Consider the following 57,255-nt stretch of genomic DNA (forward strand, 5'->3'; position numbering starts at 1 on the left):
TCTATGTGCTCGCGATCAGTTCGCTGGGTGTCTACGGCACGATCATGGCGGGCTGGGCGTCGAACTCGAAATACCCGTTCTTCTCCGCTATGCGCGCTTCGGCACAGATGATCAGCTACGAAGTCTCGATCGGCTTCATCCTGGTCTGCGTGGTGCTGTGGGCGGGAACGTTCAATCTGAACGATATCGTCGCAGCCCAGAAGGGCCATGGCTTCGGTATCGTCAACGCCTTTGCCTGCAACGTCTTCCTGTTCCCGATGTGGGTGATGTTCCTGATCTCGGGCCTCGCCGAGACGCAGCGCGCGCCCTTCGATCTGGCTGAAGCGGAATCGGAACTCGTCGCCGGTTATCAGACCGAATACTCGTCGATGGCCTTCGCGGCCTACTGGCTTGGCGAATATGCCAACGTCATCCTGATGTGCGCGCTCAACGCGACGCTGTTCTGGGGTGGTTGGCTGCCGCCGCTCAATATTCCGATCCTTTACGTGGTGCCGGGCTTCATCTGGTTCCTGGTCAAGGTTCTGTTTGGCTTCTTCGTGTTCAGCTGGATCAAGGCGACGGTGCCCCGTTACCGTTATGACCAGCTGATGCGCCTGGGCTGGAAGGTCTTCCTCCCCACCTCGCTGCTGTTCGTAATCCTCGTCAGCGGCTACCTCATGGCTACCGGACACTTCGCATGACCGTCGGACACTTCATCAAGAGCTTCACGCTCTGGGAGTTCGTGAAGGCGCATGGGCTGACTCTGAAGTATTTCTTCAAGCCCAAGGCCACCGTGAACTACCCGTTCGAGAAGAACCCGCTTTCGCCGCGTTTTCGCGGGGAGCACGCGCTTCGCCGTTATCCCAATGGTGAGGAACGCTGCATTGCCTGCAAGCTGTGCGAGGCGATCTGCCCAGCGCAGGCTATCACGATCGAGGCCGCGCCGCGTGTCGACGGTTCGCGCCGTACCACGCGCTACGACATCGACATGACGAAGTGCATCTATTGCGGCTTCTGTCAGGAAGCCTGTCCGGTGGATGCGATCGTTGAGGGACCGAACTTCGAGTTCGCGACCGAAACGCGCGAGGAACTTCTCTACGACAAGGCCAAGTTGCTGGCCAACGGCGACAAGTGGGAGCGGGCGATTGCCGCGAACCTTGAAGCCGATGCGCCGTATCGCTGAGGGGAGGGCTTCATGATCCATATAATCGCCTTCTATCTCTTCGCGGTGATGACCATCGCGGCTGCGGCCTGCACGGTGCTGGCTCGCAATCCGGTCCATTCGGTGCTCTGGCTGATTCTGGCATTCTTCAACGCCGCAGGTCTGATGGTGCTGACCGGCGCCGAATTCATCGCGATGTTGCTTGTCATCGTCTATGTCGGTGCGGTTGCCGTACTGTTCCTGTTCGTCGTCATGATGCTCAACATCGATTTCGCCGAACTACGGGGCGGATTCGTCAAGTATTTTCCGTTCGGTGCGCTTGTCGCCGTGATCCTGTTGGCAGAAATGGTGTTCGGCATCGGTGCTTACCGGGCCGGTGTTATCCATCTGGGAACGCCCGATGGCCTCGCTGCAGGTCCGGCCGGTGTATCGAACACGGTCGCTATCGGTTCCGTTCTCTACGGTCGCTATCTGTTCCTGTTCGAGGCAGCAGGCGTCATTCTGCTGGTAGCCATGATTGGTGCGATCGTTCTGACCCATCGTCAGCGCGGTGATACCCGTGGCCAGAAGATCAGCCGACAGGTCAAGCGCCGTCCGGGCGATGCTACCGTCAACGTCAAGCCGGAAGTCGGCAAGGGGGTCCAGCTGTGATCGGCATCGAACACTACCTGGTCGTGAGCTCGATCCTGTTCGTGCTCGGCGTTCTGGGCATTTTCCTCAATCGCAAGAACATCATCGTCATCCTGATGGCGATCGAACTGATCCTGCTTGCGGTCAATCTCAACCTCGTCGCCTTCAGTTCCTTCCTCGGAGACCTGACCGGGCAGATCTTCGCCATGTTCGTCCTGACCGTGGCGGCCGGCGAGGCAGCAGTGGGGCTTGCAATCCTCGTGATCTATTTCCGTGGCCGCGGCACCATCGCCGTCGACGACGTCAACCGGATGAAGGGATAAGGCCTTGCACCCGATCCTGTTCATTGTCTTCCTGCCTATTCTGGCAGCGATCGTTGCCGGGCTGTGCAACAAGTCGTTCGGGCTGGTTGCTCCCAAGGTCATCACGACCGGCGCGCTGCTCGTCGCCTGTGTCCTGTCCTGGCCGATCTTCATCGGCTTCCTGAACGGCACGTCCGAAGCGACTGTCGTTCCGGTGCTGAAGTGGGTCCATTCCGGTGGTCTCGTCTTCGACTGGAACCTGCGCGTCGACACGCTGACTGCGGTCATGCTGGTAGTCGTGACGTCGGTCTCGATGCTCGTGCACCTCTATTCGTGGGGCTACATGAGCGACGAGCCGGATCAGCCGCGCTTCTTCGCCTACCTGTCGCTATTCACCTTCGCCATGCTCATGCTGGTGACGGCGAACAATCTGGTGCAGATGTTCTTCGGCTGGGAAGGCGTGGGCCTTGCCTCGTATCTGCTGATCGGTTTCTGGTTCAGCAAGCCGTCTGCAAACGCGGCTGCGATCAAGGCCTTCGTGGTCAATCGCGTGGGCGATCTTGGCTTCATGCTCGGCATCTTCGGCGTGTTCTGGGTGTTCGGCACGGTCTCGATCCCCGAGATCCTGAAGGCTGCACCGGCGATGGCAGGTTCGCAGATCAGTTTCCTGGGCAGCCACTTCGACACCATGACGGTGCTGTGCATCCTGCTGTTCATCGGCGCGATGGGCAAGTCGGCGCAGCTTGGCCTGCACACCTGGCTGCCTGACGCAATGGAAGGCCCGACCCCGGTGTCGGCGCTGATCCACGCGGCGACGATGGTCACGGCGGGTGTCTTCATGGTCTGCCGTCTGTCGCCGCTGTTCGAGACGAGCCCTGCGGCGATGACCTTCATCACCTTCATTGGTGCGGCGACCTGTATCTTCGCGGCGACTGTCGGCTGCACGCAGTGGGACATCAAGCGCGTCATTGCCTATTCGACCTGTTCGCAGCTGGGCTACATGTTCTTCGCCGCAGGCGTGGGGGCGTTCGGCTCTGCCATGTTCCACCTCTTCACGCACGCTTTCTTCAAGGCGCTGCTGTTCCTCTGCGCCGGTTCGGTGATCCATGCGATGCACCACGAACAGGACATGCGGTACTATGGCAATCTGTGGAAGAAGGTGCCGATCACCTTCGTTGCCATGACGCTGGGTACGCTGGCGATCACCGGCTTCGGTCTGTTCGGTTGGGGCTTTGCGGGCTACTTCTCGAAGGACTCGATCATCGAGGCGGCCTATGCTTCGGGCAGCAACATGGGTCTGTTCGCCTACTGGATGGGCGTGCTCGCCGCGCTGCTGACGAGCTTCTACTCGTGGCGCCTGGTGTTCCTGACCTTCTTCGGCAAGCCGCGCTGGGCGCAGTCCGAGCATATCCAGCATGCGCTGCACGATGCCCACGGCCATGGGCACGCGGATCATTCGCACGCTCACGACCATGGCGTGCACGACGACGGTACGGGTGGTTATCATCCGCACGAGAGCCCGTGGGTCATGTGGCTGCCGCTGGTTCTGCTGTCGGTCGGCGCGGTCGCGGCAGGTGCGGTGTTCGAGGATGCCTTCGTCAGCCCTGGCTCCGGCGAGTTCTGGAAGGGGGCGCTGGTCTACAACGAGAACCTGCTCCATGCGATGCACGGCATCACCGGGCTGGTGAAGTACATGCCCTTCATCGTGATGGTGATCGGTTTCGTGATCGCCTGGTACGGCTATATCCGGAACACCCGCTTCCCGGCAGCTGTCGCGAAGCAGCTCGGCCCGATCTACACCTTCATCTATCGCAAGTGGATGTTCGACGACCTGTACGACTTCCTGTTCGTGCGCCCGTCGATGTGGCTCGGCCGTGAGTTCTGGGACGTGCTGGACATCAACGTGATCGACAGGTTCGGTCCCGATGGTGTGGCCTGGCTCGTCGCCAAAAGCTCCACTTACGCGCAGAAGGTCCAGACGGGCTATCTGTACAGTTATGCACTTGTCATGCTGCTGGGGCTTGTCGCCGCCATCAGCTGGGCGATCGCGGGATAAGATGATGAGTGGTTTTCCGATCCTCAGTCTGATGCTTCTGGTGCCGTTTGCGGCGGCACTGGTCTGTCTGTACCTTGATGCGAAGGCGGCGCGCATGCTTGCGCTCGTCGCCACGCTCGCGGACCTGGCCCTTGGCATCGTGCTCTGGCTGAATTTCGATGTGGGCGGCGCCCAGTGGCAGTTCACTGAACGCGTGCCGCTGTTCGCCGGCTTCTCCTATTCGCTTGGCGTCGACGGCATCGCCATGCTGCTGATCGTCATGACGGTCTTCCTGATGCCGATCTGTATCGGTGCCAGCTGGAAATCGATCCAGAACCGCGTCAGCGAGTACATGGCGATCTTCCTGCTCATGGAAACGCTGATGATCGGCGCTTTCGCGGCGCAGGATCTGTTCCTGTTCTACATGTTCTTCGAAGGCGGCCTGATCCCGATGTACCTCGCGATCGGCATCTGGGGTGGTCCCAACCGCATCTACGCCTCGTACAAGTTCTTCCTCTACACGCTCGTCGGCTCGGTTCTCATGCTGATCGCGATGCTGTGGATGGTGAACCAGACCGGCACCAGCTTCATCCCGACGCTGATGGCCTACAACTTCGATCCGCATGTCCAGACCTGGCTGTTCCTGGCCTTCTTCGCGAGCTTTGCGGTGAAGATGCCGATGTGGCCGGTCCACACCTGGCTCCCTGCCGCGCACGTCGAGGCGCCGACCGCAGGCTCGATCATTCTGGCAGGCGTGCTGCTGAAGATGGGCGGCTACGGCTTCCTGCGCTTCTCGCTGCCGATGTTCCCGGAAGCCTCGGCGTACTTCGCGCCGCTGGTCTGGGCGCTGTCGATGGCGGCGGTCATCACCGCCTCGCTGATCGCAGCCGTGCAGCAGGACATGAAGAAGCTGATCGCCTATTCCTCGGTCGCGCACATGGCCGTCGATGCGGTGGGCCTGTTCGCCTTCAACCAGCAGGGTCTTGAAGGCGCGATGATCCTCATGCTCAGCCACGGTGTCGTTTCGGGCGCGTTGTTCCTGTGCGTGGGCGTGCTTTACGACCGCCTGCACACCCGCGAGATCATCCGCTATCGGGGCCTTGCGGTGAACATGCCGCGCTATGCGCTGTTCTTCATGATCTTCACCATGGCCTCGATCGGTCTTCCGGGCACGAGCGGCTTCGTCGGTGAGTTCCTGAGCCTTGGCGGCGTGTTCCGCGTCTCCACCTGGACGGCGGCGGTCTGCACCACCACGATCATTCTTGGCGCGGTCTACATGCTTTACATGTACCGCAAGGTCGTGTTCGGCGCGCAGGTCAACGCCGATGCCGCCGCCATGCGCGACATCGATCTTCGCGAGTTCCTGATGGTTCTGCCGATGGCGGCTGTGGTGTTCTGGATGGGTGTCTACCCGGAAAGCTTCATTGCACCGATGCGCGCGGACATTGCCGCGATCGACGCAAGGCTCGAAGGCGCCAAGCCGAAGGAAGACGCCAAGGTCTTCATGCCTAGTAACAAGAAGCCTGCGCAGGCCGAAGCCGCGCACGAGGGGGCACACTGATGGACTGGTCGCACTCCCTGCGCCTTATCGCGCCGGAAGAAACGCTGAGCATCGCAGGCCTCGTCCTGCTGATGATCGCCGCCTGGGGCGGTGACAAGGCTGCGAAGCTGATCTCGGTTCTTGCCGTTGCAGTGCTGGTCGGCGTGTCGTTCATGGTCGCGCCTGCCCTGTGCGGCGGCGTTATGGGCGAGCAGGCTTCGGCCTTCTATGGCCAGTTCCAGGCGGACGCCTTCGCGTCTTACGCCAAGATCCTGATCTATCTGTCCTCGGCAGTGGGCCTGATCGTGGCGCCTGCGTACTTCGATCGCTTCAAGGCGATGCGGGCCGAATATCCGATCCTCGTGATCTTTGCCGCGCTCGGCATGGGCATGATGGTGTCTGCGGGCGATCTGCTGACGCTGTACATCGGCCTCGAGATGAACTCGCTCGCCGCCTATGTGCTGGCTGCATTCCTGCGGGTCGATGATCGTTCGGCGGAAGCGGGCCTCAAGTACTTCGTGCTGGGCTCGCTGGCATCGGGCATCCTGCTGTTCGGCATGAGCCTGACCTACGGGTTCACCGGAACGACCTCGTTCGACGGTATCAGCGCGGCGCTGTCGCACGGTCTGTCGAATGGTGCGCTGTTCGGTATCGTCTTCATGCTGGCCGGTATGGCCTTCAAGATCAGCGCCGTGCCGTTCCATATGTGGACGCCCGACGTCTATGAAGGCGCGCCGACGCCGGTGACGACGTTCTTCGCGACGGCGCCGAAGGTCGCCTCGCTGGCGCTGCTGATGCGTATCGTGTTCGAGGCGTTCGGCGATCAGGCGCATGCCTGGCAGCAGATCGTCATGTTCCTGGCGCTGGCCTCGATCGTGATCGGCGCTCTGGGCGCGATGGGGCAAAGCAATATCAAGCGCCTGCTCGCCTATTCGTCGATCAACAACGTGGGCTTCCTGCTCATCGGCCTGTCGACCGCGACGCTCAGCGGCGCCACGGGCATGCTGATGTACCTCGGCATCTATGTCGCGACCTCGGTTGCCAGCTTCGCGGCGGTGCTGCTGCTGCGCGATGCGGATGGCAATGCAGTGGAGGAGATCCCGAAGCTGGCCGGTCTGTCGCGGACGCGCCCCGGTCTTGCAGCGGGGCTCGCCATGGTGATGTTCAGCCTTGCCGGTATTCCGCCGCTGCTGGGCTTCTGGGGTAAGGTCGTGGTGTTCCAGGCCGCCGTGCAGGCCCATATGGTCCCGCTCGCCTCGATCGGTATCGTCGCTTCGGTGATCGGCGCCTTCTACTATCTAAAGGTCGTCAAGATCATGTACTTCGACGAGCCCGCCGATGTGGTGAAGGGCAAGGGCGACGTGGCGCATTACGTGCTGCTGACGGTTGCGACGCTGTTCATCTCGCCGCTTGGCTATCTGGCGATGGGCTGGCTGAACGGTCTGGCTGCTACCGCTGCCAAGGCCCTGTTCGCTGGCGCGTAACCGAGCCAGAGCTTGATCCAGATTGTACCTGAAACCGGATCGACGAACGCCGATCTGTCCGATGCCCTGAGGGGAGGAGAATACCTCCCCGAGGGGCATTGGCTTTTGGCGGACCGGCAGACGGCAGGCCGGGGACGGCTTGGCCGGACGTGGTTCGACGGCCGCGGCAACTTCATGGGATCGGGAATCGTTCGTGCAGGGCATGGCGATCCGCCGGTCGCGTCGCTGGCGCTGGTGGCCGGGCTCGCGGTGCAGGATGCGCTGTCAGGCTGGCTAGGGCGCAACGCCGACCTTCGCCTGAAGTGGCCCAACGATGTGCTGCTGGATGGAGCAAAGATCAGTGGCGTCTTGCTGGAAGGCGTCGCCGGTGCCGTGATCGTGGGGATCGGCGTCAATCTTGTCGCTGCCCCGGATTTGCCGGACAGGGCGACGACTTCGCTTGCCGCGCATGGCATCGAGGTTTCGCGCGACGCGTTCGCCGATGCGCTTGTCCGCAGTTTCGCGACGGAACTCGAACGCTGGCGGCTTGGCGGACTTGCGCCGCTGGTGCGCCGCTGGCAGAGTGCGGCGCATCCGGTGGGTACGCCTTTGCGCGTGATCGCACCGGGTGAAGGACCGGTAGAGGGTACTTTTGCGGGATTGACCGAGGATGGCAATCTGCGGCTCACGCTCCATGACGGGTCGCTGCGCACGATCCACGCCGGGGATGTCGACCTGCCGAGACCGGCATGACGTTTCCGTCTCGACCGCCCGCCGTTTTTTGAAGGACTGACACTTTCCATGCTGCTCGCCATCGATGTCGGCAATACCAACGTCGTCTTTGCCCTGTTCGACGGCCGCGAAATGCGCGCGCGCTGGCGTATCGCCACCGATCCGCGCCGTACCGGTGACGAATATGCCGTGTGGCTGATGCAGTTGCTGGCCATCCGCAAGGTCGATCCGAAAGAGGTCGAGCGGGTCATCATCGCAACGGTGGTGCCGCGTGCGCTGCACAATCTCGAAATTCTCTGCCGTCACTATTTCGATGTGGAGCCGCTGATCGCCGGGCAGGGCTGCGCCGAATACGGCATCGAGATCGACGTCGATCAGCCGCGTTCGCTGGGCGCGGACCGCGCGATCAACGCGATCGCCGCGCACGAGAAATATCCGGGCGACCTGATCGTGATCGACTTCGGGACAGCGACCACGTTCGATGTCGTCGATTTCAACGGCACGTACAAAGGCGGGATCATCGCGCCGGGCATCAATCTCTCGCTCGATGCGCTGGTGGGCAACACGGCAAAGCTGCCGCGCATCGCCATCCGTGCACCGGAGAGCCGCAGCGTCATCGGCCGGAACACCGAAGACCAGATGCTGATCGGCGTGTTCTGGGGCTATGTCGCGACGATGGAGGGGCTGATCGCGCGGATGCGTGCCGAGATCGGGCGCCCCGCGAAAGTCATTGCGACCGGCGGCCTGGCCGTTCTGTTTGACGAGGCGACCGATATCTTCGATGCGGTCGATGCCGACCTGACACTCGAAGGCCTGGCGATTCTGGCTGAAAGGGCTGCGCTTAAGTGATTCCCGGTAACGAACTGATTTTCTGCGCGCTCGGCGGTTCGGGCGAAATCGGAATGAACGTCAATCTCTACGGCTGTCAGGGCAAGTGGCTGATGGTCGATCTTGGCATGACGTTCGGCATGAACGAATATCCGGGTGTCGAACTGGTGTTTGCTGACCTCGATTTTATCGAGCAGCAGCGCGACAACCTGCTGGGCATCGTGCTGACCCACGCGCATGAAGACCATATCGGCGCGGTGCCGTACTTCGCGCAGGAACTGAACGTTCCCATCTATGCGACGCCGTTCACCGCGCGTCTGGTGGCCGCCAAGCTGGAAGAAGCGGGCATTCTCGATGAGATCGAGTTAATCGTCGTCGACAACCTCGACAAGTTCGAGATCGGTCCGTTCGGTATCAGCTACCTGCCGCTCGCACACTCGATCGCCGAGGGGCATGCCCTGCTGATCGATACGCCGTTCGGCCGGATCTTTCATACCGGCGACTGGAAGCTCGACGACGAGCCGCAGGTGGGAACGCCTGCCACGGCGGAAGAACTCAAGGCCATTGGCGACGATGGCGTACTGGCGCTGGTCTGCGATTCCACCAATGTCTTCAACCCCAAGGCATCCGGCTCGGAAGGCGATGTCTATCGCGGGCTGCTGGACGAAGTGAAGCGCTGGAAGGGCCGCCGGGTGCTGGTCACGACCTTCGCTTCGAACGTGGCGCGCCTGCATACGCTGGGACGTATCGCAAAGGCCACCAACCGCAGGCTCTGCGTTGCCGGGCGCTCGCTCGACCGGATCATCGAGGTTGGGCAGGCCAGCGGCTATCTCAAGGAAATGCCGGACCTCGTCGATTTCGAGACGGCGATGAACCTGCCGCGCGGGGAAGTGCTGTTCATCGCCACCGGCGGTCAGGGCGAACCGCGTGCAGCGCTTTCGCGCATTTCGGAAGGCAACCATCAGATCTCGCTGGAGGCGGGTGACGTGGTGCTGTTCTCCAGCCGCCAGATCCCCGGCAACGAGATCGCCATCGGCCGCATCCAGAACCGGCTTTCGGATGCCGGTATCGTGCTGGTGACGGATCGCCAGAGCGAGATTCACGTCTCGGGCCATCCGGGGCGACCGGAGCTGGAAGCGATCTATGGCTGGCTGCGTCCGCAGATCCTGATGCCGGTGCATGGCGAGATCCGTCACATGCGCGAGCAGGTGCGGCTTGGCCTGTCGAGCGGCATTCCCGATGCGGTGTTCCAGAAAAACGGCGATCTGGTGCGTCTGGCGCCCGGAAAGCCGGGCAAGTTCGGCGAGGTCGAGCATGGCCGCCTGGTTCTGGACGGCGACATCATCGCGCCTGCCGATGGACAGGCCGTGGTGATGCGCCGCCGTCTGGCGCACAACGGCGTGGTCTCGGTGGCTGCGGATGGTCGCGGCAAGGTCGAGGTTTCGGCGCTGGGCCTGCCGCTCGAAGAAGATTACGAGACGTTCCTCGATGAAGCCCGCCGCGATGTGGCGGATGCTCTGGGCAAGACGCGCAAGCGTTCGCGCGAGGACCGGGTCGAGGCGATGCGTCTTGCCGTTCGCCGTGCGGCAACGCGCTGGAGTGGCAAGAAGCCGCAGGTGCAGGTCATGCTGCTGGAGGACTGATCCGGCAGATTGAAAGAGCGATGGGCTGGACCGCGGACAATCCCGGCGCCCTGTCGCTCTCCTTGGGAGAGGATGCCGATGAAGCCCCTGTCTATGCTGGCCGTCTACTGGCTTCTGTGGGTGTTCAGCGCGTTTCTGGTCATGCCCTTCGGGCTGCGCACGCCCGATGAAGTGCGCGACCACAACGTCGGCAAGGGCCATGCCGACAGCGCTCCTGTCAACTTCCGCCCGCGACGGATCGCGATACGCGCAACGGTGCTTGCTGCCATCCTGTTCGCGCTGTTCTACCTGAACGCGCAGGAGGGCTGGGTGACATTTGCCGACCTCAACGTGTTCGGCCGCCCTCCGGTCAAGGATCTCGGGTACTAAACGAGGTGAGGCGCTTGCGCCTGCCGTATATCAACAGCCGGATCAACCGCGCAGGCGCTCGATCCCTTGTGCCAGCGCAACGTAGAGCTTGCCCATGTCCGACGACAGCAGGGTGACGCCCAGCGCCTTGCCGTCACGCGTGGAGAGAATCTGGCGCAGGATCGATTCGAAATCGTGGATGTAGCGGTTCACATGATCGCGGAAGGCATCGTCGCGCTCGTAGGTCTGCTGGATCGCCTTGACCTGCCCTGCATCGAGCAAGCTGACGGCACGTCGCGTGAAGATACCGCGATCGCCGCGAAGGTAGGATGCCCAGGCCGTGTCGGTGACATCGACAGAAAGGGCGCCCGCAATGTCGATGGCATGAGAATTGAGCGATTCGCTGATGATCGCGGCGCGCCGGGCGAAGTCGTTGTCGACCTGCTCCTCGGCCCTGGTGCGGGCATCCGCGACGCGCGCTTCGAGATTACCGACCAGTTCATCGACACGGGCCAGTTCCTCACGAAGCTGGCCTGTCGCTTCATGCGTGACGCCAGAGGCATGGGCCACGGCCTGTTCGAGCCGCCCCGAGATTTCTGCCACCTTGGCGCGCATCGCCTTGTCGATGGCCTTGTCGCTTTCTTCACCGAGACGAGCGGCAAGGGCCAGCACGCGCGCGGCGGTATCGGTCTCGATGGAGGACACCGCTTCTCCAGCGCTGGTCGCCAGAGTGTGAACGGCATCGTGCAAAGCGCCTTGTGCTTTGTCCGCCGTGCGATCGGTTGCTTCTTCGAGTTCGAGCAGGGAGAGGCGCAAGCCGTCGAGAAGCGAGGCATGGGCCTTGCCGCTGGTCGAAAGGGCTGCCTGCGACTGGAGCAGAGCCGTATTGAGCGCGCCGAGTTGCGACTGGCTGTTTCCAACGCTGTCGGCAAGGCGTTCCCCATTGTCCGCTGAATGTCGCAGGAGATCGAGAAGGCCCGAAACGCCGTGATCGAGCCGGGTCAGTCGATCCTCGTTGATTGACAGCGCTTCGGGCAGGCTGTCATGAACCTGCTTGCCGCTGGCCTGTACGAGTTCGAGCAGGCGCAGCGCGGCATCGGTCAGGCCGGACACATCGCCATCGGCCGAAGCCAGTGTTCCCCGGGCCGCGGAAAGGCGCTCAGCCAGCACGTCGAGCGTGCGGGCAAGGCGTGTCTCTGCGATTTCGGCCTGCTGAACGATGCTGGCCAAGCGCTGATCGTGGCTGTCGAGCAGATCGGAAAGGGCATTGGAGCGCTGCTTGAGCGCGTCCGTGTGTTCGCGATGGCCTGCAAGGCGAGCGGAAACCTCGGTGTCAAGGGCCGCAAGCAGACCGGTCAGGCGGGCAGCGCCTTCGGTTTCGTGCTGGAGCGCCAGCTTGCGGCGCTGCTCGATCTCGCTGTGGAACTGCTCTGCGTCGCGCGTGAGCGACCCGTTCAGTCGGGCGATCTCATCAGCGATGTCGGCAAGACGTTTTGACAGTGTGGAAGTCGCCGCATTCTGATGGTGCTCGATCTCGGCACTGCGGCGCTGTTGTTCTTCTTCCACGCCTGCCAGCGTGCTGCGCAGAGCCAGCAGCGCGCGTTGTTCGCTGTCGCGGAAGGCGCGCGAGACGACATCGCTTTCGTCGCGCAGCGCGCCGAGACGCGATCGCAGGGAGGTAAGGCTCTGGGCTTCCTGCGTATCCAGTTGCAGGCGGGCTTCGTCGATTTCGGTCCCAAGCGCCGTGATCCGATGCCGCATGGCAGCGAGTGTTTCGCGCTCCTGTGAATCCCACTGGCTGCGAAGCGCCTCGCCGTTCTGCGTCAGGACCGCAAATCGCTCATCCGCCAGTACGCGCATCTGCTCAAGTCGCTCGGCGAACATGGCCAGCGTGCCCTGTGTGGTGCGGTTGAGCGCCTCGACCTGACGCTCGCTGGCGATGCCGAACTCGTTGAGCCGGTTGAAGCCCCTGATCATGTCGTCGAGTTGTCCGTGCGCCATGCGTCCGGCACCGGCGATATTGTTGGTGACGTCCTTGGCGGCGTTGGCGATCACCGGCAACTGGTCGCGAAGCTGTTCCATGTTGTCCCGCGCACGGGTGCTGACCGTGCTGATTGTCTCCACGCGTTCCCCGTTTTCGCGAACCAGCTCCTCCAGCCGTGCAGCATTCGTCGAGAGGCGCTCACTGGCAAGCCGCCCCAACGTTTCGAGATCGCGCGACTGCGAGGCAAGGAACTCGCGGGCGAGGCTGAGTTCGCGGTTCACCGATGTCAGGCGGTGTTCGAGCAACAGGGACTCTTGCGAGAGGCGCGATGCCGCATCGCCGAACCGGCGGGCTTCACGCGTACTGCTGCGCAGGACCAGCAGTAGCAGGGCCGCAATGAACGAGGCAGGCATCGCCCATTGTGAGACAAGTGCCGAGACCTGAACGGAACTGGCGCCGGTCAGAGTCTTGCTGTTGGCGAACAGGAAGAAGGCAGTCCATCCCAGCAGGGTGCCACCGGCCACGACAGGCGCGATCCATAATCGCGATCCTTGTGACAAGCTCTGATCGGTCTCGTCCTCGGCGTGAGGATGATATTCCACCCAGGCTTGTTCGGAGTGGACCTGGTCTGGCAGTGGCGAAGGGGGATTGGATGTCTCGGATCCGGACGCGCCGCTGTGCGCCTCGCCTTCGCTGACGCTGCCATTGGACCCGATCGGGACGATCCTGCTCTTTTCCCCTGCCATCCGGACGGGATACTCCCGTGTTCCCGGTGTTAAAACCCTCGATTGAACGAACCGGCGATTAACTGGGGATAGCCGCCACCGGAATCTCTTGCAGCAGCCTCAGCCGCTTTCGGCAATGGCCGACAAGCGCTGCACCGGACTTGCGGAATATTACCGGGTGCAAATCGCTGGCCCTGCTTGGCACTGGGCGGCGGTCAACCTAGATAATGCCCTGGGATATTCGGGAATCACCATTGCGTATCGCTTTGCTCGCCATCACCGAGCCTGCTGTTGCGGGACAGAATACGCCGCGCGCATTCTTGCGCGTGGCGGGGGCGACTGTCGCGCAGCACCAGTTGGGCATCGCGCTGGCATTGGATTGTCAACGGGTGATCTGTCTTGCCCGGCGTCCTTATCCGGAACTGTCAGCCCTTCAGATCGTGGCAGAGAACGCGGGGCTGCAATTCCACGTCGCTGGGGCGAGCCATCAGCTGTCGAGCCTGGTGACGGCGCGCGACGAGTTGGTCGTAATCTCGGAAGGTCTTTTTGCGGATGGTGCCGCAGCAGCGGGGCTGTTGGAGAAGCGGGCGCAGGCCGTTCTTGTGCAACCGGTCGAAAGCGCGGTCGGTGAGGGTTTCGAACGGATCGACATCAATCGCGCTGCGGGGGGGGTCATCCGGATTTCCGCGCAGCTTGTTGAGAAGCTTCATGATCTTCCGTCAGATGTCGAGGTGGCGTCTGCACTGACCCGGATCGCGCTTCAGGCTGGTGTCGAGACGTGCGAGATCGGGGCGTCGTTGCGGAGCAGCGGTGCCTGGCGGATGGTCCGTGACGAGGGTGAGGCACACGATGCGGAAGTGCATTGGTTGCGTTCGCGCCTTGGCGATGGGCAGAATGCCGGGCTGTCTACGCGCGTGGCCGGGTTTGGCGTAAAAGCACTGGGTGCGACGCTTCTTCATGCCGGAAATGCCAGCAACGGGATGAGCCTTGCCGTCCTGGCGTTGCTGTTCATCGGCTCTGTCATGACGTGGTTTTCTATGCTGTGGGCAGGCTTTGCAGCCGTTGCATTGGCCTGCGTGGGCATCGAGGCCGGGCGTCTGCTGCGCAATATCGAGCGGCAGTCGGTGGGGCAGTTGCCTCCGGCCATTACTCGTGCCGAGGTTCTGGCATGGGCAAGGGATGCGGTTTTTACAGGTACGATGCTGGCGGCCCAGCCGATCACGGGAAGCGCCTGGATCGACTGGCTTTATGCGCCGCTCTCGCTGATTTTGCTGCTTTTGTTGATGCCAAGATTGGTTCCCGCGCCCATTGCTTGCTGGGTTTCGGACAGGGCTGCGGTCTCGCTGTTGCTGGTGTTGGCCGCAGTGCTTGGTCAGGTGCAGCCGGCAGTGGAGCTTATCGCGCTGGCGCTCGCGGTAACGTGCCTGTGCATTCCCCGTTCGTTTCGGGAATAACGCCACTTTAACCACTGTGAGGCTAGCGAGGAAGGGATGAGCGATACGCAAGACCATCTCTCCGGTGCCGGTTCCCTTGAAGCCGCGATGCGCGTGCAACTGATGCAGGGCGAGGCCGTTGCACAGGAAGCACGACCAATTCTGCGCCATTTACTGCAGCAGGACAGCAACGATCTGTTCAGCGAAGAGATCGTTGCCCGGGTCAAGGGTATGATCCGATCGCTGGCCCATGCGTTGCAAGATGCGATCTTTGCGGACGATCATTATACCGAAGCCGCGCGGCGGAACATGATCGAGAACGATCTTGTCCATCTGCTGGTGGTCGATGAGGCCATGCTCCAGCATCTCCATGCCATGGCGCTGGAATATCAGGTGACGCAGCGCCTGCAGGCCAGATTATCGCTGGATGCCGTGACGTCTCCATTGGTACGGGAATTGATAGCATCGAGCGATATGCAGCTTCAGTCGCTCGCCATGGCCTATCTGGCGGCGCAGGCGCGGTGGTGCCAGTCCCAGCGTCGGATGGCGATTACGCTTGCGGAATTGCCTGCCGCGCAGTTCGACGTGATCATGGCTGCGCTTCACGGCGTAGCTGCCGAGCATTCTGTCGTTGCCGAACGTCTGCCCGATTGCGTCCGGCGATTGAGAGAAGCGCGCGGCGTGGGACGATGCCGGCTCGACCTTGCCAGAAGCATCGTCGATGCACTGCCTGTTGGCGCCGAGAAGGCCCTATCCATCGAACATGCAGGCGTTGGCCTTTTCGTTTCCACGCTGGCACGCGCCTTGGGTGAAGCGCGCGATCAAGTGGCTTTTTCATTGCACGCCTCGCAGAGTGCGCGCCTGCTGTTACAGCTTCGAGCCGCCGGGCTGCGCGCTGCGGCGGTCGAGTTGCAGTTTGTCATGATCCATCCCGGCCTGCCGTTGCCTGTGGGTATCGAGGCACTGGGAGCAGACCGGGCAGCTGAGGTTTTGGCACAAAGAGGAGGAGCGGCATGAACGCCCGCTTTCCCGTGTTGGCGAAGGTCATGACGGATGCGCTCGATCGCGTCATGATGGCGGAAGAGCCTCTCGCCTCGCTTCAGCTGCATTGCGGCGGTGAAATACCCGGAACGCTGGCAATCCCGGAATTGCTGGAAGTCGTGCGGCTTGCCCGATCGAACAAGGCAGCACTGACACGACAGATTACGGCCTTTGATGGCGCTGAGCATATCTGGGCATGGGTGGATGTCGTACCTCTTGGCGACGAGACCGGTTGCGAGATCCGGTTGCGCACGTGGCAGGCCGGATCCCCCTTGGCCGAGGACGGACATCTTGCGACGCGACGTCGGAATATGACCGACAGGGCCGTTTCAGAGTTGACGGCAGTGCTCGATAGCCAGCAGCGCGTGCTTGCCGCCCACTCCGGTTCGGATGCGCTGGCAGGGCTGCAGCAGATCTTCATGGAGGCGGTAGGGCGTCCCTGGACAGATATCCTGCAGCCGGTGGGACTCCCGGGGCTGCATGGCCTCCACTGGCGACTGCTGGACGGCGTGGAAGTAACGGTATCAGGCTCGACGCGGCGTTGGTACGTTTCGCTCGTACCCCAATTGCAACCCGGTGCCGAACCAGCGGGATTCGATCTCCTTCTCCTGTCGGATGAACCGGAGGAGCTTGTAGACATTCAGCCGTCGGTAGGTGCCGATTTCGGCCCTGAACCGCTTTCCGGCGGCGTGGTGGCGCAGGATCTCGCCCCGGCGCTTCGGCAGCCGATCTCGCGCGTGATTGCCAATGCCGAGACCATTCGTTCGCGTCTGGCAGGCCCCTTGCCCGATGCCTATGCGGAATATGCCGGTGAGATCGTGGCGGCGGGTACTCTGCTCGCCGGATTGCTGGACGACTTCGCGGACCTCGAAGTCGTCGAGAATGCAGGTTTCAGCGTCGATTGCGAGGAAATCGATCTGGTGCAGGCGGCGAGACAGGCTGCCGGCATCCTGAATGTGCGGGCGCTGGAAAAGAATATTCGTGTCGAGCCCCCCGGTCTCGCTCAGGAACTGAGTGCGCGCGGAGAGTTCCGCCGGGTTCTTCAGGTTCTTCTCAACCTGATCGGCAACGCTATTCGGTATTCTCCGGAGAATAGCCGTGTGGAAGTGGCGATTGAGGAAGGCTTGGCCGGCCAAGCGCACAGCGTCCACGTGACCGACGAGGGGCCGGGGCTCACGGAGGAGGAGCAGCGCAAGGTTTTCGAGCGTTTCGAGCGTCTGGGGCGCAGCGGAGACGGTGGATCGGGACTGGGGCTTTATATTTCCCATCGGCTTGCTGCCGCGATGGGGGGCGAGCTCTCTGTTTCCAGCGTCAAAGGCCAGGGCGCGCGTTTTACATTATCGTTACCGGCTTTTTAGAACTGACGAATCGGTCGATCTCCCGGGATCAGCGTGGACAGGCACGAAAAAAGGCCCCGTTTCCGGGGCCTTTTCCTTATCCGATGATCGGATCTGCAAGTGTTCAGCGCTGGGCCAGCGGCACGTAATCGCGCTGCGTGGGGCCAGTGTAGAGCTGGCGCGGACGGCCGATCTTCTGGCCTGGATCCGAGATCATTTCGTTCCACTGCGCGACCCAGCCCACGGTGCGGGCCAGCGCGAAGAGCACGGTGAACATCGTGGTCGGGAAGCCGATCGCCGAAAGAATGATGCCTGAGTAGAAATCGACGTTCGGGAACAGCTTCTTCTCCGCGAAGTACGGATCGGACAGCGCGATTTCCTCAAGACGCAGGGCGGTCTCGAAGACCGGATCCGTAACCTTGAGCGCGTTGAACACCTCGCGCACGGTCTTCTGCATGACCGTCGCGCGCGGATCGTAGTTCTTGTACACGCGGTGACCGAAGCCCATCAGACGGAACGGATCGTTCTTGTCCTTGGCGCGATCGATGTAGTGCTGGATGCGATCGGGCGTACCGATCTCGCGCAGCATGTTGAGAGCAGCCTCGTTGGCACCGCCGTGTGCGGGCCCCCAGAGGCAGGCAATGCCGGCCGCGATGCACGCGAACGGGTTCGCGCCCGACGAACCGGCAAGGCGCACGGTCGAGGTCGAGGCGTTCTGCTCGTGGTCTGCATGCAGGATGAAGATGCGGTCCATGGCCTTTTCGACCTCGGGCAGCACTTCATACTCTTCCGCCGGCACACCGAAGGTCATGCGCAGGAAATTGCCGGTGTAGGACAGCTTGTTGTCCGGATAGAGCATCGGCTGGCCGACCGAGTACTTGTACGCGGCCGCAGCGATCGTCGGCATCTTCGCGATCAGGCGATGCGCGCTGATCTTGCGCTGCTCGGGATCGGCAATGTCGGTCGAGTCAGGGTAGAACGCCGAGAGCGCGCCGACCACGCCGCACATCACCGCCATCGGGTGCGCGTCGCGACGGAAGCCGCTGTAGAAGCTCTTGAGCTGCTCGTGCAGCATGGTGTGGCGGCTGATGGTGTACTCGAAGTCCTTCAGCTCTTCCGCGTTCGGCAGTTCGCCGTTCAGCAGCAGATAGCTGGTCTCCATGAACGAAGACTGCTCTGCCAGCTGGCCGATCGGGTAGCCGCGGTGCAGCAGGACGCCTTCGTCACCATCGATGTAGGTCAGCGCGCTTTCGCAGCTGGCCGTCGAGGTGAAGCCGGGGTCGAAGGTGAACTTCCCCGTCTGGCCGTATAGCTTGCGGATGTCGATGACATCGGGACCGACACTGCCCTTGAGGACCGGATATTCGAAATCCTTGCCTTCCGAGCTCAGTTTTGCCTGATCACCCACCTATCCAAACTCCTTTGTTTTATGATTGGGACCCGACCGGGGCAGAGCTTTGCGCGCCGATGCGCGCAAGGCTTTCGTCCCGCCCGAGCAGAACCAGTACGTCGAAAATGCCTGGCGAGGTCGTCTGACCCGTCAGAGCGGCTCGCAACGGTTGTGCGAGCTTGCCGAGCCCGACCCCCAGGTCCTCGGCCATTGCCTTCAGGTTCGCTTCCAGTGCCTCCGGCGCCCACTCGGGCAGACCGGACAGGCGCTCGTGCATCGAGGCGAGGCGCCCCCGCGCCTCGTCGGTCAGCAGCGCCTGTGCCTTCTCGCTGAACGCGAGAGGGCGTTTGGCAAACAGGAAGGCAGCGCCTTCGGCAAGTTCGTTCAGGTCCTTGGCGCGGACCTTGAGTACGGGCATCGCCCGGGCCAGCAGCGCAAGGTCGATGTCGGCATAGCCGGCAGCCTCGACGCGCGGCGCGACCAGCGCGGCAAGGCGCTGATCGTCGGCTTCACGCAGGTAATGCCCGTTGAGATTCTGCAGTTTGGCGATGTCGAAGCGCGAGGGCGACTTGCCGACATCGGCCATGTCGAACCACTCGACGGCCTGCTCGCACGAGATGATCTCGTCGTCGCCATGGCCCCAGCCAAGGCGCAGCAGGTAATTGAACACGGCTTCGGGCAGCAGGCCCATCTCGTCGCGATAGGCATCGACGCCGAGCGCGCCGTGGCGCTTGGAGAGCTTGGCGCCGTCTGCGCCGTGGATCAGCGGAACGTGCCCATAGACCGGGACATCCCAGCCCATGGCGTTCAGGATGGCAAGCTGGCGGAACGCGTTGTTGAGGTGGTCGTCACCGCGAAGGACGTGGGTGACGCCCATGTCGTGATCGTCGACAACTACCGCGAGCATGTAGGTGGGCGTGCCGTCCGAGCGCAGCAGCACGAAATCGTCGATTTCCACGTTCTGGACGGTGACAGCACCCTGAACGAGGTCGACGATCGTCGTCTCGCCTTCGCGCGGCGCCTTCACGCGCACGACATACGAAGCGTCGGCGGGCCAGGTAGAGGGATCGGCATCGCGCCATTCGCTGTCGATGCGGAAGGGGCGGCGTTCTTCCTGCGCCTTCTTGCGGCGCTCGGCGAGTTCGTCCTGCGTCAGATAACAGCGATAGGCATCGCCCGAGGCCAGCATCTGCGCTGCGACTTCGGCATGGCGGTCGGAGCGGGCAAACTGGAACACCGGCGCTTCGTCGCCATTAAGGCCCAGCCAGCGCAGGCCGTCGAAAATGGCTTCGATCGCAGGCTCGGTCGAGCGCTCACGGTCGGTATCTTCGATACGAAGGAGATACTTGCCGCCGTGATGGCGGGCGAACAGCCAGTTGAACAGCGCCGTGCGCGCGCCGCCGATATGAAGGAACCCGGTCGGCGAGGGCGCGAACCGGGTGACGACCGGCCGTTTGCCTGCCGCAGATCCCGTTGCAACCTCGCTTGCCATTTATTCGTCCTTCCTGTCCTATGGGCGCCATGGCCTCTCACGCCGCGTCCCGAAACCGCAGTTCGCCGCCGGTTGATCCGGCGCCCGCTGCGTTGCAGCAGGGGCCTTGGAACACCGCGAGGCGTTTGTCGAGGGGTTTGGCCGGGCTCGAAGAATTTCTTGTCCGGGCGGCATACGAACGCGCGCCGTGGCTGTCAGTTGCATTTGGTGCAGGCATTGTATCGTGGTTCGCGCTTGGCTCTGTGCGGGAGTGGTCCCTGTTCCTCGCATGTGCAACAACGATCATCGGGCTGCTGTGGCTGTTTCGCTCAGTGTATTACAATTATCCGCATATTTTCAAAGCATTGATGGGCATCGTGTTGATGGCGGCGGCAGGCTTGTGCGTCGTTTGGGCGCGTTCGAGCATTATTGGTCCGGCGCCGTTCGAAGGCAGTGGCGTGTCGGAAATCGAAGGGGTTGTGCTTGCTATGCAACCACAACCGGCACTGCATCGCGAACAATTGATTTTGGCTGTTGGGACGCTTTCCGGGTCTGGAGCCTCGAAAGTGCGCGTGAATGTGCCGGATGAGTATCGTGGCGGGGGGGAGAAGGCGGGAGATACCGTCCGCGCGAAAGTCAGACTGATGCCGCCAGCACCGCCGATGTTGCCCGGTGCCTACAACTTTGCCCGCACGGCGTGGTTTTCAGGGTTGTCGGCGACCGGATCGGCGATGTCGGAACTGCGAGTCGTTTCGCATGACGGGGCGCGAGACCGGGTGGGTGAATTGCGCAACCGATTAGCGGCCCATATCCTCGACCGGCTGGGCAAGGATACAGGCGGCATTGCCAGCGCGCTTGCATCCGGCGATGTCGGCGCCATTCCTGAAAGCGACGCGCAGGCGATGCGCGATGCCGGGTTGGCGCATCTGTTATCGATCAGCGGACTCCATGTCAGTGCAGTGATCGCGGCAGCCTATTTTCTCGTCCTGCGCGTGCTTGCGCTGGTGCCTGCGATCGTCTTGCGAACACGCCTGCCGCTTTTGGCGGCGGTATCCGGGGCGATGGCGGGGATCGCCTACACTGTGCTAACCGGATCGCAGGTGCCGACGATGCGCTCTTGCTTTGGGGCGCTACTTGTATTGGCGGCGATGGCGACGGGGCGCGAGGCGCTGTCTTTGCGCATGCTCGCGGTTGCTGCCTTCGGCGTTCTGCTGATCTGGCCGGAAGCCATGGTAGGGCCCAGCTTCCAGATGAGCTTCGCTGCCGTTCTGGCAATCGTCAGTCTCAGTGGTGCGCAGCCGGTCCGGCGATTTCTGGCGCCTCGCGAAGAGGGGGTAATCGCGCGAACCGTCCGTGCGACGGCGATGCTGCTCATCTCGGGAATCGTCGTCGAATTGGCGTTGATGCCCATCGGGTTCTATCACTTTCATCGAGCGGGGCTTTACGGGTCGATTGCGAATGTCATCGCGATCCCGCTGACGACTGTCGTGATTATGCCTGCGGTCGCATTGGCGCTTGTGCTGGATCTTGCCCACCTTGGAGCGCCGGCATGGTGGGTGGCGGGGGAGGCGATCCGCTTTCTGATCGGGCTGGCGCACTGGGTGGCCGAGCGCCCAGGCGCTGTCACGCTGTTGCCGACGATGAGCGGTGTGGCTTTTGCCCTGTTCGCGTTTGGCGGGCTATGGTTGGGACTTTGGCGCGGGTCTGTGCGCCTGTGGGGGCTGTTGCCCGCGTTTGTAGGCGTGCTGTGGCTATGCGCTCTGCAACCGCCCGACATTCTCGTTACAGGTGATGGCCGACATGTTGCCATCGTCGAGGACGAGGGGCGCACTCTGCTGACCCTGCGTAATACCCGCAGCGATTATACCCGCCAGAATATCAAGGAAATCGCCGGCTTTTCCGGAGATCTGCGACCATTGGAGACTTGGCCATCGGCGCGATGCAATGACGATTTCTGTCGTATCGATATTTCGAAGACAGGGCGCTTGTGGCGCGTTCTCCTGTCTCGCGGGCATGAAGCGGTCAGCGAGCGCAGTCTTGCGGCTGCATGCGCCCGCGCCGACATTGTGGTTGCCGATCGCTGGCTTGCATCGAGTTGCCGACCCGCATGGTTATTGATTGATCGCGATGTGCTGGCGCATACCGGCGGCCTGACGATCGATCTGGAACACCAGTCAGTCGATACCGTTGCCGCAGGGCAAGGGGAGCACGGCTGGTGGCGGCCCATACCCAGCGGCACGAACCATCGACTGCGATCCGACGATAGCTCCCGGCCCGACGATCGTTCCCGGCCCGACGATCGTTCCCGGTCAGGCGGGCGTTCCCGGTATGACGGGCGTTCAGTATCGCCTTCAGCGCCATAGAGGCCTGGACCCGGTTGCGAGGTGTTAGCCTGCCTGTCGATTGCAGATGACTGCTCTGCCATGTCGAAGCAGTCATCTGCGGCAATTCAGGTTCAATGGTAGCGACGCAGCAGGCCAGCGAGCTTGCCCTGAACTTCGACGTCTTGCGGGGCATAGATCTGCGGCTCGTAGGCGGCGTTGGCAGGCTCCAGTCGAACCATGCCGCCCTCCCGCTGAAGATATTTGAGGGTTGCCTCTTCTCCTCGCACAAGTGCCACCACGATTTCCCCGTCGCGCGCTGTATTGGTGCGTTTGACCAGGGCGAAGTCGCCATCGAGAATACCTGCCTCGATCATCGAGTCACCCGAAACCTCCAGCGCATAGTGGTCGCCAGCGCCCAGCAGAGCGGCAGGCACGGGCAGCATCGCGTGCGTTTCAAGGGCCTCGATCGGAACGCCGGCAGCGATCTTTCCATGAAGAGGAATCTCGATCACATCATTGTTGTTTGCCGGGGTGCGAGGCGCCGGCGTACCGCTCCCGAGCGAGGGGGCTGCAACGCCAGCCTCTGCCGGACGGGGGAGAGCGGGCTTGCTGGTGGCATCTTCCGGCTGGCGCAGGATTTCCAGCGCACGGGCGCGGTTCGGCAGGCGGCGAATGAAGCCGCGTTCCTCCAGTGCCGAAATCAGACGGTGGACGCCCGACTTGGACTTGAGGTCGAGCGCTTCCTTCATCTCTTCAAAGCTTGGCGAGATCCCGCTTTCTTCCAGACGGACCTGAATGAACCGGAGCAATTCGTGCTGTTTGCGCGTCAACATGGTCGCTGCCTCTTGCCGATCTGGTGAGGCATGACCGCCTCACTGCTCTAAAGCGTGAACAATGTGAGAACAACTAAGCAACAAATTGCGCCCGGTCAAGCAATACCGCCGTTCCGGATCAAGTAGATGCGCGCACTGTCACCCTGCTGGCGGGGCGGGCTGCCAGCGGGAAGATCGATGAGGGCATTGGCATGTGCCAGCGATGTCAGTGCGCCACTATCGCGCAGGGTTATGGGATGAATCGCTTCGCCGTCCCATATTCCCCGAACGAACTCGCGGCGGCTACCGGTCGCGGGCGTCGAGCCGGCCAAACGGGTGGCGATCGAGCGCGGGGTTGCCATTTCCGCGCCACCCAGCCGGCGTAGCAAAGGGAGCAGGAAGAAATACCCGGTCACGAATGCCGACACCGGATTTCCGGGCAATCCCACGATGACCTGGCGACGGGCACCATTTTCGCGCGTCGCGATCAGCAGCGGTTTGCCGGGCTTGATCGCCACGCACCAAAAAGCGAGTTGCGCCCCCCAGGCTTCCAGCGTGGGCCGGATCAGGTCGTGGTCGCCCACCGAGGCGCCGCCGCTGGTGACGATGACATCGGTATCGCGTTCGCTTTCGAACGCCGCGAGAAGCGCATCCTTACGATCCGCCACCGGACCGATCCGGGTAACGCCATGGCAGAGCGGTGCGGCAAGGGCGGTCAGCATAGCGCCGTTGCTCGCCGGAATGCGATGCAAGGGACAATCGGCGGGATCGTCTGCAAGTTCGTCGCCGCTGTCGATGACGGCGAGTGAGGGAAGGCGATGGACATCGAGCGTGCCATGCCCTGCCGAAAGCGCAAGGGCGAGGCTTGCCGGGCCGAGAGGCGTTCCGGCCGGAATGACGGTGTCGCCCGTGCGAAAATCCATCCCGGCCGGGCGGACGTGGCGGCGGGGCGTGTCCGGGCCGTCGCCGGTCAGGGTGAGAACATCCCCCTCACGGACGACATCTTCCTGTACGATCACCGCTTCTGCGCCTGCGGGAAGCAGAGCGCCGGTGGAGATCCGCACCGCTTCGCCCGCCTTTGGCTTGCCGGCAAAGGGATGTCCGGCAGCGCTTTCGCCGATCATACGCCAGGGGCCTGAAAGATCGTCGGCTCGAACCGCGTAGCCGTCCATTGCCGAGATGTCGGCGGCAGGCTGGGTCCGCCGGGCGAGCAGAGGCGCGGCAAGGCAGCGGCCCGTGGCATCCGGCGTCGCGATCGTTTCCGGCGATAGCGGTTCGACCAGGGCCAGCAGGCGTGCCTGCGCGTCCTCCAGAGGCAGCGGTGGTGTCATACTATTGGCTCCGGCGCGTCGGGCGCGCGCCAGTGGCCGGACTTGCCACCGCGCTTCTCGATCAGGCGGATGTCCTCGATGACCATCGCCTTGTCGAGCGCCTTGGCCATATCGTAGATCGTCACCAGCGCGATTGAGACAGCGGTGATCGCCTCCATCTCGATGCCCGTGCGCCCGGTGAGCGAGGCGGTGGCGGTGGCCCTCACGGCATCTTCCTCGAATGAAAAGTCCAGATTGACGGCGTCGAGCGCGAGCGGATGGCACATCGGAATGAGGTCGCCGGTCTTCTTGGCGGCGAGTATCCCGGCGATGCGCGCGGTGCCCAGCACGTCACCCTTGGGCGCGTTCCCGGCGCGGATCGCTGCGAGCGCTTCGGGCGCCATCGTGATGCGGCCCGAGGCGATGGCGAGGCGCTGGGTCTCGGCCTTGGCTCCGACATCGACCATGCGCGCGGTCCCCTCGGCATCGATGTGGGTGAGCGAGCGGGTCATGCGGTGGACCTTTCCGAAGCCGGCTTCGAAGCGGGGCTGGTTGACACAGTTGACACGGTCCAGGGCATGACTGTCACCTTGGGCGTGACACACTGCCTTACTTGATTGAAAACGCGAAGTTTATCTAAGTTAACGCTGTTACTTTCAAGTGCAAAGGTGTCGCCTTGGCGCTCGGCAGTGTCAGCTGGCAGGGGCAGGGCGTGGAATAGAGGGCGGAACATGCGCTCTGGTTGGCACAATCGCGCGTAGTAGGACAGGGTGCCTGACAAAAACGATATGCTTTCAAAGGGGGGGGGCACCGGCGCAAGATCGGGCAGGCGGGCCGCTGCGAATCCTGTCACAAGCAGCGACATGACGCAGAACCCGCCCCGCCAGAACCCTTACGCCGAACGCTTCGCTGCCGTGATCGCGCTGATCGAGGCCGAGGAGGGGCGTCTCGCCGATCTCGACGCACTGGCCGAGACGGCAGGGTTCTCGCGCTATCATTTTCATCGCCAGTTCCGCAGCGCGACAGGCCTGACGGCACATGATTTCGCGCAAGGCCTGCGACTTCACCGCGCGGCGCATCGCCGCGGCTTCCACCCGCGGACGCGCGTGACCGATCTCGCGTTCGATGCCGGGTACGAAACGCTGGAGGCGTTCACCCGCGCTTTCCGGCGTCAGTTCGCAACCTCGCCCAGCGCCTTTCGCCGCGCGCCGGACTGGAGCGCATGGCGCAATCTGAGCGAGAGACTTCAACTGGCAAGGAGACGTGTGATGACGACCGATACGATGCTAGACAGCGTTGAAATTCGCGATTTTGCCCCCGTGACCGTCGCCGCCATGGAGCATCGCGGCGATCCGGCGAAGCTGGAGGACACCATCCGCCGCTTCATCGACTGGCGGCGCGAGGCGGGGCTGGTGCCGCCGATCAGTCGCACGTTCACGCTGTTCCCGGTCGATCCGCGCAGCGTGCCGGTGGAGGACTATCGACTGGTGCTCTGCGCTTCGGTTCCGGCCGCAAAGCTGGGTGGGTTCAAGGGGGATGCGACTGCCAATGTCGAACGGATCGAGATCCCCGGCGGGCGCGTGGCGGTGCTGCCGGTGCCGGGGCGCGGCATGGACCTCGAAGCCCCGGCCATCGCGCTCTATCGCGACTGGCTTCCTGCCAGCGGCGAGACCTTGCGCGACTATCCGCTGTTCTGCGAGCGCGTTCGGCTCTACCCGATGGTGCCTGAAACCGAGGCGCTCACCGAACTGATGCTGCCGCTGGAGGGGTAGGAGCCTCAGGCTCCGGTCAGCAGCGCGCGGGTGGCGGCGGTGACGTCGGCGTGGCGCATCAGGCTTTCGCCGACGAGGAAGGTGCGGGCGCCGCACGCGCTGAGGCGGGTGAGATCGGTGTGGGTGTTGATGCCGCTCTCGCTCACCAGCAGGGTGCCTTCGGGCGCCAGCGGGGCGAGACGTTCGGTCACGCCGATATCGGTGACGAAGCGCTTGAGGTCGCGGTTGTTCACGCCGATGAGGCGCGACTTCAGCTTGGCCGCGCGGGCCATTTCCTCTTCGTTGTGAACCTCGACAAGGCAGTCCATGCCGTAGCTATGCGCGGCGGCTTCGATTTCGGCCATCAGTACATCGTCGAGTGCGGCGACGATGATGAGGATGGCATCGGCGCCGATGGAACGGGCTTCCGCCACCTGCCACGGATCGATCATGAAGTCCTTGCGGATCACCGGCAGCGAGCAGGCCGCGCGCGCTTCGATCAGGAAGTCCTCGTGCCCCTGAAAGTAGGGGGCGTCGGTCAGTACCGAAAGGCAGGCCGCGCCGCCCTGCTCATAAGCCATGGCGTGCTCTGCAGGGCGGAAATCCTCGCGGATCAGGCCCTTGGAGGGCGAGGCTTTCTTGATCTCGGCGATCAGCGCAAAGCCGGTCTCGGCCCTGGCCCGCAGCGCGGCCTCGAAGCCGCGCGGGGCGCTCTGTTCGGCCGCGCGCGCATTGAGATCGGCGAGCGTGGTCAGCGCCTTGCGGGCGAGAACTTCCTCGCGCTTGGTCGCGCAGATTTCGGTGAGCTTGTCGGCCATCGGGAGAAACCTTGATTAAGTAGATAGAGGCTCAGCGGAGCGTATCGATCCAGCAGTCGAGCAGCGCCTTGGCGAGCCCCTTGTCGATGGCCTCGGCAGCTTCCTCGACGCCTTCGCGCCACGAGGAGACTTCGCCGGCGACCATCAGCGCACCTGCCGCGTTGAGCAGCACTGCATCGCGATAGGCCGAGGGCTCACCCATCAGCAGCCCCCGAAGCGCCGCCGCGTTGTAGGCCGGATCGCCGCCCCGGATCGCATCGATCCCGGCTTCGGGCAGACCCACATCGAGCGGCGCGACGCGGCGCATCGAGACTTCGCCACCGCGAATGTCGGCCACTTCGTTGCCGCCCGCAAGGCTCAGCTCGTCGAGGCCTTCGTCGCCCGAGATCACCATCGAATGCTCGGTGCCGAGCCGCAGGATCGCCTCGGCATAGATCGGCACGTAGGCCGGGCGGGCGATGCCGACGAGCTGGCGCGTGACTTTCGCGGGGTTGGCGAGCGGGCCCATCAGGTTGAAGATCGTGCGGCGCCCGATCGCGCGCCGTAGCGGCATCAGGCGCCCCATGGTCGGGTGGTGGGCGGCAGCGAACAGGAAGCAGATGTTGAGATCGCGCAGCGTCTCTTCCGCCGTCTCTGCCGCGCGGTCGAGATTGAGGCCGAGCGCTTCGAGCGTGTCCGCCGCGCCCGCCTTGGAACTGGCCGCGCGGTTGCCGTGCTTGGCAACGGGCACACCGCAGGCGGCGACCACCAGCGAAACGGCGGTCGAGACGTTGAGCGTGTGGTGCCCGTCGCCACCCGTGCCGCACACGTCGAGCGCATTGGCGGGGGCATCGATGGGGATCATGCGCGCGCGCATCGCTCGTGCCGCGCCGACGATCTCGCTGGCGACTTCGCCGCGCTCGGACAGTGCGATCAGGAACGCGGCGATGGTCTCTTCGGGCACCTCCCCGTCGAGAATAGCGCCGAACGCGGCTTCGGCCTCGTCCTCGGCAATCGGGTGAAGCGGATCGGGGAGGGTGGCGATCACGCGCTCAGGCTTTCTTTCGCGCGCACCCGCTCGGGCAGCACTGCGTCGACACCGCAGGCCTTGAGCCAGTTGGCGAGCATCGCGTGGCCGTGCTCGGTCGCGATCGATTCGGGGTGGAACTGCACGCCGTGGATCGGCAGCGTCCTGTGTCGGAAGCCCATGACGTGATCGTCGTCGCTGCGCGCGTTGACGTGGAGCACCTCGGGAATGTCCTCGACGATCAGCGAGTGATAGCGCGTGGCGGTGAACGGCGAGGGGAGCCCGGCGAAGACGCCGCTGCCATCGTGCGTGACCGGGCTGGTCTTGCCGTGCATCAGCCCACCGCGCACGACTTTGCCGCCGAAATACTGGCCGATCGACTGGTGGCCAAGGCACACGCCCAGCAGCGGAATGCCGCTGTCCGCCGCCGCGCCTACGAGATCGAGGCTGACGCCTGCCTCGTTGGGCGTGCAGGGGCCGGGCGAGATCAGGAAGCCCTTGGCGCCCGAGTCCACGGCCTGCGCGGCGGAAAGCGCGTCGTTGCGCACGACCTCAACCTGCGCGCCCAGCTCCATCAGGTAGTGGACGAGGTTCCAGGTGAAGCTGTCGTAATTGTCGATGACGAGGATCATGGTTTCGCCTTCGTCCTTTTCTCGACGACGATCAAGGGGCCGAGCGCAGGTCCGCCGTCGACACGGCCATGTTCGGGGTCCCACAAGGATGAGACCGAGCCATCGAGGAACAGCGCGTTGCGGCAATGAAGCACGTCGCGCAAATAGCGCGCGAGGCGCCCGAACGAGACCGGGGCATCGGCGATGACGAAATGGGCGTTGCCCGCCTCGTCCACGCCCACTGCGTTGCGCAGCTTCAGGGAAGCGCCATCGCTGTCGAGCTTGGGGTGCAGCTTTCCGTCGATCACCAGCATTGGCCCGGATTGCGTGCCGAAGTCGGGGCGGCTGGAGACATGGGCCTGAAAATCGTCGCTGGTGCGGATCGCCCAAGGACCGTTTGCCGCGCCGTAGAACACGCCGTTGGGCTTGAGGTGAAAGTTGCCCCAGCCATCTTTGGTGTTCAGTTCGTGGGCGCGCTTCCCATTCTCGACGTAGTAGCCGATCGGCAGGCCCTGCGTATCGAACATGCCTGCATTCATCGCGAAGGCGACGGCGGGCTGAGCCTTGCCGCCCTGGGCATGGCTGCGCGCCAGCGCCAGTTCGGAGAGGCTCCGGTAGGGCTTGCCGCCTGCCGGTCCCAGTACGGTTTCGATCCGGTTGTGGCCGGGCCGTGCGGTGCAGTGGGTGAGCGGGGTGCCCTCGAACTGCGCACTTTCGCAGGCGGCGGGCGGCGGGGTCTCGCTGGCTTGCGGAGCAGGCTTCTCGGACTTTGATGGCGAGCACGCGGCGAGGGCTGCGAGCAGGCCCATCGTCAGCGCGAGGCGAGAGGCAGGCTCAACCGCGCGGCGCAGCATTGTCGGGAAGCCCTGTGCGCAGCAGCTTGATTTCGGCGGATGAGAACAACCGCTTGGGCAGCACATCGTCGCGTACGAGGAAGACGCCTTCCAGTTCGCCGCGCAGCTTACGGGCGCTCCAGGGCAGTTGCTCGACCTTGCCGTCGCGCGCCATGGCAAGGCCTTCGCGCGCGACGATGACGTGCAGCGGCCCCTTGTTGGCATCGAGGGTCTGGCGATAGCGGAGTTCGCGCGCCACTTCGGCCTCGAAGCGCGGCTCTCGGCGCCAGTAGTACCAGCCTGCCAGAACGACCATCACGGCCAGTCCGCTCAGCAGATAGAGCGCGTGGAACTGCCCGCCGTTGCCGATCACCATGGCGATGACCGCCAGCAGAAATCCGAAGAACGGATCGCGAAACACCTCGCGACCAAGGCTACGCCGGGCGGTGAGCGCCTCGCGAATATCCGCCTCGGTCAGGACGATTTCGATGTCGCGACCGGCGGGGCGCCCGTTCATGCCCGGGTTTCCGTCACTAAATCCGTCACTGGCCGAAGCCCGGCTCCCCGGCGACGCGCAGGGCTTCGCGGGCAGCGGCGAACAGCGCGCCGGATTTGGCCTCGCACTCGCGGTGTTCGTACTCGGGATCGGAATCGGCGACGATACCGGCACCCGCCTGAACGTGGAGGACGCCGTCCTTGAGGACGCCGGTGCGCAGGACGATGCACGAATCGACCGAGCCGTCCGGCGCGAAATAGCCGACGCCGCCCGCATAGGCACCGCGCGTCTCAGGTTCGAGCTCGGCGATGATCTGGCAGGCGCGAACCTTGGGCGCGCCCGAGACGGTGCCTGCCGGGAACCCTGCGAAGACCGCATCGACGGCATCGTGGCGCTTGTCGTCGAGCTGGCCGACGACGTTCGAGACGATGTGCATGACGTGGCTGTAGCGCTCGATGGTGTAGCTGTCGGTCACTTCGACAGTGCCCGCAGCGGCCACCCGGCCCACATCGTTGCGTCCGAGGTCGAGCAGCATGAGGTGCTCGGCACGCTCCTTGGGATCGGCGAGCAGGCTTTCCTCGTTCGCCTTGTCCTCGATCGCGGTCTTGCCGCGTGGACGGGTGCCCGCGATCGGGCGGATGGTGACTTCGCCATCCCGCACGCGCACCAGAATCTCGGGGCTCGATCCGATCAGCGCGAAGCCGGGCAGATCGAGGAAATAGAGGAACGGCGAGGGGTTGATGCGGCGCAAGGATCGGTAGAGCGCGAGCGGCGGCAGCGGGAACTCGCAGGTGAAGCGCTGGGCCAGCACGACCTGGAAGATGTCGCCCGCCTCGATGTAGTCCTTCGCGCGAAGGACCATGGCGCGGTAATCCTCAGGGGCCATCACCGGCTTGCGTTCGGGTTCAGGCAGTTCGAGCGCAGCGGGCTGGGCGGGAACCGGCTCGGCCAGGCGGCGCAGCGTGTCGTCGATGCGGTCATGCGCCATGTCGAGCGCACGCTGGGCGTCTGCGGGGCCGCTCCACAAGGGCTGTGGCCAGACCGGGGCGACGCAGAACAGCTCGTCGCTCAGCCGGTCGAACACGAGGATGACGGAGGGGCGCACGAACAGCATGTCGGGCAGTTCGAGCGGACTTTGCGGCGCGCGCGGCAGCTTCTCGACCAGACCGATGGTCTCGTAGCCGAAGTAGCCGACCACGCAGGCAAGCGCCGGTGGCAGCTCGGCAGGCACGTCCATCTTGCAGGAAGCGACAAGGCGGCGCAGTTCGGTGAGGCTGTCGCCGGGAAGCGGCGCGAAGGCCTTGCGATCATGCTTCCAGCCGCGATTGATTTCAGCCCTGGGGCCAATGGCGCGGAATACGAGGTCGGGATCAAGGCCGATCAGGCTGTAGCGCCCGCGCGTCTCGCCGCCTTCCACCGATTCGAGAACGAAATCGCCGCGGCCGTCCTCGAACAGCTTGAGCGCGGCGCCGACCGGAGTGACGGTGTCTGCAACCAACCGCCGCCAGGCGAGAGCCGGACGTCCCGCTTCGAGGCAGACGAGCGCGGCCGCGCGGTCGGTTTCATGCACCATCACTTGGGTTCCCGGTATGCTGTTTGGGGTATGCTGTTCTCCGGCGGCCATCCGTTAAGGGAGGCCGCCGGAGCATTCTGTCAGGTGAGCGTCGATCAGTTGGTCGAGGCGGCGGGCGCGTTACCGCCCAGCTGCTGGGCCACCGTCCTGATCGCGGCGGGATGCTTGATCACGCCCACGTCCTTGCGGATCGCCTTGGTCAGAGCCTGGGTGTACTCGTCACCCTGCTGCTGGCCCAGTTCGGTCTGCGCCGAAGCGATGGCCTGCGGCGGAACCTGCGCGCCGGGCTTCACGGTCTTGAGGAAGACCACGAACCAGCCACGCTTGTCGGGCGCTGCCTGCACCTTCACGGTGCCCTCAGCCATATGGAACAGCAGCGAGACCGGCGGCGGGATCTGGCGGCCCTGCTGCATCATCTGCGTCAGCACTGCGCGCGACAGGCCAATCGGCTGAACCGGCGGCAGCGGCTTGCCCGCAGCCGAGAGGCCCGCGGCGGGGTCCTTGGCCTTGAGCACGGCATCGCGCACCTTCAGGGCTGCGCCCTTGGCGGCATCGAACCCGGCGTCGAGCTTGTAGGCCTGCGCCACGTCACCCTTGATCTGTGCGAGCGGCGCAGGCGCCGATTCGTCGATCTGGGACACGTCGAACAGGATCACGCTCTTGCCGCGTACGGCCTCTGCAACCTGCGGCTGGTTCTGTTCCATCGAGAACGCGGTCTTGATTACCGGGACCAGTTCCGGCGCGAGCGCCTCCTGCGGCTTGCCGTAGACCTTGCCGTCGGCAGTGATTGGTTCGGAAGTCTTGACTTCGAGGCCCATCGCCTTGGCAACGTCGGGCAGGCCTGCGCCGCCGTCGAACTGCGACTGGATCTTGCTCAGCATTGCCGAGAATGCAGCGGTCTGCTTGGCAGTGGCGAGCGTCTTGGCGATATCCGCCTTCACCTGGTCGAGCGACTGCGCGGGCTTGGTGGTTACGCTGTCGACATGGATCACGTACCAGCCGAGCACGCCCTTCTGTGGGGGCAGAAGCTGACCCGAGGGGGCTGCGAAGATCGCGTTGGCGACGGGTTGCGAGATCTGGTTTGCGAAAGCGTTGTTGTCGAGCGGGCCGACCTTGGCGGTCGACAGACCCTTGGCCTTGGCCACGTCGTCGAGCGACTTACCGCCCTTGACTTCGGCCTCGACGGCGTTGGCGGTGTTCTGGTCGGCGACGATCAGCTGGGTCACGCTGCGCAGGTTCTGCGCGGCATACTGCGCCTGATCCTTCTGGTACTGCGCGGCGATCTCGGCATCTGTCGGCGCGGGCACATTCTTCATCGCCGCCTCGTCGAACAGGGCATAGCGCACCGTGCGACGTTCGGGGCGCTGGAAGCGGGTGATGTGCGCGTTGTAGTAGGCGTTCAGCTGCGCGGCCGAGGGATCGCCCTGCGGCGCGAAGGCCAGCGCGGGAACCTCGATGATGGCGCCTTCACGGCTTTCGCCGAGCATCGCGGCATAGCGTTCCGCAAGTGCCTTGGGCATCACCGTGCCGAAGCCTGCAGGCACCACCAGCTGGCGGGCGATAAGGCCCTGGGCGATGTCGTCGCGCAGCGACTGCTCGGTGATGTTGCGCTGAGCCAGCGCCTGCTTGAAGGTGTCCTGGCTGAACTTGCCGTCAACGCCCGCGAACGCCGGGATCGAGGCGATCTCGCTGTCGATCAGACGGTCACCCGCGACGATCCCGTGCTTCTGGCCCCACACGCCCACGGCCACGCGGTCGACCAGATCGTTCAGCACGTCGTCGAGCGCGCCCTGGGCGATCATCAGGCCCATCGTCGCGGTCGGCTGCTGCTGCTGGATGCGCTGGAAGGCGACCTGCATCGACTGGGTGAGCGTCTGCTGGTCGATCGGCTTGCCGCCGACGACCGCGACCGAACCGGAACTGTCGTCGCCGGTGACGCTGGAGGTGAAGTTCGAGATGTCACCGCTCGCAAAGGAGAGGGCGATGACAGCGAGGAACAGCACCGCGATGGCAGCACCGACCTTGGACTTGATTAGGGAGCGAAGACCAGAAAGCATGACCCTGCCGAAATTGCATATGACAAAATGTCCATGTGCGCCGCACGCATGCGCGTCCGGCAGATGGATCGCGGCAGGCTTTAGGGGGGCTTTGTCCATCCTGCAATGGCTGGCGACGCGCACGGATGCAATCAACGGGGCAGGAAATGCAAGCCACGTCCTGTCGCACCGGTTTTGACAAGTCGCCCTCCACTGGCCTAGCTGCCCGGCAATGGTGGCGACATGATTCCTCTTCTGATCGGGGAATCGTCCGGGTAATGTCTGTCGAGCGCGTCCGCGCCGCAGCCCTGTTCGCCGCGGGGGTTTATTGAAGGTACTACTATGGCTGCTCTGCCTTACATCGTCGGCAACTGGAAAATGAACGGCACGCGTGCGATGCTCAACGAGCTTCGTGCGATCGACCGCGCAGCTGGCCGTCTGCCGCGCGTGCAGGTGGCGATCGCGCCGCCTGCCACGCTGATCTTCCGCGCCCGTGACGCGGTCGAGCTGATCGGGATCGGCGGTCAGGACTGCCATGCGCTCGAATCGGGCGCCTTCACCGGCGACGTCTCGGCGCCGATGCTGCGCGATGCGGGTGCCGACTTCACCATCGTCGGCCACTCCGAGCGCCGCACGCTCCATGGCGAGAGCAATTCGGACGTACGCGCCAAGGCGGAAGCCGCGCTATCGGCGAATCTTGGCGTGATCGTCTGCGTGGGCGAAAGCCTGGACGTTCGCGAGGCGGGCAGGGCGCTCGATGTCGTGACCGCGCAGCTGGGCGAGAGCCTGCCGCTGTCCGAGCAGGCTGCCGAGAAGCTGTCTGTGGCCTATGAGCCGATCTGGGCGATCGGCACCGGCAAGGTCTGCGCAGCTTCCGATGTCGCCGAGATGCACGCGGCGCTACGCGCCAAGCTGGTCGAAGTCTACGGCGAGGCAGGCGCGCAGGTACGCATCCTCTATGGCGGCTCGGTCAAGGCGGACAACGCGGGCGAACTGCTCGAAACCCCGGAAGTCGGTGGCGCACTGGTCGGTGGCGCCAGCCTGACGGCGGAAAGCTTCCTTGCCATCGTCGGCGCGGCAGCGGCCCTGCAGGACTGAGTCGGGGAATATTTGTGACGGTTCGCAGTCGGGCTTGCGCCCGCAGCGGACCAAGCGGGTTGCGCAGGAGAGGGCTTGGCCCTATCTGCGCGACAACAAGGCGGGCGCTTGGCCCACGATGAGGCTGATTCTGACATGCTGTTCCAATTCCTCACCATCGTTCAGGCACTGGTGGCTGCCGCTCTCGTGGCAGTGATCCTGATGCAGCAGTCCGAAGGTGGCGGTCTTGGCACGGGCGGCAGCCCCTCGGGCGTGATGTCGGCGCGCGGCGCTGCCAACTTCATGACTCGCCTGACCGGCATTCTGGCGGGCGTGTTCGTGCTGCTCAGCATCGTGCTCGCCTCGCTGGCCGTGGGCGCAAGCTCGGGCCGCCAGATCGATACGTCGCTGCAGCGCAACATCCAGCAGCAGGCACCGGCTTCGACCGCACCCGCTGCCCCGGCTCCGGCACCTGCCGCGACCGGCGCTGCTGCCGATCCGCTTTCGGGTGCCGCCAAGCAGTAATCTGCTGGCCCAGTTACTGCTGGAATGGCGCCTTGTCGGTCGCAACCCGGCCGACACCTGAGAGCCTGATTTTTCGCGGGCGCCCGGCAGGGTCGGGCGCCTTTCGTTTGTTCATTTTGTGGATTTCGGCACAAGGGCTCTTGCCTTTGGGCCTCCATGCGATTTAGGGGCCGACTCCCATGGCGCGGCATATTTTTATCACCGGCGGCGTGGTCTCCTCGCTCGGCAAGGGTCTCATGGCAGCGAGCCTCGCGGCTCTCCTGCAGGCACGCGGATATCGCGTGCGCATCCGCAAGTTCGATCCCTATCTCAACGTCGATCCGGGCACGATGAGCCCGTATCAGCACGGCGAGGTCTTCGTGACCGACGACGGCGCGGAGACGGATCTCGATCTCGGCCACTACGAGCGCTTCACCGGCGTCTCGGCCCACCAGAGCGACAACATCACCTCGGGCCGCATCTATCGTGACATCATCACGAAGGAGCGCCGTGGCGACTATCTGGGCGCGACGGTGCAGGTGATCCCGCACGTCACCGACCAGATCAAGGACTTCGCACTCGACGATGCCGACGACCTCGATTTCGTGCTCTGCGAGATCGGCGGCACCGTCGGCGATATCGAGGGATTGCCCTTCGTCGAGGCGATGCGTCAGCTGCGCAACGAACTGGGCCGCGAGCAGACCTGCTTCGTCCACGTCACGCTGGTGCCCTACATTGCCGCAGCGGGCGAGCTGAAGACCAAGCCGACGCAGCACTCGGTGCGTGAACTCACCGGCCTGGGCATCCAGCCCGACATCCTGCTGTGCCGCTGCGACCGCCCTCTGCCCGAGAGCGAGCGCCGCAAGATCGCGCTGTTCTGCAACGTGCGCCCGCAGGCGGTCATCCAGGCGCTCGACGCGCCGAATATCTACGCGGTGCCGCTCCAGTACCATCAGGAAGGCCTCGATGCCGAAGTGCTCCATCACTTCGGGATGGAAGAGACTTCGGTGGCGCCGGATATGGCGCGCTGGGACGACATCACCGATCGCTACGAGAATCCCGAAGGCGAAGTGACCATCGGCGTCGTCGGCAAGTACGTCGGCCTGCCCGATGCCTACAAGTCGCTGAACGAGGCGCTCGTCCACGGCGGCATGGCCAACCGCGTCAAGGTCCACATCAAGTGGATCGACGCCGAGCTGTTCGAAAAGGCCGATTCGGAAATCGCCGCCGAACTGGAGCCGATGCACGGCATCCTCGTGCCCGGCGGCTTCGGTGAGCGTGGCGCGGAAGGCAAAATCGCCTCGGTCCGCTTCGCCCGCGAACGCAACGTGCCATTCCTCGGCATTTGCCTCGGCATGCAGATGGCCTGCATCGAGGGCGCGCGCCATGCCGGTGTCGCCAAGGCCAGCTCGACCGAATTCGGCCCGACAGAGGAACCCGTCGTCGGCATCATCACCGAATGGATGGGCAAGGACGGGCTTGAGCAGCGCGCCTCGGGCGGCGATCTGGGCGGCACCATGCGCCTTGGCGCCTACACTGCCGAGCTTTCGCCCAACAGCCACGTTGCCTCGCTCTACGGTTCGACCACGATCAGCGAGCGCCACCGCCACCGCTACGAGGTCAACGCCTCGTACCGCGATCAGCTGGAAGGCAGCGGCCTGATCTTTGCAGGGATGTCGCCCGACGGCCTGCTGCCCGAGATCGTCGAGCGCCCGGACCATCCGTGGTTCGTCGGCGTGCAGTTCCACCCGGAGCTGAAGTCTCGCCCGTTCGAGCCGCACCCGCTGTTCGCCGGTTTCATTGCCGCCGCGCTGCGTCAGGCGCGTCTGGTCTGAGGTTTCTCTCGGCAGACTGAAACACGAAAAGGCCGGGGCGGGATGATCGCTTCCGGCCTTTTTCTTGGCTCGCAATCTTCACGAAAAAGGGCGGCCCGGATAACCGGACCGCCCCGTGTCACACGCAACAAGGGAGAGGGAAGGGCGGCGGATCAGGCCGCCGCGCTGCCTTCGTCGTTCTCCACCACCGTCAACTGGTTGCCGCCGATGGCAATCTTCTTGGGTTTCATCGCCTCGGGCACTTCGCGCGCAAGGTCGATCACCAGGAGGCCATCGGCCATGTCGGCGCCGGTGACGCGCACATAATCGGCCAGTTCGAAGCGGCGCTCGAACCCGCGCTGGGCAATGCCGACGTGCAGGTATTCGCCTTCGGCATGATCCTCGGGCTTGGAACCCTTGACGATCAGCAGATTGGCCTGCGCGGTGATGTCGATATCTGCGGACTTGAAACCGGCGACCGCCAGCGTGATGCGGTAGTCGTCCTGGCTACGGCGCTCGATATTGAACGGGGGGTACTTGTCGCCGCCGTTCACCCGGTTCTGGTTCTCGATCATGTCGAACAAACGATCGAAACCGACCATGGTGCGGCGATAGGGCGAAAAATCGACACGGTTCATGACAAAAATCCTCTGCTGAGCAATCTTCGTGAAGGGCCCGTACTGCGGCGCCCCGGTTATCGAGCCATCCCCTTGGCGGGCCATGACTCTGCTCCCAAGTTATGGTAGCGCAGCAGGCTTTCAAGGGGCACGATGAAAGAGTTTTCACGCCTCCCTTCGAACGGTCGCGCAATACCCAAGGAGCATCGCAGATGAGCAGCACCCCGAAAGTCGAGATCTACACCAAGTGGGGCTGCCCGTACTGCGTGGCCGCCAAGGCGCTGCTCGACGACAAGGGCGTGGCCTACGAGGAATACGACATCACCATGGGCGGCCCCAAGCGCACCGAGATGGAAGAGCGCGTACCCGGCGCCCGCACCGTTCCGCAGGTGCTGGTCGATGGCACACCCTTCGGCGGTTTCGACGACATCAACGCGCTGGACCGCGCGGGCAAGCTCGACCCTGTGCTCGGCCTCTGATCGCGAGCTTCCAGACCACCATGCCCCGCGCCGCGATCCTGCAGATGACCAGCGGCATCGATCCCGATGCCAACGCCGCCGCCATTGTCGCAGCCGTGAAGGCCGCGCGTGAGGGCGGAGCGGCGATGCTGTTCACGCCCGAGATGTCCGGCCTGCTCGATCGCGACCGCGCCAGAGGGCGCCCCAAGGTTGCGACCGAAACGGAAGACCGCGTGCTCGCGGCCGTGCGCGAGGCGGCGGCGCGGGAAGGGCTGTGGGTCCACCTCGGCTCGCTGGCAATCCGTCCCGAGGAGGGGGCAGAGGACCAGCGCTTCGCCAACCGCGCTTTCGTGATCGACGCGCAAGGTGAGATCGCCGCGCGCTACGACAAGATGCACATGTTCGACGTCGAGCTCGATACCGGCGAGACCTGGCGCGAATCCGGCGCCTATGCACCGGGCAATGCCGTCACCACAGTCGAAACTCCGATAGGCAGGCTGGGGCTGGCGATCTGCTACGACATTCGCTTCCCGGCGCTGTTCGAGGCACTTGGTCGCGTGAAGTGCGATGTGATCGCCATTCCGGCCGCCTTCACGGTGCCTACGGGCCGGGCGCACTGGCATCTCCTCCAGCGCGCCCGTGCGGTTGAGGCCAGCGCTTTCGTGCTGAGCGCGGCGCAGGTCGGCACCCACGAGGATGGGCGCGAAACCTACGGCCATTCGCTGGCGATAGATCCCTGGGGCGAGGTCTTGCTCGACATGGGCGGTGAGGCTTCGGGCCTCGGTTTCGTCGATCTCGATCCGGCGCGTCTCGTCGAAGTGCGCAGACAGTTGCCGAGCCTTGCCAACCGCCGCGAGGTTGCTCGATGATCGTCTATGATCTCCAGTGCGCGGGCGGCGATCATCGTTTCGAAGGCTGGTTCAAAAGTTCAGGCGATTTCGAGGATCAGCAGATCAAGGGGCTGATTTCGTGCCCGCACTGCGATTGCTCCGATATCGGCAAGGCGGTGCAGGCACCGCGCCTGACGCGCAAGGGCAACCAGTTGCCACAGCATGCGCAGGCTCCCGCCAAGACGCCGAAACAGGCTGCCGTACCAGCCGCTTCATCGCCGCAGGCTCCGCCGCCAAGTCCTGAACAACTCGCTGCCGTACTGACCCATCTGGCGACGCTTCAGGCGAACGCGCTCAAGTCTTCGCGCTACGTCGGCAAGCACTTCGTCAAGGAGGCGCGCGCGATGCACTATGGCGAGCAGGATGCCGAGGCGATCCATGGCGAGGCCAGCCTAGCCGATGCCCGTGCACTGGCCGAGGAAGGCATCGACCTTGCGCCGCTGCTGTTTCCGTTGACGCCGGAAAAGGCCAACTGATTTGAGGGGGGTGGTGCACCCGACGGGATTCGAACCCATGGCCCCCAGATTAGGAATCTGGTGCTCTATCCGGCTGAGCTACGGATGCAACGCGGATGCCTCTAGCTTGGCGTTTCACGCTTGGCAATCGTCAGGACGGTGTAGACTTCAACGCAGCGGCTGATTTGGCATCGGGCGTTCGATGGATTGAGCCCCAGATTCCTAATCTGGGGGCCATAATAGCACGCGCCAGATATGATTGATAATCTATATTATGTTAAATTAAGCATCGGGAAAGCGGGCCTTTGAGCGACCGTCAGTGCTGCAGAAACGAAATAAGAAGCACGAGCCCGAGGATGATTGCGGCCCAGATCGCAGCAAGCTTGATCGTCTGAGATGCCTTCATCGACTGGAACGTGGAACCGCGCGTCACCAGAAACAGCGAGCCCAACACCGTGATGATCGCAACGATGGTACCCATGCTGCTCATGGCGCGATCACCAGCCCGTCATAGCCGACCGTAACGTTATCGGGCATCTCGGCCGCCAGCGTCGCGTAATCCATGCTCTTGTCGAGATGTGTCAGCACCGCATGGCCCACGCGACAGCGCTCGATCAGTTCGAGCGACATGGCAAGGTGCGCATGCGTGGGATGCGGTTCACGGCGCAGGCAGTCTACGATCAGCAGGTCCGCGCGGTAACACAGGTCTTCAATATCACGCGTAATCGCATTGAAATCAGTCGTATAGCAGACAGACTTGCCATCGCAGTCGAAGCGATATCCGGTCGATTCCATCCCGCCATGCGGCATCTGGCAGTGATCGACGCGGAAGCCCTCGCACAGCCGCAGCGTGTCGAGATTGTCGAGCTGGATCAGCGTCGGATAGCCGTACTGCCCCGCAAAGACATAGCCGAAACGCTGGCGTAGACGGCGCACGGTCTCGGAATGCGCGAAGCCCGGTATCGGGCCGGCGCGGCCATAGCGTAGCGGGCGCAGATCATCGATGCCGTGGCAGTGATCGGCATGATCGTGCGTCCAGAATACCGCGTCGAGGCGATGAATGTCGTTGTCGAGCAACTGCTGACGCAGATCCGTGGGCGTATCCACGAGGATGCGCGCGCCGGCATCGCTCTCCAGCAGGATCGCAACACGCGTGCGACGGTTCTTCGGCTCGTTGGGGTCGCACAGGCCCCAATCGGCCTTGCCATCCTCGCCGCCGAGGCGCGGCACGCCGGTAGACGTCCCGCTGCCAAGGATAGTGACTTTCACGCCGTAACCGCCTGCACCGGCTGTGCTTTCGAGAACAACGTAAAGAAATTGCGGGTGGTCGAGGCGCCGAGTTCCTCAAGCGGTATACCACGAAGGTCCGCCACGAACTGCGCGGTGACCGCGGTGAAGGCCGGTTCGCACGGGCGCCCACGATGGGGCACCGGCGCGAGGAACGGCGAGTCCGTCTCTACCAGTAGCCGATCTTCCGGAATGGTCGGAACAAAGGCCTGCAAGTCCTTGGCATTCTTGAAAGTCACGATGCCTGAAATCGAGATGCAAAGGCCCAGATCGAGCACGGCGCGGCCAAATTCGGGCGAGGCGGTGAAGCAGTGGATGAGTGCGGGAAACGCCCCCTTTCCCAGTTCGTCTTCCAGGATGCGCAGCGTATCCGCTTCGGCTTCGCGGGTATGGATGATGACCGGAAGACCGGTCTCGCGCGCAACGCGGATATGCATGCGGAAGAGGTCTTCCTGCACCTGCCGGTCGGACTTGTCGTAATAGAAATCCAGCCCCGTCTCGCCGATGCCGATCACCTTGGGATGGGCCGTAGCGGCCAGCAGGACAGCCTCGCCGAGATCGGCATGGCTGTCCGCCTCGTGCGGGTGGATGCCGACCGAAGCCCAGATGTCGGGCTCACGCTCGGCGGTGCCGACCACCCTCTCCCACTCGCTCTGGCGTGTGGAGATGTTGAGGAAACCAGCGATCCCCGCCGCCCTTGCGCGGGCGAGTACGCCCGCGCGATCCTCGGCGACGCCTTCGTATTCGAGGTGGCAGTGGGAATCGATCAGCATCAGGCGGCGGCCTCTTCCGGCAGTTCAAGGCGGGGAAACACGCCCTGCGGCTTGCCGACCTTGTAGCCGCTGGCGACCAGTGTGGCGAACCAGTCGCTTGTCGCCAGCGCGGCATAGGTGCGTTCGTCCGCAACCTGTCCCATCTGATCGAGCAGCGCGTCGATGGCGCCGGGCACAACCGGTCGGACAGCGAGCGCGAGATCGCGCACCACGCGGAACAGCGTCATCAACACGGCTTCCATACGCGCCGGATCGCTCTTGCGCAGCGCCCACGGAGCCTGTTCGTCGACGTACTGGTTGCAGGCGAAAACAGCGCGCATCCAGGCGTCCAGGCCATCGGAGAAGGCAAGGCGGCCAAAGGCTTCGCGTAGTTCGACGATGCCCTGCGCAACGGTTGTTTCGAGCGCGATGTCGGCGTCGGACAGTTCAAGCCCAGACTTCACTTCGCCATCCATGTTTTTGAAGATCATGGAAAGGCTGCGCTGTGCCAGATTGCCGAAGCTGTTGGCGAGTTCGGCGTTAGAGCGTGTCACGATGGCTTCCGGCGACCACGAACCGTCCTGCCCGAAAGCGACTTCGCGCATCAGGAAGTAGCGGACGGTATCGACACCGAAGGTCTCGGCCAGTGCCACCGGATCGGTGGTGTTGCCGAGCGACTTCGATTCCTTCTGCCCGCGATTGAGCAGGAAGCCGTGGCCGAACACCTGCTTTGGCAGCGGCAGTTGGGCGCTCATCAGGAACGCGGGCCAGTAAACCGTGTGAAAGCGGACAATGTCCTTGCCGATCAGGTGCAGATCGGCGGGCCAGAACTTGGCCATATCCTCGGTCTGCTCGGGGAAACCGAGGCCAGTCAGGTAGTTGGTGAGCGCATCGACCCACACGTACATGACGTGGTTGTCGCTGCCGGGCACTTTCACTCCCCAGTCGAAGCTGGTGCGCGAGACCGACAGATCGCGCAACCCGCCTTCGACGAAGCGGACGATCTCGTTGCGGCGGCTCTCCGGACGGATGAAGTCGGCGTTGCGGTAGAGTTCCAGCAACGGCTCCTGATACTTCGAGAGGCGAAAGAACCAGGATTCCTCGACCGTCCACTCGACCGGCGTACCCTGCGGAGACAGCTTCTCGCCGCCCTCGCCTGCGACCAGTTCGCTCTCGTCGTAATAGGCCTCGTCGCGCAGCGAGTACCAGCCTTCGTAGCGATCGAGGTAGAGATCGCCGTTGGCTTCCATGCGCTGCCACAGCGCCTGACTGGCAGCATGGTGGCGCGGCTCGGTCGTGCGCAGGAAGACATCGTAATCGATATTAAGAGCGGCGCACATATCGATGAAATGCTGTGACATTTCATTGGCAAGTTCGGCGGCGGTCATGCCCAGATCGCGGGCCTTTTGCGCCATTTTCAGACCGTGCTCGTCAGTGCCCGTCTGAAAGCGCACTTCGTGGCCTTCGGCCTTGCGATGGCGGGCGATGACGTCGGCAGCGATGGCCTCGTAAGCATGGCCAATATGCGGCTTGCCGTTGGGGTAGCTGATCGCGGTGGTGATGTAATAGGGCTCGGCCATGGCGCCGTCGCGACTTTCTGTGATGATTACCGTGGTGTGCGAACCGCTTCTCTAGGCACCGCAGCCGAGGCCAGCAAGCCGCCAATTTCCAATATGAGAAGCCCGGCATCGAAATTGTAGGTTCCGGCCTCGACCGAGAGCTGCGTCATCGCCGCATGGGCTTCGATGATCCGCATCTGCCGCTCGCCCGAGGCACCAGCCAATGCGCCTGCCAGTTCGGCACGGGCGAGTTCGAGCGCGGCCAGTTGCCGTTCCCGCGTCGGCCTTGCGCCTATTTCCTGCGTCAGCGCGCCGCGCAACTGCATATGGCGGTCGCCTTCGTGAAGGATGCGCTGCATCAGGGCGTGGATGGCGCCAAGTTCGAGCTGGACGATCGTCAGCGCGAGGCCGGGCGAGCCGTTGGAAGCGGCAATTGCAGCGGCGCGCGAGGCGTCGTCCGCCTGCGGCTCGGCCTGACGGAGCATCCGGTCGAGCTGGTCACGCTCCAGCGGGGCGAAGCGCAAGGTGCGGCAGCGCGAGCGCACGGTCGGCAGCAGGCGGCCGGGCTGGTGCGCGATCAGCAGGAAGTAGGTGCCTGCGGGCGGCTCCTCCAGCACCTTGAGCAGCGCGTTGACCGCGCCTTTTTCCAGATCGTCGGCCGGTTCGACGATGATCGCGCGCCGGTTGCCGAGCGTCGGCTTGGTCGCCAGCTTGCGGATCATCGTGCGCACCTGATCGACCGAGATGTTGCGCTTGGTCTGGAACGGCTTGCCCTCGGCCTTCTTCTTGGCCTCGTCGTCGTTGGCGGGCAGAGGTTCGAGCAACAGGATGTCGGGGTGCTGATCGAGCGGAGGCTGGCGCACGCCCTCTTCGCGTACAAGTTCGGCGGCGGCGGCATGGGCGAAGTCGCGCTTGCCGAGCCCTTTGGGACCGGCAAGCAGCCAGGCATGGTGCATTCGCTCGGACGCGAGCGCGGCCATCCATTCGGCCCAGACAGCGTCCTGGCCGATCACCGTGTCGGGCTTGCCGGTCATGCGGCGGGGGCTTCGATCAGGCGGGAGACGGCCTGCCAGATCAGCGCGGCGGTGCCATCTGCATCGCCGTTGCCGTCGATCCGGGCGTAGCGCGCAGGGTCTTCCTCGCGAAAGGCGGCGAAGGCGGTGGCGACGCGGGCGTGATAGTCGCTCCCGCGCGAGCCGATCCGGTCGGTGCCGTCGGCATCGCGGATCGCGAGGCGTGCGGCGGCGACTTCAGGGTCGATCTCGACCAGCAGCGTGAGGTCGGGCAGCAGCCCTTCGCTCCCCACGCTGTGGAGCGTGACGATATCGGCGTCGGACAGCCCGCCGCCGCCGCCCTGATAGGCGCGGCTCGAATCGAGATAGCGGTCGCACACCACCCATGCTCCGCGCGTGAGCGCAGGCCGGATCAGCGTTTCGACATGATCGGAGCGCGCGGCGGCGAACAGCAGCGCTTCGGCGCGCGGGTTCCAGCCTGCGGTACCCTGCGGTGTATCGACGCCGTGGAGCAGCAGGTGCCGTATCGCCTCGGCGCCGGGCGTGCCGCCGGGCTCGCGCGTGCTGACGACTTCGAGGCCCTGCGCGCGAAGGCGCTCGGCCAGCAGGCGCGCCTGTGTCGACTTGCCTGCCCCCTCGCCGCCTTCCAGCGCGATGAAGCGTCCTTTGGTGATGCTCTGGCTCATGAGAACAGGTTCATAAACCCGTTGACGATCCTGTCCACCGGCCCGGCGACAGGCACGTCGTCGCGTGCGTAGAGGGCGATGTGTCCCGCAGGCAGATCGCCGACGCGGATTTCGAGATCGCCCACTTTCTGCCCTTGCACAATCGGAGCCCGCAAGGGGCCGTCGTAATGCGCGGTAAGCGTGATCTTCGGATCGGTGCCGGTGAGAACGGTGGCGTGAACCTCGCGGTCGGCGACCAGCGGCACGGTGCGCTGGGCGCCGTTCTGGACGCGGGCGGCGGTGATCGTTGCACCCTTGTCGAACAGGTGGTGCGCCTGCCAGCCGGAGAAGCCCCATTCCATCAGCGCCTTGGCGGCATCGTCACGGATCTTGGGCGTGGCCGAAGCGGCAAGCACGAGCACGAGGCGGCGGCCATCGCGCTCTGCCGTGCCGACATAGTTGTAGCCCGCCTCACGCGTGTAGCCGGTCTTGATCCCGTCGGCGCCGGGAAACACGTCGACCAGCGGATCGTGGCTGCGCATGGCGACATCGCGCCAGAACCAGTGCTTCTTGCCGACGAACTCGTGATAGAGTTCGGGGTGGTGCATGATCATCGCATCGGCGAGCTTCACCATGTCGCGCGCAGCGACATAGGTATTGCCTTCGTCCATCCAGCCGTTGGGCGTGTTGTAGTGGCTGTGCGCCATGCCCAGCGCGCGGGCGTTGGCATTCATCTTCGCCGTCCATGCAGGTACGCTGCCCGCATATTCGGTGGCGAGCAGGATTGCCGCATCGTTGGCCGATTGGGTAAGGATACCGTGGAGCAGATCGGCAGTGGTCGGGCTGTCGGTGGGCTTCAGGTACATCGACGTACCCTTGGCGAACCATTCGTCCGAAATCGCCTTGGGCACGGGGAAGCGCCGGTCAAGCTTGAGGTGCCCCGCGTCGATTTCCTGAAAGGCGGTATAGGCCGTCATCACCTTCGTTACCGAGGCGGGGAGCCACGATACGTCCGGGCGGCGCTGTTCGAGCACCTGACCCGAGCCGAGATCGACAAGGATGCTCACCGGCACTTTCGCCAGTTCTGGCGGCGGCGTTGGGAGCGAAACGGTGCGGACCGTGGTGGAGGTATTGGCGGCGGTTGCAGCGCCGGTCGCCACCACGCCGCCTGCAAGGGCGAGCGCGCTGGCGAATTTCACGTAAGACTTCAAGACCCGCTTCTCCGGTAACTCGTCCTTTTGCATCGCGGAGAAGGTGTGCCGGGTCAATGCGGCGCCAGCCGATAGCCCCGGATCAGTCCACGTGCAGGATCAGTCTAGGTGGACTATCCGGGCGTCGCTATACCCTGCGGACTTGGCCTTCTCCAGCGCTGCGGCAGCCTGTGCACGGCTTGCGAAAGGCCCCATCCGCACCAGCGTCAGCTTGCCGCTGGCCGTCGCGCTGCCGCCCAGCTTGCGGGCGAGCGCCTTGGCGTTGGGCGCGGACGAGAAGGCGCCGACCTGCACCGCCCAGTCCTTGGCCAAACCCTTGTCCGTGACAGACGGGGCGGGTTTCTCGGCAGGCCTGGGAGCCGGTTTCGTGGCCTCGCTGACTTCCGGCTTGGGCGTCTGCCTCGGCGTTGCAACCGGCTCCACCTTGGGCGCTGTCGCAACGACAGGCTTCGGCGCTGCCGGAAGTGGCTTAGGCGCCACCTTCTGCGCCGCAACGACCGAATCCGGCTTCGCCACAGGGGCAGCCGGACCGCCCGCAAAGGCGCCGACCTTGGCGTCGGTGGGAATGGCGGAGGGCATCGTCGGCGGCGTGGAAGGCGGCGGGAGCAGCGGCGATTGCTCGGCGAGCTTGCGGCGCAGCACACGCAGCAGGCCATCGGGCGTTGCCATGCGTTCAGGCGCACGGCCATCGGCGCGCAGGAGTGCGCGCTCCTGTTCCGGCGGGATCACCCGGCGCACGCGAACCGGCGCATGCGAGCCGGGAGCAATCCCGAGCTGCGCGGCGGCATCGGGTGAAAGACCGACGAGCACGTCGTTGCTCATCGGTCCGCGCTTGGTGAGGCGCAGCAGGATCGTGCGTCCGGTATCGAGCGCCGTCACTTCGACATAGCTCGGCAGCGGCAGCGTCTTGTGCGCCGCGCTGACGCCGACAAGCCCTTCGGTGCTATCGACGCTGGCATAGCCAACCGCATCGTAGTTGAGCTGATCCGAGGGCGTCCATGTCGTGGTGCCGATGGTGAAGGGATCGCCGATCACCACCGGATAGTCGGCCGCGGGACCGTTCGTCGGCTCGGCCTGTTCGGTCTGATGCTTGTCATGATCGCGCGCGAGCGCGGGAACGGCGAGCAAGGGCAAGGCGATCCCGCCGGTGGCGAGAAGGATCACGGTCGCCAGCGAGGCGGCGTGGTTAACGGGCAATTTCATCTGCAAGCAACCCCACGGAAAGCGCGTAGTAGTTCGAGCAGTTGTACTGGAGGATGACCCGATAATTACCGGTTAACAGCCAGGCCGGCGTTCCGGGCCCATCGGGCTGGAACAGCGCGGTCTGCACATTGCCTGCGATCGGGGCCAGCGCCTGCACGCCGAGTGCGCGCCATTCCGAAACCGTCTTCCATTGCGAATGCCGCGCATAGACCGAATTGCAGCTCGCTGCGTTCAGCTTGGGGGCATAGGCGGCGGTGTTGAAGCCCGAGGGTATCGATGCGCTGACGCCCCAGGGTTGTCCGGGGCGCCATCCGGCATCGCGGAAATAGTTGGCGATCGAGGCGATCGCGTCGGCGGCGCTGAACAGGTTGGCATCGCCATTGCCGTCGCCATCCACGGCAAGGCGCAGATAGACGCTCGGCAGAAACTGTGGATAACCGAAGGCCCCTGCCCAGCTGCCCTTGAGGCTGGAGGGCGGCACGCCCCGGTCGACCATCTTGAGCAACGCGATCAGTTCGCCTTCGAACAGCGCGCGGCGGCGCCCTTCCCAGGCCAGCGTCGCGAGCGAACGGTTGAGATCGAAATCGCCGGTATAGCTGCCGAAATTCGTTTCATGCCCCCAGATCGCAAACAGGACCGGGGCGGGAACACCATAGCGCTGTTCGATACCCGGCAGGATACCTGCCATGCGCGCGTAGTTGGCCTTGCCGCGCTGGACGATCCCTGCGCCAAGGTGCTTGGCGAGGTAACCGGACATCGCGGGTGGCGCGCTCTGGCGGCTGGGCTGCTGCGTATCGAGCGCGATCACCTTGTCGTTGGGAGTGAGGCCGGTCAGCATGCGCGCAATCGTCGCCTCGCTCACCCCTTCGCGGCGGGCGCGGGCCGCCACGGTCGAGATATAGTTGTCGAACGACTGGCCACCCGGCTGTGCCTGCAACGCCGATCCGGGCATTACCAGCAGTGCAGCGGCCAGAGCGGCTGCACGAAAGCCTCGCCGACGGGTCGCGGCGGAGAAACGGGTCGAAATTCGGTTCGCCAAAGTCATCGCCGGACAACCTTGCACAATCGGGAGCCCAAGGAAATGCAAAGCCCTGCTTCGTCGTGGAAAGCCATCGCACGCATCGCGCGTTCCGTCTTCGCGCTGATGGCGTGAGAACGCCTCTTGCACCGCGCCCGCTTTGCGCTATGCGCAATCCCCGATGGACAGGTGGCCGAGTGGTTTAAGGCAGCGGTCTTGAAAACCGCCGTGGGTGCAAGCTCACCGTGGGTTCGAATCCCACCCTGTCCGCCACATACCCATGGCCTGCCTTCGCAACGGTGCGGACAGCAGGTGAGCGCGCGGCGTAAAGGGAGTGTTTCTGCTCCAATAGCCGCTTCAGGAAGCGAGAACATGTCCAGCGACAGTTCCAGTAGCATCGCACGCCCTCGCGGCTGACGGCTGGCTGAACTGCTGGTTGTCGTCCGCGAAGGTCGTGCGGACGGCAGGTGAAGAATGGTGAACGACCTCATTGCCGGCGTGGCTGCCGGTTTCCGGCCCGCAAAACGCGGGCTCTACCTTGCAGACGTGGTGGAAAGCCTGCGAGGGCTTTCCCCCGATGTGGCGGCCGAGCAGCTTGCCCGTATGGAAAACGTGCGGGCCGTGGGCGTGCTCGACCGGCCCGAATTTACCGATGCGTCGGATGTTCTGGCGGCAATGCCCCTGTCCCGCGCGATCCAGTTCATCGCGCAGATGGCCGAGGACCGTGCGGTCGATGTGCTGGCCGAGATGGACAGCGAAGTCGCCGCAGCGATCCTGGCGGGGGTGTCGCCCGACGTCCGCCGCTCGCTTTCGGCCCTGCTTGCATGGCCCGAAGACAGCGCGGGCGGCATGATGACCACCGAGTATGTCGCCTGCTCCGCAACTGCGAGCGTGGCGGACGTGCTCACCCATATCCGCACGGTCGAACGCAGCCGTGAGACGGTCTATTCGGTATTTCTGCTTGACGCTGCAGGGCGGCTGGAGGCGACAGTCTCTTTGCGCCGTCTCATCGTGGCCGAGCCGCAGTCTCCTGCGATCGAACTATCCCGTGGGCGGATGCCTGTCGTCGTCTCGCCGCGCACCGATCGCGAGGCGGTTGCCGACCTTATCCGCCGACACGATCTTCTCGCCTTGCCGGTGGTGGATGAACAGCATCGCCCTGTCGGTATCGTCACCGTCGACGATGTGCTGGATGCGCTGGTCGCCGAACATACCGAGGATGCGCAGAAGTTCGGCGGCGTCGAGGCGCTCGATCGGCCCTATCTGGAAACCGGCTTTCTTGCGATGATCCGCAAGCGCGCGGGCTGGCTCAGCGTGCTGTTCGTCTCAGAGATGCTCACCGCCAGCGCGATGCAGCATTTCGAGAGCGAACTGGAGCGCGCAGTAGTACTGACGCTGTTCATTCCGCTCATCATGAGTTCGGGAGGCAACAGCGGCAGTCAGGCGACCTCGCTCATCATCCGGGCCCTGGCGCTGGGACAGGTCAAGGTGAAGGACTGGTGGCGCGTCGCCTTGCGCGAACTGCCGACCGGGCTGGCGCTGGGCGCGATCCTGGGCATGGTCGGTCTCGTGCGGATCACCGCGTGGCAGTTGCTGGGCTTCTACGACTACGGCGACCACTGGATGCTGATCGCGATCACGGTGGCAAGCGGATTGGTCGGCATCGTCACTTTCGGCTCGCTGGCAGGCGCGATGCTACCTTTCGCGCTCAAACGTCTGGGGTTCGACCCTGCGAGCGCTTCGGCCCCGTTCGTGGCAACGCTGGTCGATGTGACCGGCCTCGTGATCTACTTCACCATCGCGCTGGCGATCCTGTCGGGCACACTGCTCTAGACTGCTTCCCGCTCTGCCCGTCCCGTGTTGCGGCACGTCTTGTCCGACATGAAGGGACGAGGCGTGCCGCATTTCCGACAGCTGTACTTTAACCCCCTGCCCCGATCTGCTTTTGAGTGGAGTCATTGCCTTTAGTCCATTGCCTTGATTGGCTTTTCGGTTCTGGGGTGATCGCTTTATCCTTAATGAAAAGTAACGGGGGACAGCCTCAGATGAAAACCGATTTCGACCTTCCCAGCCTTGCGGGCTTGCTGCCCGACAGACCGATCGGAGTGCGCAATCCCGGCCTGGCCGATCGCTATCGGATGGTCTTCATCGCGATCATCATGGGCATTGTGGCCATCGGAACGGCCATCGTCGTGTGGCCGGGGCTCTATCGCGACTTCCAGATCAAGCTCGATCCGGTGGAAGTGACCGACGCCTCGCTCGCCAGCAGCGAATGTCGATCCAAGCGCATGACGGTGAACTGCAAGGCGGGCATCGCTTACACCGCGCCCGATGGCACCACCGCGATCAAGGATGTCGATTTCTCGTTCATCGATATCGGTGGCGGTGACTACGAGACCACCGTCGTTGCCCAGCGTGGGCATCCCGAGAACATGACGCTCTCGCTTGCCATCGACGAGTTCTGGAACCGTGCGCTCGGCTCGCTGGCGATCGTCGTGCTGCTGGGCGTGGTGTCGGTGCTGCTGATACGCCGCCACTTCCACATGGCGGCGACCTACAAGGGCATCAAAGGCGCCGCAAAGCTGGAGCCGATCTGGGCGCGCATCACCCATCGCATGAAGAAGCGGGGCAAGGACCGCATTACCTATGCGCCTGTGACCGGTCGCAAGACGCGCCTTTCGGTCGTCTCGCTGTTCCGCAAGACCGAGACGCCGTGGATGCATTTCGTGCCGATGTACAACGAGACTTTCGTGCTCGCCATACGCCATCCCGATGCGCCGCTGCCGATCATGCTCGACGAGGCCTTCGATCGCCTCGACCTGACGGCCGAGGAAGCACAGGCCGCTCGTGCCGCGCGCGATGCGATGTTCCCCGAAAGCTGATCTCTCCCTTTCGCATGACGGCAACACAAAAAGAGCCGGGAGACCTCGCTGGTCCCCCGGCTCTTTTTGTTGTGCGACCTTCAGGCTCGATCAGAACTTGAAGCGGGCGCCGAACTCGAAAGTACGGTCGTAGGTGCGGGTATCGCGCGGTGTCACGCTGCTCTCGCCGGTCGATCCTGTGCCCACGAAGTAGTCATGATAGGTACGGTCGGTGATGTTCGTGGCGTTGAAGGTCAGCGTCACGTTCGAGGTAAGATCGTAACTTGCCGAGAAGTCGAGCTGCCCGGTCGGCTTGACCATGATCGTATTGCCCTGCACGCCGCCGGAATTGTAGCTGTCGACGTAGCTGGAACGCCAGTTGTAGGCGAGACGTGCCGAAATGCCGTACTTCTCGTACATGGCGACGGCGTTGTAGGACCAGTGCGAGACATCGGGAACGCGCTCACGCCCGCCGTTGATCGGATCCTCGACGGTGCCGTCGCTGTAGGTGCCGTTCAACTGTACGCCGAGGCCGCTGAAGGCGCCCGGCAGGAAGTCGAAGAACTGCTGGTAGGCCACTTCCACGCCATAGAGCTTGCCGTCGTGCGTGTTGCGCGGACGGCTGACGAGATACTTCTCGCCGTCGATTTCCTCATCGGCCGAATAGGTGACGATGTAGCCATCGATCGAGCGATAGAATCCGGCCGCCGTCAGCGAGGTCGACCGCGACGGATAGAATTCCAGGCTGGCGTCGTAAGCTGTCGACTTGACCGGAGAAAGGTCAGGATTGCCGCCAGAGCCAGTGCCGTAATACCCGCCACTGATGCCGGTCGTGCCACTGGGGGCATAGGCCACCAGCGGGTTGAGCGAGGCGAATTCAGGCCGCGTCACTGTCTTGCCCCAGGCCAGACGCAGGAACAGGTTGTCCGCCAGTTCGGCCTTGGCGTTGATGCTGGGAAGGACGTTCAGGTAGTTCTGCTTGGAGCCAACCGTGTCACCGAGCAGTCGCTCCACCGTGTTGACAACGCGTGCGCCGCCCACACCCGTAATCGGGATCGAGCCGATGTTGAAGCCGTACTGGAACTGCCCGTAGAACGCGTAAGTATCCTCGGTATCGGCGAAATAGTTCGCCGGATCGTAGGCTGCATCGCCATCGGGGCGACCGAACAGTTCGCGGATCGCATCGGTGTGCTTGAGCAGGTAGTCCGGGTCCATCGTGAGGTACTGACCCACGCCGAGCGCGCCCTTGACGAGGCCCGTCGGCGAGGTGGTGTATGCATCATCCGACAGCATATCTAGCGTTGTCGTGCCGTCCGAAACGTACTGCGTCGACGTGGTTGCCTGCGAGACGACTTCGCGATGGGTATAGCGCGTGCCGACCTTGATGTTCTTGAAGAACCCGTCGCCGGTGTCGACCTGGATGTCGTTGCGCCAGGCCCACTGCTTGCTGGTGGCAAGCGAGTGGTTGTCGAACAGGTTGCGCACCGTGTAGTTCGACGGATCGGTCATATCGACGCCCGAAATGTCGACGTTCGGCGTGCCGCCCTTGTCGTAATCGATAGTCATCGACGGCGCGTTGAACGACGTATCGACGATGACGTTGCGATCCTTGATCTTGCTGTAGTTGTAGGTCAGCTCGGACGAGATCGTCACGTTGCCGCTGTTCCAGCGTGCGCCCAGATTGCCTTGGTAGCTCTGCGTCTGGTCGAGATAGGCCTGCATGCTGGTAAGCGTGTAGGCGTTGCTTGTCGTGGTGCTTCCGGCGAGGAAGTCGTAATCGTCGTAGGGCGTGGTCGAGGTGATGGTCCCGGCGCCCGGAATGCCGATGAAGTAGCTGTTGTTATAGAGATTGCGGTACTTGGTGTAGAGCCCGTCCGCGTGGATTTCGAGATTGGAGGTCGGACGCCACTGATAGGCGACGTTTACGCCGGTTCGCTCGCGGTCGCCGCCGGCATAGATGCCGCCCACGGTATCCGGAATGGCGACCGGATCACCGGTGCTGACGAAATTGAACGCGTCCTGATCCTGGTACTTGCGGCGGTTGTACGAGACCGAGACGAGCAGACCCATTTCGCCAAGGCCGGTCTGCCAGCGATCGCTGACAAGCGCGCTGCCCACGTAGCTGCCCTTGTCCGACTGGTCGGAGTAGATGCCGCGAATGCCACCTGCCACATGCAGGCCGTCGCTGAAGTCGAACGGACGGCGCAGGCGCACGTCGATGACCCCCGCGACACCGCCTTCGATCAGGTCGGGCGTGCTGGTCTTGTAGACATCGACCCCGTTGACGAGTTCGGCAGGAATATCGCCCAGAGCGACCGCGCGGCCCGTGCCGGTGAAGGTCTCCAGTCCGTTGACGAGCGTGGCGGCGTTGGGAAGGCCGCGGATCTGGACGGAGCTGGCCTCACCTGCCGCGCGGGTGATCTGCACGCCGGTCACGCGCTGGAGCGCGTCGGACACGGTGTTGTCAGGCAATTTGCCGATATCCTCGGCCACGATCGAATCGACGATGTTGATCGCGTTCTTCTTGATGTTCTCGGCCGACATCAGCGAGGCGCGTACGCCCGTCACGATGATTTCCGAGTTGTCCGTCGGCGCGGCTGAGGTCGAGGCGCTGTCGGCGGAATCGCCGCCGGACTGCGCGGTCGCGTTGACCTGCGCGGTTTGCGCCTGCGCGACGCCGCTCATGCCGAGCGCAATGACCGATGCTGTGCAGAATACGAATGGCCGGAACGCCATAAATCACCCTCCCAATGTGAGGGGCAGGCTTTCCCGGTCCCCTCAGACTCGCTTTTTGCGAGCGCATTTGTCGGAGTTAATTCCTTCCCGAAGATTTCATCTTTGTTGCAGAGTAACGCAAAATTTGCGCGCATCTGTCGGAGATGCTTACATCGGGAAGGAGGCGGGCAGCGTCATGGCCGGGATGAGCCGCAGATTTCTGCAATATCTGTAGGACAAGATGGCGCTGATGCTGGCGCGGCCGGCTTCCCGATACAAAACCGAACTGGGCCATGTTTACGGGCATTGGGGCTTACGGGTATCGCGCGTCAGATGCACTTCCGGTGGAAGCGCTTGATGGCTATGCGGCCTTGACACATTTCGTGATCGCCTGCGCGATGGCGCTGCGTGTGGGATCAGCTTCCGCAGTCGGTATGCTGATCGATGGGGGGGCGAAGGGGCATCCCCCTCACCATCCCCGATATCTCACTCTTCCTCGAAGAGATCCGCCAACTGCTCGATCATCGTGCCACCGAGTTGCTCGACATCCATGATCGTCACCGCGCGGCGATAGTAGCGCGTCACGTCGTGGCCGATGCCGATGGCGACGAGCTGGACCGGAGATTTGCTCTCGATCCACTGGATCACCTTGCGCAAATGCGCTTCCAGATAGCCCGCCGAGTTCACCGAAAGCGTCGAATCGTCGACCGGCGCACCGTCGGAGATCACCATCAGGATACGGCGGTCTTCCTGCCGTGCGAGCATGCGGTTGTGCGCCCAGAGCAGCGCCTCACCGTCGATGTTCTCCTTCAGCAGCCCCTCGCGCATCATCAGGCCAAGGTTGCGGCGCGCGCGGCGCCACGGTTCGTCGGCCTTCTTGTAGACGATGTGACGCAAGTCGTTGAGGCGGCCGGGATGCACCGGCTTGCCGTTGGCCAGCCAGGTCTCGCGGCTCTGCCCGCCCTTCCACGCGCGGGTTGTGAAGCCAAGGATCTCGACCTTGACGCCGCAACGCTCCAGCGTGCGGGCCAGCACATCGGCGCTGATCGCGGCAATCGAGATCGGCCGCCCGCGCATCGAGCCCGAATTGTCGAGCAGCAGCGTGACGACGGTATCCTTGAACTCGACGTCGCGCTCGATCTTGTAGGACAGCGAACTGCCGGGCGAGACGACCACGCGGGCAAGGCGCGCGGCATCGAGCAGGCCTTCTTCCTGATCGAAGTCCCACGAGCGGTTCTGCTGCGCCATCAGGCGGCGCTGCAACCGGTTCGCCAGCTTGGTGACGAGACCCTGGAGGCCCTTCAGCTGTGCGTCGAGATAGGCGCGCAGGCGGGTAAGCTCTTCCTCGTCGCACAACTCGTGCGCGGCGACCACTTCGTCGAACGCCTCGGTGAAGACCTGATAGTCGAAACCGTCGGGAATATCGGTCCACTGGCGATTGGGGCGCACGGGCATCATGCCCTCCTCGCCCTCGTCGCCTTCCTGGCCGTCCTCGACGTCGTCAGGCATGTCGCCCTCGGCCTCGGCGTCGCCCTGGTCCTCGCCGCGCACCGGCTCGGTCGACATCTCGGCGGGCTGCTGCTGCTCCCCGCTCTCGTCGCCCTGCTCGTCCTGCTCGGTCTCCTCGTCGCCGTCGATGTCCTCTGAATCCTCAGGCGGCATGTCCAGCTCGTCGACGCGCGTCATTTCGAGGTGGCGCAGCATGTCGAGCGAGAGCGACTGGAAGGCCTTCTGGTCGGACAGCGAGTTCGCCAGCGCCTCGAAATCCTCGCCCGCCTTCTCCTCGATCCAGCGGCGGCGCATGGCGACACCTTCGGCAGCAACCTCGGGGATCGGCTCGCCGGTCAGCCGCTCGCGCAGAAGCAGCGCCAGTGCGGTCGGCATCGGCACTTCGTCGGGCGACTTGGCGCGGGTGATCGGATCGCTGGCGATGCGCACATCGAGCGCGGCGTTCAGATTGTCGCGCATACCGTCGAAACGGTTCGCGCCCATCGCCTCGTAGCGCACCGCTTCGACCGCATCGTAGCAGGCGCGCGCCGAAGGTTCGACGGGGGCATTACGCGAATGCAGCTTTTCGTCGTGGTGGCGCAGGCGCAGCGCGAAACTGTCGGCAAAGCCGCGCAGCTGCGCAGCCTGATCCGCCGGCAGGCTGCGGGCGGGCAGCGGCAGGCGGAAGGTTCCCCCGGTCTGGCTAGGCGCGTCGGACGTCCAGTTGACCTCGATCTCGGTCTCGTCGGCAATGGCGCGCGCGGCGCCTGCCAGTGCGGCCTTGAAGCGGTCTGCCGGTGTCTCTTCGCTCAAAACGGGGGAACCTTCGTATTACAATTAGCTAGGCCAACCTCTTGAGATCAGGTCGACCTTTCCGGATCAGATCGACTGGCCGGTCTTCGCCCAGTCGGCGAGGAAGCCCTCTATACCCTTCTCGGTCAGAACGTGCTTGAACAGGTTCTTGATGACCGAAGGCGGCATCGTGGCGACATCGGCGCCGATCTTCGCGCACTGGAGAAGATGGATCGGGTGACGCACCGACGCCGCGAGGATCTGGGTCTCGTAGGCATAGTTGTCATAGATGATGCGGATATCCTCGATCAGCTGGATGCCGTCGAAGCCGTTGTCGTCATGGCGACCGATGAAGGGCGAGATGAAGGTCGCACCGGCCTTGGCGGCGAGCAGCGCCTGGTTGGCCGAGAAGCACAGCGTCACGTTGACCTGCGTGCCGTCCGAGGTCAGCGCCTTGCAGGTCTTGAGGCCGTCGATCGTCAGCGGCACCTTGATGCACACGTTGTCGGCGATCTTGCGCAGCTTTTCGGCCTCGCGCATCATGCCTGCATGGTCGAGCGCGACGACTTCGGCCGAGACCGGTCCGTCCACCAGCGCGCAGATTTCCTTGGTCACTTCGATGAAGTCACGACCCGACTTGGCGATCAGCGAGGGGTTGGTGGTCACACCGTCGAGCAGGCCGGTTTCGGCAAGCTCCTTGATGTCGGCGATTTCGGCGGTGTCGACGAAGAACTTCATGGCTCGGGAAACATCCTGCTGCAAAAGCCGGTTCACTGGCAGGCGCAGGGCGGACATGCCCGGCCCGCAAGACCCGGCTTCGATGGGTTTGCGATTCTGGCCCCGCTATAGGCGTCCCGTCCGCGCGGGGCTACCCCGTGTGAGGCTGATCCGCGTGAGAGATGCCGTCGGGGCGAACGGCTCAGACGGCGGTGTGCATCGGTTCGGCATCGAGTTGGCCGGGGTGCGCCTTCAGTTCGGCCTCGTTCGCCGCGATCGCGCGCCACAGCGCATCGGCGGCATCGTGCGCCAGTTGCTGCTGCATGGCGAGCGAGACACCGCTGCCATTACCGATGATCGTATAGAGGTTGGAGAACAGCACGTTGTCCAGTGACGCGCCGAACCCGCGCCGCATGAAGGCGCTGATCGACATCTGCCCGCGATAGGCCTGCCGTCCATATTTCATCGGCAAACGCTCGGCCGCATCCATCAGGATCGGCTGTGCTTCGAGAATGGCCTTGTAGGCATAATCGTTGAGCTGGCGCT

51 protein-coding genes and 2 tRNA genes (2 of these 53 only partly in view) are annotated in these 57,255 nt (G+C 63.8%); 25 read left to right on the plus strand and 28 right to left on the minus strand.

Annotated elements, in window-relative coordinates; genetic code table 11:
- The 11 genes from nuoH to AC3EC3_RS03795 all read left to right on the plus strand — a co-directional run.
- Window positions 1-680: the 3' portion of an NADH-quinone oxidoreductase subunit NuoH gene (nuoH, locus tag AC3EC3_RS03745; RefSeq protein WP_488488328.1), read on the plus strand. It extends 367 nt beyond the left edge of the window; only the last 680 of its 1,047 coding nucleotides appear in the window; its start codon lies beyond the left edge, outside the window; it ends in the stop codon at window positions 678-680.
- Window positions 677-1,162, plus strand: a complete 486-nt coding sequence (gene nuoI / locus AC3EC3_RS03750; RefSeq protein WP_260922305.1) for an NADH-quinone oxidoreductase subunit NuoI — start codon at window positions 677-679, stop codon at window positions 1,160-1,162. The genes nuoH and nuoI overlap by 4 nt, the downstream gene beginning before the upstream one ends.
- Window positions 1,163-1,174: 12 nt before the next feature.
- Window positions 1,175-1,792 carry an NADH-quinone oxidoreductase subunit J gene (locus AC3EC3_RS03755; protein WP_488488329.1) on the plus strand — a complete coding sequence of 206 codons (618 nt, stop codon included), beginning with the start codon at window positions 1,175-1,177 and terminating at the stop codon, window positions 1,790-1,792.
- The gene (nuoK, locus tag AC3EC3_RS03760) at window positions 1,789-2,094 is read left to right on the plus strand and encodes an NADH-quinone oxidoreductase subunit NuoK (RefSeq protein ID WP_488488330.1); all 306 of its coding nucleotides are present in this window, start codon (window positions 1,789-1,791) and stop codon (window positions 2,092-2,094) included. Before AC3EC3_RS03755 ends, nuoK begins: the two co-directional genes overlap by 4 nt.
- A 4-nt stretch (window positions 2,095-2,098) precedes the next feature.
- A complete protein-coding gene (gene nuoL / locus AC3EC3_RS03765) occupies window positions 2,099-4,129 on the plus strand; it encodes an NADH-quinone oxidoreductase subunit L (protein WP_488488331.1) in 2,031 nt (676 codons plus the stop codon).
- A 4-nt stretch (window positions 4,130-4,133) separates the two neighbouring features.
- Window positions 4,134-5,669, plus strand: a complete 1,536-nt coding sequence (locus AC3EC3_RS03770; RefSeq protein WP_488489188.1) for an NADH-quinone oxidoreductase subunit M — start codon at window positions 4,134-4,136, stop codon at window positions 5,667-5,669.
- Window positions 5,669-7,132 (plus strand): NADH-quinone oxidoreductase subunit NuoN, encoded by a 1,464-nt coding sequence (gene nuoN, locus AC3EC3_RS03775; protein ID WP_488488332.1) that lies wholly within the window; start codon window positions 5,669-5,671, stop codon window positions 7,130-7,132. The genes AC3EC3_RS03770 and nuoN overlap by 1 nt, the downstream gene beginning before the upstream one ends.
- A gap of 12 nt (window positions 7,133-7,144) precedes the next feature.
- Entirely contained in the window at window positions 7,145-7,864 is a 720-nt protein-coding gene (locus tag AC3EC3_RS03780; protein ID WP_488488333.1) for a biotin--[acetyl-CoA-carboxylase] ligase, read from the plus strand.
- A 48-nt stretch (window positions 7,865-7,912) separates the two neighbouring features.
- The gene (locus AC3EC3_RS03785; protein ID WP_488488334.1) at window positions 7,913-8,692 is read left to right on the plus strand and encodes a type III pantothenate kinase; all 780 of its coding nucleotides are present in this window, start codon (window positions 7,913-7,915) and stop codon (window positions 8,690-8,692) included.
- Window positions 8,689-10,314 carry a ribonuclease J gene (locus AC3EC3_RS03790; protein WP_488488335.1) on the plus strand — a complete coding sequence of 542 codons (1,626 nt, stop codon included), beginning with the start codon at window positions 8,689-8,691 and terminating at the stop codon, window positions 10,312-10,314. The genes AC3EC3_RS03785 and AC3EC3_RS03790 overlap by 4 nt, the downstream gene beginning before the upstream one ends.
- A gap of 78 nt (window positions 10,315-10,392) precedes the next feature.
- On the plus strand, window positions 10,393-10,683 hold the full coding sequence (locus tag AC3EC3_RS03795; RefSeq protein WP_488488336.1) for a DUF1467 family protein: 291 nt from the start codon (window positions 10,393-10,395) through the stop codon (window positions 10,681-10,683).
- 42 nt (window positions 10,684-10,725) lie between these two features.
- On the opposite strand, the gene AC3EC3_RS03800 is transcribed toward AC3EC3_RS03795, so the two are convergent.
- Window positions 10,726-13,248: a coiled-coil domain-containing protein gene (locus AC3EC3_RS03800; protein WP_488488337.1), complete on the minus strand. Its 2,523-nt coding sequence runs from the start codon at window positions 13,246-13,248 to the stop codon at window positions 10,726-10,728.
- A 350-nt stretch (window positions 13,249-13,598) separates the two neighbouring features.
- Here AC3EC3_RS03800 and AC3EC3_RS03805 point away from each other — a divergent pair, with 350 nt between their 5' ends.
- The 3 genes from AC3EC3_RS03805 (at window position 13,599) to AC3EC3_RS03815 (ending at window position 17,203) form a co-directional block, all read left to right on the plus strand.
- Entirely contained in the window at window positions 13,599-14,825 is a 1,227-nt protein-coding gene (locus AC3EC3_RS03805; protein WP_488488338.1) for a hypothetical protein, read from the plus strand.
- An 87-nt stretch (window positions 14,826-14,912) separates the two neighbouring features.
- Complete coding sequence (locus tag AC3EC3_RS03810) at window positions 14,913-15,821, plus strand: hypothetical protein (RefSeq protein ID WP_488488339.1); 909 nt, start codon at window positions 14,913-14,915, stop codon at window positions 15,819-15,821.
- A complete protein-coding gene (locus tag AC3EC3_RS03815) occupies window positions 15,818-17,203 on the plus strand; it encodes a sensor histidine kinase (RefSeq protein WP_488488340.1) in 1,386 nt (461 codons plus the stop codon). Before AC3EC3_RS03810 ends, AC3EC3_RS03815 begins: the two co-directional genes overlap by 4 nt.
- A 103-nt stretch (window positions 17,204-17,306) precedes the next feature.
- On the opposite strand, the gene AC3EC3_RS03820 is transcribed toward AC3EC3_RS03815, so the two are convergent.
- Window positions 17,307-18,590, minus strand: a complete 1,284-nt coding sequence (locus tag AC3EC3_RS03820) for a citrate synthase (protein ID WP_488488341.1) — start codon at window positions 18,588-18,590, stop codon at window positions 17,307-17,309.
- Between the two features lie 19 nt (window positions 18,591-18,609).
- A complete protein-coding gene (gene gltX, locus AC3EC3_RS03825) occupies window positions 18,610-20,064 on the minus strand; it encodes a glutamate--tRNA ligase (protein ID WP_488488342.1) in 1,455 nt (484 codons plus the stop codon).
- A 29-nt stretch (window positions 20,065-20,093) separates the two neighbouring features.
- Between gltX and AC3EC3_RS03830 the strand changes: the two genes are divergently transcribed.
- Window positions 20,094-22,406, plus strand: coding sequence for a ComEC/Rec2 family competence protein (locus AC3EC3_RS03830; RefSeq protein WP_488488343.1), 2,313 nt, complete (start codon window positions 20,094-20,096; stop codon window positions 22,404-22,406).
- Window positions 22,407-22,498: 92 nt separating this feature from the next.
- On the opposite strand, the gene lexA is transcribed toward AC3EC3_RS03830, so the two are convergent.
- From lexA to moaC, 3 genes are all read right to left on the minus strand, one after another.
- Entirely contained in the window at window positions 22,499-23,200 is a 702-nt protein-coding gene (lexA, locus tag AC3EC3_RS03835) for a transcriptional repressor LexA (protein ID WP_488488344.1), read from the minus strand.
- A 95-nt stretch (window positions 23,201-23,295) separates the two neighbouring features.
- Entirely contained in the window at window positions 23,296-24,510 is a 1,215-nt protein-coding gene (locus AC3EC3_RS03840) for a molybdopterin molybdotransferase MoeA (protein ID WP_488488345.1), read from the minus strand.
- Window positions 24,507-25,001 carry a cyclic pyranopterin monophosphate synthase MoaC gene (gene moaC / locus AC3EC3_RS03845; protein ID WP_488488346.1) on the minus strand — a complete coding sequence of 165 codons (495 nt, stop codon included), beginning with the start codon at window positions 24,999-25,001 and terminating at the stop codon, window positions 24,507-24,509. Before moaC ends, AC3EC3_RS03840 begins: the two co-directional genes overlap by 4 nt.
- A 351-nt stretch (window positions 25,002-25,352) precedes the next feature.
- On the opposite strand from moaC, the gene AC3EC3_RS03850 reads away from it, so the two are divergent.
- Window positions 25,353-26,261: an AraC family transcriptional regulator gene (locus AC3EC3_RS03850; RefSeq protein WP_488488347.1), complete on the plus strand. Its 909-nt coding sequence runs from the start codon at window positions 25,353-25,355 to the stop codon at window positions 26,259-26,261.
- Window positions 26,262-26,266: 5 nt separating this feature from the next.
- Here the strand turns inward: AC3EC3_RS03850 and trpC are convergent, their stop codons facing one another.
- From trpC to AC3EC3_RS03885, 7 genes are all read right to left on the minus strand, one after another.
- Window positions 26,267-27,058, minus strand: coding sequence for an indole-3-glycerol phosphate synthase TrpC (trpC, locus tag AC3EC3_RS03855; RefSeq protein WP_488488348.1), 792 nt, complete (start codon window positions 27,056-27,058; stop codon window positions 26,267-26,269).
- Between the two features lie 31 nt (window positions 27,059-27,089).
- Window positions 27,090-28,082 carry an anthranilate phosphoribosyltransferase gene (trpD, locus tag AC3EC3_RS03860; RefSeq protein ID WP_488489189.1) on the minus strand — a complete coding sequence of 331 codons (993 nt, stop codon included), beginning with the start codon at window positions 28,080-28,082 and terminating at the stop codon, window positions 27,090-27,092.
- Window positions 28,082-28,696: an anthranilate synthase component II gene (locus tag AC3EC3_RS03865; protein WP_488488349.1), complete on the minus strand. Its 615-nt coding sequence runs from the start codon at window positions 28,694-28,696 to the stop codon at window positions 28,082-28,084. The genes trpD and AC3EC3_RS03865 overlap by 1 nt, the downstream gene beginning before the upstream one ends.
- On the minus strand, window positions 28,693-29,529 hold the full coding sequence (locus tag AC3EC3_RS03870; RefSeq protein WP_488488350.1) for a phosphodiester glycosidase family protein: 837 nt from the start codon (window positions 29,527-29,529) through the stop codon (window positions 28,693-28,695). The genes AC3EC3_RS03865 and AC3EC3_RS03870 overlap by 4 nt, the downstream gene beginning before the upstream one ends.
- On the minus strand, window positions 29,510-30,025 hold the full coding sequence (locus tag AC3EC3_RS03875) for a hypothetical protein (RefSeq protein WP_488488351.1): 516 nt from the start codon (window positions 30,023-30,025) through the stop codon (window positions 29,510-29,512). The genes AC3EC3_RS03870 and AC3EC3_RS03875 overlap by 20 nt, the downstream gene beginning before the upstream one ends.
- 25 nt (window positions 30,026-30,050) lie before the next feature.
- Complete coding sequence (trpE, locus tag AC3EC3_RS03880; RefSeq protein WP_488488352.1) at window positions 30,051-31,577, minus strand: anthranilate synthase component I; 1,527 nt, start codon at window positions 31,575-31,577, stop codon at window positions 30,051-30,053.
- Between the two features lie 95 nt (window positions 31,578-31,672).
- Entirely contained in the window at window positions 31,673-33,634 is a 1,962-nt protein-coding gene (locus tag AC3EC3_RS03885; protein ID WP_488488353.1) for a peptidylprolyl isomerase, read from the minus strand.
- Between the two features lie 321 nt (window positions 33,635-33,955).
- Here AC3EC3_RS03885 and tpiA point away from each other — a divergent pair, with 321 nt between their 5' ends.
- From tpiA to pyrG, 3 genes are all read left to right on the plus strand, one after another.
- Window positions 33,956-34,711, plus strand: coding sequence for a triose-phosphate isomerase (tpiA, locus tag AC3EC3_RS03890; protein WP_260922407.1), 756 nt, complete (start codon window positions 33,956-33,958; stop codon window positions 34,709-34,711).
- Between the two features lie 138 nt (window positions 34,712-34,849).
- Window positions 34,850-35,215, plus strand: coding sequence for a preprotein translocase subunit SecG (gene secG, locus AC3EC3_RS03895; RefSeq protein ID WP_488489190.1), 366 nt, complete (start codon window positions 34,850-34,852; stop codon window positions 35,213-35,215).
- 179 nt (window positions 35,216-35,394) lie between these two features.
- Window positions 35,395-37,029, plus strand: a complete 1,635-nt coding sequence (gene pyrG, locus AC3EC3_RS03900) for a CTP synthase (protein WP_488488354.1) — start codon at window positions 35,395-35,397, stop codon at window positions 37,027-37,029.
- 152 nt (window positions 37,030-37,181) lie between these two features.
- Here pyrG and AC3EC3_RS03905 read toward each other — a convergent pair whose 3' ends face one another.
- A complete protein-coding gene (locus tag AC3EC3_RS03905; protein ID WP_260922412.1) occupies window positions 37,182-37,646 on the minus strand; it encodes an Hsp20 family protein in 465 nt (154 codons plus the stop codon).
- 191 nt (window positions 37,647-37,837) lie between these two features.
- Between AC3EC3_RS03905 and grxC the strand changes: the two genes are divergently transcribed.
- From grxC to AC3EC3_RS03920, 3 genes are read left to right on the plus strand one after another with little or no spacing between them, the layout of a single operon-like run.
- Window positions 37,838-38,104, plus strand: coding sequence for a glutaredoxin 3 (gene grxC / locus AC3EC3_RS03910; RefSeq protein ID WP_488488355.1), 267 nt, complete (start codon window positions 37,838-37,840; stop codon window positions 38,102-38,104).
- Window positions 38,105-38,124: 20 nt separating this feature from the next.
- Window positions 38,125-38,952 carry a carbon-nitrogen hydrolase family protein gene (locus AC3EC3_RS03915; protein ID WP_488488356.1) on the plus strand — a complete coding sequence of 276 codons (828 nt, stop codon included), beginning with the start codon at window positions 38,125-38,127 and terminating at the stop codon, window positions 38,950-38,952.
- Window positions 38,949-39,449 (plus strand): DUF1178 family protein, encoded by a 501-nt coding sequence (locus AC3EC3_RS03920; RefSeq protein WP_488488357.1) that lies wholly within the window; start codon window positions 38,949-38,951, stop codon window positions 39,447-39,449. The genes AC3EC3_RS03915 and AC3EC3_RS03920 overlap by 4 nt, the downstream gene beginning before the upstream one ends.
- Before the next feature lie 11 nt (window positions 39,450-39,460).
- Here AC3EC3_RS03920 and AC3EC3_RS03925 read toward each other — a convergent pair.
- The 10 genes from AC3EC3_RS03925 to AC3EC3_RS03970 all read right to left on the minus strand — a co-directional run bounded on the left by AC3EC3_RS03925 (window position 39,461) and on the right by AC3EC3_RS03970 (window position 48,070).
- Window positions 39,461-39,537 (minus strand) — tRNA-Arg (locus AC3EC3_RS03925).
- Between the two features lie 207 nt (window positions 39,538-39,744).
- The gene (locus tag AC3EC3_RS03930) at window positions 39,745-39,918 is read right to left on the minus strand and encodes a hypothetical protein (RefSeq protein ID WP_488488358.1); all 174 of its coding nucleotides are present in this window, start codon (window positions 39,916-39,918) and stop codon (window positions 39,745-39,747) included.
- Window positions 39,915-40,697, minus strand: coding sequence for an MBL fold metallo-hydrolase (locus AC3EC3_RS03935; protein ID WP_488488359.1), 783 nt, complete (start codon window positions 40,695-40,697; stop codon window positions 39,915-39,917). Before AC3EC3_RS03935 ends, AC3EC3_RS03930 begins: the two co-directional genes overlap by 4 nt.
- Entirely contained in the window at window positions 40,694-41,488 is a 795-nt protein-coding gene (locus tag AC3EC3_RS03940; protein ID WP_488488360.1) for a TatD family hydrolase, read from the minus strand. The genes AC3EC3_RS03935 and AC3EC3_RS03940 overlap by 4 nt, the downstream gene beginning before the upstream one ends.
- Window positions 41,488-43,047 carry a methionine--tRNA ligase gene (gene metG / locus AC3EC3_RS03945; protein ID WP_488488361.1) on the minus strand — a complete coding sequence of 520 codons (1,560 nt, stop codon included), beginning with the start codon at window positions 43,045-43,047 and terminating at the stop codon, window positions 41,488-41,490. Before metG ends, AC3EC3_RS03940 begins: the two co-directional genes overlap by 1 nt.
- Window positions 43,048-43,073: 26 nt before the next feature.
- On the minus strand, window positions 43,074-44,060 hold the full coding sequence (locus AC3EC3_RS03950) for a DNA polymerase III subunit delta' (RefSeq protein WP_488488362.1): 987 nt from the start codon (window positions 44,058-44,060) through the stop codon (window positions 43,074-43,076).
- A complete protein-coding gene (gene tmk / locus AC3EC3_RS03955) occupies window positions 44,057-44,713 on the minus strand; it encodes a dTMP kinase (RefSeq protein WP_488489191.1) in 657 nt (218 codons plus the stop codon). The genes AC3EC3_RS03950 and tmk overlap by 4 nt, the downstream gene beginning before the upstream one ends.
- 8 nt (window positions 44,714-44,721) lie before the next feature.
- Window positions 44,722-45,903, minus strand: a complete 1,182-nt coding sequence (locus AC3EC3_RS03960) for a D-alanyl-D-alanine carboxypeptidase family protein (RefSeq protein WP_488488363.1) — start codon at window positions 45,901-45,903, stop codon at window positions 44,722-44,724.
- A 111-nt stretch (window positions 45,904-46,014) separates the two neighbouring features.
- A complete protein-coding gene (locus AC3EC3_RS03965) occupies window positions 46,015-47,118 on the minus strand; it encodes an SPOR domain-containing protein (protein ID WP_488488364.1) in 1,104 nt (367 codons plus the stop codon).
- Window positions 47,102-48,070: a lytic murein transglycosylase gene (locus AC3EC3_RS03970; protein ID WP_488489192.1), complete on the minus strand. Its 969-nt coding sequence runs from the start codon at window positions 48,068-48,070 to the stop codon at window positions 47,102-47,104. The genes AC3EC3_RS03965 and AC3EC3_RS03970 overlap by 17 nt, the downstream gene beginning before the upstream one ends.
- Window positions 48,071-48,319: 249 nt before the next feature.
- Here AC3EC3_RS03970 and AC3EC3_RS03975 point away from each other — a divergent pair.
- The 3 genes from AC3EC3_RS03975 (at window position 48,320) to AC3EC3_RS03985 (ending at window position 51,018) form a co-directional block, all read left to right on the plus strand.
- Window positions 48,320-48,409, plus strand: a tRNA-Ser gene (locus tag AC3EC3_RS03975).
- 201 nt (window positions 48,410-48,610) lie between these two features.
- Window positions 48,611-49,969, plus strand: a complete 1,359-nt coding sequence (gene mgtE, locus AC3EC3_RS03980; RefSeq protein ID WP_488488365.1) for a magnesium transporter — start codon at window positions 48,611-48,613, stop codon at window positions 49,967-49,969.
- 212 nt (window positions 49,970-50,181) lie between these two features.
- Window positions 50,182-51,018: a hypothetical protein gene (locus AC3EC3_RS03985; RefSeq protein ID WP_488488366.1), complete on the plus strand. Its 837-nt coding sequence runs from the start codon at window positions 50,182-50,184 to the stop codon at window positions 51,016-51,018.
- 90 nt (window positions 51,019-51,108) lie between these two features.
- Here the strand turns inward: AC3EC3_RS03985 and AC3EC3_RS03990 are convergent, their stop codons facing one another.
- From AC3EC3_RS03990 to AC3EC3_RS04005, 4 genes are all read right to left on the minus strand, one after another.
- Entirely contained in the window at window positions 51,109-53,733 is a 2,625-nt protein-coding gene (locus AC3EC3_RS03990) for a TonB-dependent receptor (protein WP_488488367.1), read from the minus strand.
- A gap of 465 nt (window positions 53,734-54,198) precedes the next feature.
- The gene (cobT, locus tag AC3EC3_RS03995; RefSeq protein ID WP_488488368.1) at window positions 54,199-56,013 is read right to left on the minus strand and encodes a cobaltochelatase subunit CobT; all 1,815 of its coding nucleotides are present in this window, start codon (window positions 56,011-56,013) and stop codon (window positions 54,199-54,201) included.
- Between the two features lie 66 nt (window positions 56,014-56,079).
- The gene (fsa, locus tag AC3EC3_RS04000) at window positions 56,080-56,730 is read right to left on the minus strand and encodes a fructose-6-phosphate aldolase (protein WP_260922481.1); all 651 of its coding nucleotides are present in this window, start codon (window positions 56,728-56,730) and stop codon (window positions 56,080-56,082) included.
- A gap of 181 nt (window positions 56,731-56,911) precedes the next feature.
- Window positions 56,912-57,255 carry the 3' portion of a DUF4197 family protein gene (locus tag AC3EC3_RS04005; protein WP_488488369.1) on the minus strand. 286 nt of this gene lie beyond the right edge of the window, so 344 of the gene's 630 nt are visible here — the last part of the coding sequence; the start codon falls outside the window, past its right edge — the gene reads right to left on this strand; its stop codon occupies window positions 56,912-56,914.

The sequence above is a fragment of the Novosphingobium sp. BAM6 genome (genome assembly GCF_057784955.1).

Bases quoted from the DNA above. Each gene is read 5' to 3' on its own strand.
- tpiA (WP_260922407.1), top strand. From the start codon at position 33,956: ATGGCTGCTCTGCCTTACATCGTCGGCAACTGGAAAATGAACGGCACG.
- AC3EC3_RS03850 (WP_488488347.1), top strand. From the start codon at position 25,353: ATGACGCAGAACCCGCCCCGCCAGAACCCTTACGCCGAACGCTTCGCT.
- AC3EC3_RS03985 (WP_488488366.1), top strand. From the start codon at position 50,182: ATGAAAACCGATTTCGACCTTCCCAGCCTTGCGGGCTTGCTGCCCGAC.
- AC3EC3_RS03785 (WP_488488334.1), top strand. From the start codon at position 7,913: ATGCTGCTCGCCATCGATGTCGGCAATACCAACGTCGTCTTTGCCCTG.
- AC3EC3_RS03770 (WP_488489188.1), top strand. From the start codon at position 4,134: ATGAGTGGTTTTCCGATCCTCAGTCTGATGCTTCTGGTGCCGTTTGCG.
- AC3EC3_RS03915 (WP_488488356.1), top strand. From the start codon at position 38,125: ATGCCCCGCGCCGCGATCCTGCAGATGACCAGCGGCATCGATCCCGAT.
- trpC (WP_488488348.1), bottom strand. From the start codon at position 27,058: ATGGCCGACAAGCTCACCGAAATCTGCGCGACCAAGCGCGAGGAAGTT.
- moaC (WP_488488346.1), bottom strand. From the start codon at position 25,001: ATGACCCGCTCGCTCACCCACATCGATGCCGAGGGGACCGCGCGCATG.
- AC3EC3_RS03990 (WP_488488367.1), bottom strand. From the start codon at position 53,733: ATGGCGTTCCGGCCATTCGTATTCTGCACAGCATCGGTCATTGCGCTC.
- lexA (WP_488488344.1), bottom strand. From the start codon at position 23,200: ATGTTGACGCGCAAACAGCACGAATTGCTCCGGTTCATTCAGGTCCGT.
- AC3EC3_RS03865 (WP_488488349.1), bottom strand. From the start codon at position 28,696: ATGATCCTCGTCATCGACAATTACGACAGCTTCACCTGGAACCTCGTC.
- AC3EC3_RS03905 (WP_260922412.1), bottom strand. From the start codon at position 37,646: ATGAACCGTGTCGATTTTTCGCCCTATCGCCGCACCATGGTCGGTTTC.
- pyrG (WP_488488354.1), top strand. From the start codon at position 35,395: ATGGCGCGGCATATTTTTATCACCGGCGGCGTGGTCTCCTCGCTCGGC.
- AC3EC3_RS03950 (WP_488488362.1), bottom strand. From the start codon at position 44,060: ATGACCGGCAAGCCCGACACGGTGATCGGCCAGGACGCTGTCTGGGCC.
- trpE (WP_488488352.1), bottom strand. From the start codon at position 31,577: ATGGTGCATGAAACCGACCGCGCGGCCGCGCTCGTCTGCCTCGAAGCG.
- AC3EC3_RS03930 (WP_488488358.1), bottom strand. From the start codon at position 39,918: ATGAGCAGCATGGGTACCATCGTTGCGATCATCACGGTGTTGGGCTCG.
- AC3EC3_RS03965 (WP_488488364.1), bottom strand. From the start codon at position 47,118: ATGAAATTGCCCGTTAACCACGCCGCCTCGCTGGCGACCGTGATCCTT.
- AC3EC3_RS03810 (WP_488488339.1), top strand. From the start codon at position 14,913: ATGCGCGTGCAACTGATGCAGGGCGAGGCCGTTGCACAGGAAGCACGA.
- AC3EC3_RS03875 (WP_488488351.1), bottom strand. From the start codon at position 30,025: ATGAACGGGCGCCCCGCCGGTCGCGACATCGAAATCGTCCTGACCGAG.
- AC3EC3_RS03940 (WP_488488360.1), bottom strand. From the start codon at position 41,488: ATGCTGATCGATTCCCACTGCCACCTCGAATACGAAGGCGTCGCCGAG.
- AC3EC3_RS03920 (WP_488488357.1), top strand. From the start codon at position 38,949: ATGATCGTCTATGATCTCCAGTGCGCGGGCGGCGATCATCGTTTCGAA.
- nuoI (WP_260922305.1), top strand. From the start codon at position 677: ATGACCGTCGGACACTTCATCAAGAGCTTCACGCTCTGGGAGTTCGTG.
- gltX (WP_488488342.1), bottom strand. From the start codon at position 20,064: ATGGCAAGCGAGGTTGCAACGGGATCTGCGGCAGGCAAACGGCCGGTC.
- AC3EC3_RS03830 (WP_488488343.1), top strand. From the start codon at position 20,094: ATGGCCTCTCACGCCGCGTCCCGAAACCGCAGTTCGCCGCCGGTTGAT.
- AC3EC3_RS03870 (WP_488488350.1), bottom strand. From the start codon at position 29,529: ATGCTGCGCCGCGCGGTTGAGCCTGCCTCTCGCCTCGCGCTGACGATG.
- AC3EC3_RS03815 (WP_488488340.1), top strand. From the start codon at position 15,818: ATGAACGCCCGCTTTCCCGTGTTGGCGAAGGTCATGACGGATGCGCTC.
- AC3EC3_RS03755 (WP_488488329.1), top strand. From the start codon at position 1,175: ATGATCCATATAATCGCCTTCTATCTCTTCGCGGTGATGACCATCGCG.
- metG (WP_488488361.1), bottom strand. From the start codon at position 43,047: ATGGCCGAGCCCTATTACATCACCACCGCGATCAGCTACCCCAACGGC.
- nuoN (WP_488488332.1), top strand. From the start codon at position 5,669: ATGGACTGGTCGCACTCCCTGCGCCTTATCGCGCCGGAAGAAACGCTG.
- AC3EC3_RS03805 (WP_488488338.1), top strand. From the start codon at position 13,599: ATGCCCTGGGATATTCGGGAATCACCATTGCGTATCGCTTTGCTCGCC.
- AC3EC3_RS03840 (WP_488488345.1), bottom strand. From the start codon at position 24,510: ATGACACCACCGCTGCCTCTGGAGGACGCGCAGGCACGCCTGCTGGCC.
- AC3EC3_RS03970 (WP_488489192.1), bottom strand. From the start codon at position 48,070: ATGCCCGGATCGGCGTTGCAGGCACAGCCGGGTGGCCAGTCGTTCGAC.
- fsa (WP_260922481.1), bottom strand. From the start codon at position 56,730: ATGAAGTTCTTCGTCGACACCGCCGAAATCGCCGACATCAAGGAGCTT.
- AC3EC3_RS03795 (WP_488488336.1), top strand. From the start codon at position 10,393: ATGAAGCCCCTGTCTATGCTGGCCGTCTACTGGCTTCTGTGGGTGTTC.
- grxC (WP_488488355.1), top strand. From the start codon at position 37,838: ATGAGCAGCACCCCGAAAGTCGAGATCTACACCAAGTGGGGCTGCCCG.
- mgtE (WP_488488365.1), top strand. From the start codon at position 48,611: ATGGTGAACGACCTCATTGCCGGCGTGGCTGCCGGTTTCCGGCCCGCA.
- AC3EC3_RS03885 (WP_488488353.1), bottom strand. From the start codon at position 33,634: ATGCTTTCTGGTCTTCGCTCCCTAATCAAGTCCAAGGTCGGTGCTGCC.